The 57,671-nt window shown below is 48.1% G+C and carries 57 protein-coding genes and 3 pseudogenes (1 of these 60 running past the window's edge); 19 read left to right on the top strand and 41 right to left on the bottom strand.

The genetic code is table 11. The features are described from left to right. The 8 genes from J3348_RS08405 to J3348_RS08370 form a co-directional block, all read right to left on the bottom strand. Nucleotides 1–847 carry the 5' portion of an aldehyde dehydrogenase family protein gene (locus J3348_RS08405; RefSeq protein ID WP_207698750.1) on the bottom strand. It extends 599 nt beyond the left edge of the window, so 847 of the gene's 1,446 nt are visible here — the first part of the coding sequence; the start codon lies at nt 845–847; the stop codon falls past the left edge of the window. A gap of 55 nt (nt 848–902) precedes the next feature. Then, nucleotides 903–1,841: a class II aldolase/adducin family protein gene (locus tag J3348_RS08400; protein WP_207698749.1), complete on the bottom strand. Its 939-nt coding sequence runs from the start codon at nt 1,839–1,841 to the stop codon at nt 903–905. 18 nt (nt 1,842–1,859) lie between these two features. After that, nucleotides 1,860–2,684 carry a 3-keto-5-aminohexanoate cleavage protein gene (locus J3348_RS08395; RefSeq protein WP_097774529.1) on the bottom strand — a complete coding sequence of 275 codons (825 nt, stop codon included), beginning with the start codon at nt 2,682–2,684 and terminating at the stop codon, nt 1,860–1,862. A gap of 134 nt (nt 2,685–2,818) precedes the next feature. Beyond that, nucleotides 2,819–3,538, bottom strand: a complete 720-nt coding sequence (locus J3348_RS08390; RefSeq protein ID WP_120080464.1) for a GntR family transcriptional regulator — start codon at nt 3,536–3,538, stop codon at nt 2,819–2,821. A gap of 136 nt (nt 3,539–3,674) precedes the next feature. Continuing rightward, entirely contained in the window at nt 3,675–4,952 is a 1,278-nt protein-coding gene (locus J3348_RS08385) for a TRAP transporter large permease (protein WP_207698748.1), read from the bottom strand. Then, nucleotides 4,949–5,443, bottom strand: coding sequence for a TRAP transporter small permease subunit (locus J3348_RS08380; protein ID WP_097774526.1), 495 nt, complete (start codon nt 5,441–5,443; stop codon nt 4,949–4,951). The genes J3348_RS08385 and J3348_RS08380 overlap by 4 nt, the downstream gene beginning before the upstream one ends. A gap of 108 nt (nt 5,444–5,551) precedes the next feature. Beyond that, nucleotides 5,552–6,625: a TRAP transporter substrate-binding protein gene (locus J3348_RS08375; protein ID WP_118527537.1), complete on the bottom strand. Its 1,074-nt coding sequence runs from the start codon at nt 6,623–6,625 to the stop codon at nt 5,552–5,554. A 66-nt stretch (nt 6,626–6,691) separates the two neighbouring features. After that, nucleotides 6,692–7,363, bottom strand: a complete 672-nt coding sequence (locus tag J3348_RS08370) for an aspartate/glutamate racemase family protein (protein WP_097774524.1) — start codon at nt 7,361–7,363, stop codon at nt 6,692–6,694. A gap of 303 nt (nt 7,364–7,666) precedes the next feature. Here J3348_RS08370 and J3348_RS08365 point away from each other — a divergent pair, with 303 nt between their 5' ends. Then, nucleotides 7,667–7,987: a hypothetical protein gene (locus J3348_RS08365; protein ID WP_154260117.1), complete on the top strand. Its 321-nt coding sequence runs from the start codon at nt 7,667–7,669 to the stop codon at nt 7,985–7,987. Between the two features lie 542 nt (nt 7,988–8,529). Here the strand turns inward: J3348_RS08365 and J3348_RS08360 are convergent. After that, nucleotides 8,530–9,957 carry a four-carbon acid sugar kinase family protein gene (locus J3348_RS08360; RefSeq protein ID WP_207698747.1) on the bottom strand — a complete coding sequence of 476 codons (1,428 nt, stop codon included), beginning with the start codon at nt 9,955–9,957 and terminating at the stop codon, nt 8,530–8,532. Between the two features lie 14 nt (nt 9,958–9,971). Then, entirely contained in the window at nt 9,972–10,325 is a 354-nt protein-coding gene (locus tag J3348_RS08355) for a cupin domain-containing protein (protein ID WP_097774654.1), read from the bottom strand. A gap of 493 nt (nt 10,326–10,818) precedes the next feature. Here J3348_RS08355 and J3348_RS08350 point away from each other — a divergent pair, with 493 nt between their 5' ends. The 3 genes from J3348_RS08350 (at nt 10,819) to J3348_RS08340 (ending at nt 13,607) form a co-directional block, all read left to right on the top strand. Next, nucleotides 10,819–12,264 carry a deoxyguanosinetriphosphate triphosphohydrolase gene (locus J3348_RS08350; RefSeq protein WP_207698746.1) on the top strand — a complete coding sequence of 482 codons (1,446 nt, stop codon included), beginning with the start codon at nt 10,819–10,821 and terminating at the stop codon, nt 12,262–12,264. Between the two features lie 243 nt (nt 12,265–12,507). Next, complete coding sequence (locus J3348_RS08345) at nt 12,508–13,176, top strand: alpha/beta hydrolase-fold protein (protein ID WP_207698847.1); 669 nt, start codon at nt 12,508–12,510, stop codon at nt 13,174–13,176. Then, a complete protein-coding gene (locus J3348_RS08340) occupies nt 13,173–13,607 on the top strand; it encodes a DUF188 domain-containing protein (protein ID WP_207698745.1) in 435 nt (144 codons plus the stop codon). The genes J3348_RS08345 and J3348_RS08340 overlap by 4 nt, the downstream gene beginning before the upstream one ends. Nucleotides 13,608–13,698: 91 nt before the next feature. Here J3348_RS08340 and J3348_RS08335 read toward each other — a convergent pair whose 3' ends face one another. After that, complete coding sequence (locus J3348_RS08335; RefSeq protein WP_207698744.1) at nt 13,699–15,042, bottom strand: MATE family efflux transporter; 1,344 nt, start codon at nt 15,040–15,042, stop codon at nt 13,699–13,701. Between the two features lie 995 nt (nt 15,043–16,037). Here J3348_RS08335 and J3348_RS08330 point away from each other — a divergent pair. The 15 genes from J3348_RS08330 (at nt 16,038) to J3348_RS08260 (ending at nt 33,816) form a co-directional block, all read left to right on the top strand. After that, nucleotides 16,038–16,919 carry a DUF6017 domain-containing protein gene (locus J3348_RS08330; RefSeq protein ID WP_207698743.1) on the top strand — a complete coding sequence of 294 codons (882 nt, stop codon included), beginning with the start codon at nt 16,038–16,040 and terminating at the stop codon, nt 16,917–16,919. A gap of 55 nt (nt 16,920–16,974) precedes the next feature. Then, on the top strand, nt 16,975–17,349 hold the full coding sequence (locus J3348_RS08325; RefSeq protein ID WP_044953384.1) for a TnpV protein: 375 nt from the start codon (nt 16,975–16,977) through the stop codon (nt 17,347–17,349). 151 nt (nt 17,350–17,500) lie between these two features. Next, nucleotides 17,501–18,685: an ATP-binding protein gene (locus tag J3348_RS08320; RefSeq protein WP_207698742.1), complete on the top strand. Its 1,185-nt coding sequence runs from the start codon at nt 17,501–17,503 to the stop codon at nt 18,683–18,685. Nucleotides 18,686–18,687: 2 nt separating this feature from the next. Further along, nucleotides 18,688–19,077 (top strand): hypothetical protein, encoded by a 390-nt coding sequence (locus tag J3348_RS08315; RefSeq protein WP_055186487.1) that lies wholly within the window; start codon nt 18,688–18,690, stop codon nt 19,075–19,077. A gap of 177 nt (nt 19,078–19,254) precedes the next feature. Continuing rightward, a complete protein-coding gene (locus J3348_RS08310; RefSeq protein ID WP_154260137.1) occupies nt 19,255–20,301 on the top strand; it encodes a Fic family protein in 1,047 nt (348 codons plus the stop codon). A 513-nt stretch (nt 20,302–20,814) separates the two neighbouring features. Continuing rightward, nucleotides 20,815–23,973 (top strand): DEAD/DEAH box helicase, encoded by a 3,159-nt coding sequence (locus tag J3348_RS08305; RefSeq protein ID WP_207698741.1) that lies wholly within the window; start codon nt 20,815–20,817, stop codon nt 23,971–23,973. Between the two features lie 12 nt (nt 23,974–23,985). After that, nucleotides 23,986–24,387, top strand: coding sequence for a (deoxy)nucleoside triphosphate pyrophosphohydrolase (locus J3348_RS08300; protein WP_207698740.1), 402 nt, complete (start codon nt 23,986–23,988; stop codon nt 24,385–24,387). A gap of 143 nt (nt 24,388–24,530) precedes the next feature. Continuing rightward, the gene (locus J3348_RS08295; protein WP_207698739.1) at nt 24,531–25,946 is read left to right on the top strand and encodes an N-6 DNA methylase; all 1,416 of its coding nucleotides are present in this window, start codon (nt 24,531–24,533) and stop codon (nt 25,944–25,946) included. A 4-nt stretch (nt 25,947–25,950) separates the two neighbouring features. Then, complete coding sequence (locus J3348_RS08290) at nt 25,951–28,095, top strand: ATP-binding protein (RefSeq protein WP_207698738.1); 2,145 nt, start codon at nt 25,951–25,953, stop codon at nt 28,093–28,095. Continuing rightward, entirely contained in the window at nt 28,095–28,700 is a 606-nt protein-coding gene (locus tag J3348_RS08285; protein WP_055188913.1) for a hypothetical protein, read from the top strand. Before J3348_RS08290 ends, J3348_RS08285 begins: the two co-directional genes overlap by 1 nt. After that, nucleotides 28,693–29,322, top strand: coding sequence for an HNH endonuclease (locus J3348_RS08280; protein ID WP_207698737.1), 630 nt, complete (start codon nt 28,693–28,695; stop codon nt 29,320–29,322). The genes J3348_RS08285 and J3348_RS08280 overlap by 8 nt, the downstream gene beginning before the upstream one ends. A 449-nt stretch (nt 29,323–29,771) precedes the next feature. Then, the gene (locus J3348_RS08275; RefSeq protein ID WP_207698736.1) at nt 29,772–30,458 is read left to right on the top strand and encodes an alpha/beta hydrolase-fold protein; all 687 of its coding nucleotides are present in this window, start codon (nt 29,772–29,774) and stop codon (nt 30,456–30,458) included. Further along, nucleotides 30,455–30,892, top strand: a complete 438-nt coding sequence (locus tag J3348_RS08270; RefSeq protein WP_207698735.1) for a DUF188 domain-containing protein — start codon at nt 30,455–30,457, stop codon at nt 30,890–30,892. Before J3348_RS08275 ends, J3348_RS08270 begins: the two co-directional genes overlap by 4 nt. A 1,494-nt stretch (nt 30,893–32,386) precedes the next feature. After that, a complete protein-coding gene (locus tag J3348_RS08265; RefSeq protein ID WP_005939473.1) occupies nt 32,387–32,662 on the top strand; it encodes a helix-turn-helix domain-containing protein in 276 nt (91 codons plus the stop codon). A 14-nt stretch (nt 32,663–32,676) separates the two neighbouring features. Next, nucleotides 32,677–33,816, top strand: coding sequence for a site-specific integrase (locus J3348_RS08260; RefSeq protein ID WP_207698734.1), 1,140 nt, complete (start codon nt 32,677–32,679; stop codon nt 33,814–33,816). Between the two features lie 33 nt (nt 33,817–33,849). On the opposite strand, the gene J3348_RS08255 is transcribed toward J3348_RS08260, so the two are convergent. From J3348_RS08255 to J3348_RS08120, 30 genes and pseudogenes are all read right to left on the bottom strand, one after another. Further along, a complete protein-coding gene (locus J3348_RS08255; RefSeq protein WP_207698733.1) occupies nt 33,850–35,391 on the bottom strand; it encodes a recombinase family protein in 1,542 nt (513 codons plus the stop codon). Beyond that, complete coding sequence (locus J3348_RS08250) at nt 35,376–37,025, bottom strand: recombinase family protein (RefSeq protein ID WP_207698732.1); 1,650 nt, start codon at nt 37,023–37,025, stop codon at nt 35,376–35,378. Before J3348_RS08250 ends, J3348_RS08255 begins: the two co-directional genes overlap by 16 nt. Further along, on the bottom strand, nt 37,026–38,654 hold the full coding sequence (locus J3348_RS08245; RefSeq protein ID WP_207698731.1) for a recombinase family protein: 1,629 nt from the start codon (nt 38,652–38,654) through the stop codon (nt 37,026–37,028). A 135-nt stretch (nt 38,655–38,789) separates the two neighbouring features. Next, nucleotides 38,790–39,005, bottom strand: coding sequence for a DUF6870 family protein (locus J3348_RS08240; RefSeq protein ID WP_005361189.1), 216 nt, complete (start codon nt 39,003–39,005; stop codon nt 38,790–38,792). Between the two features lie 571 nt (nt 39,006–39,576). Then, on the bottom strand, nt 39,577–40,026 hold the full coding sequence (locus J3348_RS08235) for a sigma-70 family RNA polymerase sigma factor (protein ID WP_064786723.1): 450 nt from the start codon (nt 40,024–40,026) through the stop codon (nt 39,577–39,579). Nucleotides 40,027–40,531: 505 nt separating this feature from the next. Continuing rightward, entirely contained in the window at nt 40,532–40,924 is a 393-nt protein-coding gene (locus tag J3348_RS08230; RefSeq protein WP_077326085.1) for a winged helix-turn-helix domain-containing protein, read from the bottom strand. Between the two features lie 131 nt (nt 40,925–41,055). Next, nucleotides 41,056–41,313 carry a hypothetical protein gene (locus tag J3348_RS08225; RefSeq protein ID WP_015542931.1) on the bottom strand — a complete coding sequence of 86 codons (258 nt, stop codon included), beginning with the start codon at nt 41,311–41,313 and terminating at the stop codon, nt 41,056–41,058. A gap of 46 nt (nt 41,314–41,359) precedes the next feature. Then, complete coding sequence (locus J3348_RS08220) at nt 41,360–41,620, bottom strand: hypothetical protein (protein WP_077326087.1); 261 nt, start codon at nt 41,618–41,620, stop codon at nt 41,360–41,362. Between the two features lie 52 nt (nt 41,621–41,672). Next, nucleotides 41,673–43,901: an ABC transporter permease gene (locus J3348_RS08215; protein ID WP_181985398.1), complete on the bottom strand. Its 2,229-nt coding sequence runs from the start codon at nt 43,899–43,901 to the stop codon at nt 41,673–41,675. Then, nucleotides 43,888–44,655, bottom strand: a complete 768-nt coding sequence (locus J3348_RS08210; protein WP_077326089.1) for an ABC transporter ATP-binding protein — start codon at nt 44,653–44,655, stop codon at nt 43,888–43,890. Before J3348_RS08210 ends, J3348_RS08215 begins: the two co-directional genes overlap by 14 nt. Before the next feature lie 101 nt (nt 44,656–44,756). Then, nucleotides 44,757–45,770: a sensor histidine kinase gene (locus tag J3348_RS08205; RefSeq protein WP_077326091.1), complete on the bottom strand. Its 1,014-nt coding sequence runs from the start codon at nt 45,768–45,770 to the stop codon at nt 44,757–44,759. Continuing rightward, the gene (locus J3348_RS08200) at nt 45,767–46,435 is read right to left on the bottom strand and encodes a response regulator transcription factor (protein ID WP_077326093.1); all 669 of its coding nucleotides are present in this window, start codon (nt 46,433–46,435) and stop codon (nt 45,767–45,769) included. Before J3348_RS08200 ends, J3348_RS08205 begins: the two co-directional genes overlap by 4 nt. A gap of 76 nt (nt 46,436–46,511) precedes the next feature. After that, complete coding sequence (locus J3348_RS08195) at nt 46,512–46,688, bottom strand: hypothetical protein (RefSeq protein WP_002578900.1); 177 nt, start codon at nt 46,686–46,688, stop codon at nt 46,512–46,514. 24 nt (nt 46,689–46,712) lie between these two features. Next, nucleotides 46,713–47,132 carry a nuclear transport factor 2 family protein gene (locus J3348_RS08190; protein WP_077326095.1) on the bottom strand — a complete coding sequence of 140 codons (420 nt, stop codon included), beginning with the start codon at nt 47,130–47,132 and terminating at the stop codon, nt 46,713–46,715. A 12-nt stretch (nt 47,133–47,144) separates the two neighbouring features. Then, on the bottom strand, nt 47,145–47,732 hold the full coding sequence (locus J3348_RS08185) for a DUF2812 domain-containing protein (RefSeq protein WP_077326097.1): 588 nt from the start codon (nt 47,730–47,732) through the stop codon (nt 47,145–47,147). Beyond that, on the bottom strand, nt 47,729–48,052 hold the full coding sequence (locus J3348_RS08180; protein WP_055201540.1) for a PadR family transcriptional regulator: 324 nt from the start codon (nt 48,050–48,052) through the stop codon (nt 47,729–47,731). The genes J3348_RS08185 and J3348_RS08180 overlap by 4 nt, the downstream gene beginning before the upstream one ends. A gap of 225 nt (nt 48,053–48,277) precedes the next feature. Continuing rightward, nucleotides 48,278–48,364: pseudogene (locus J3348_RS14245) on the bottom strand (response regulator); the annotation flags it as partial. A 121-nt stretch (nt 48,365–48,485) separates the two neighbouring features. Then, a complete protein-coding gene (locus J3348_RS08175) occupies nt 48,486–49,109 on the bottom strand; it encodes a VanZ family protein (protein WP_077326099.1) in 624 nt (207 codons plus the stop codon). A 129-nt stretch (nt 49,110–49,238) separates the two neighbouring features. Then, a pseudogene (locus J3348_RS14240) lies at nt 49,239–49,532 on the bottom strand (hypothetical protein). A 174-nt stretch (nt 49,533–49,706) separates the two neighbouring features. Next, nucleotides 49,707–49,853: pseudogene (locus tag J3348_RS08170) on the bottom strand (response regulator); the annotation flags it as partial. A 322-nt stretch (nt 49,854–50,175) separates the two neighbouring features. Beyond that, on the bottom strand, nt 50,176–51,585 hold the full coding sequence (locus J3348_RS08165; RefSeq protein ID WP_207698846.1) for a relaxase/mobilization nuclease domain-containing protein: 1,410 nt from the start codon (nt 51,583–51,585) through the stop codon (nt 50,176–50,178). Between the two features lie 88 nt (nt 51,586–51,673). Next, nucleotides 51,674–51,964, bottom strand: coding sequence for a CD1845 family protein (locus tag J3348_RS08160; RefSeq protein ID WP_207698730.1), 291 nt, complete (start codon nt 51,962–51,964; stop codon nt 51,674–51,676). Nucleotides 51,965–52,049: 85 nt separating this feature from the next. Continuing rightward, nucleotides 52,050–52,394 (bottom strand): plasmid mobilization relaxosome protein MobC, encoded by a 345-nt coding sequence (gene mobC / locus J3348_RS08155; protein ID WP_005361131.1) that lies wholly within the window; start codon nt 52,392–52,394, stop codon nt 52,050–52,052. After that, on the bottom strand, nt 52,391–53,056 hold the full coding sequence (locus J3348_RS08150; RefSeq protein WP_347565377.1) for a hypothetical protein: 666 nt from the start codon (nt 53,054–53,056) through the stop codon (nt 52,391–52,393). Before J3348_RS08150 ends, mobC begins: the two co-directional genes overlap by 4 nt. Nucleotides 53,057–53,088: 32 nt before the next feature. Next, nucleotides 53,089–54,009, bottom strand: a complete 921-nt coding sequence (locus tag J3348_RS08145; RefSeq protein ID WP_064785837.1) for a DUF4316 domain-containing protein — start codon at nt 54,007–54,009, stop codon at nt 53,089–53,091. Nucleotides 54,010–54,022: 13 nt separating this feature from the next. Continuing rightward, the gene (locus tag J3348_RS08140; RefSeq protein ID WP_064785839.1) at nt 54,023–54,655 is read right to left on the bottom strand and encodes a hypothetical protein; all 633 of its coding nucleotides are present in this window, start codon (nt 54,653–54,655) and stop codon (nt 54,023–54,025) included. Between the two features lie 153 nt (nt 54,656–54,808). Next, nucleotides 54,809–55,177 carry a cysteine-rich VLP protein gene (locus J3348_RS08135; protein ID WP_015542943.1) on the bottom strand — a complete coding sequence of 123 codons (369 nt, stop codon included), beginning with the start codon at nt 55,175–55,177 and terminating at the stop codon, nt 54,809–54,811. A gap of 5 nt (nt 55,178–55,182) precedes the next feature. Then, nucleotides 55,183–55,566: a hypothetical protein gene (locus tag J3348_RS08130; protein ID WP_015542944.1), complete on the bottom strand. Its 384-nt coding sequence runs from the start codon at nt 55,564–55,566 to the stop codon at nt 55,183–55,185. Then, on the bottom strand, nt 55,563–57,470 hold the full coding sequence (locus J3348_RS08125; RefSeq protein ID WP_347565376.1) for a DNA topoisomerase: 1,908 nt from the start codon (nt 57,468–57,470) through the stop codon (nt 55,563–55,565). Before J3348_RS08125 ends, J3348_RS08130 begins: the two co-directional genes overlap by 4 nt. After that, a partial coding sequence (locus tag J3348_RS08120) for a DUF4368 domain-containing protein (RefSeq protein ID WP_207698729.1) occupies nt 57,403–57,671 on the bottom strand: 269 nt, incomplete at its 5' end. The genes J3348_RS08120 and J3348_RS08125, both read right to left, overlap by 68 nt.

The raw sequence follows: 57,671 nt of genomic DNA, 5'->3' as shown, positions 1-57,671 counted from the left end.
AGAGGATGTTGTTATCGAACGAAGCGCCTTCGTAGATCTTGCGGCCTGCCAGCTCGATGTCTGCGGTCTCGTCCACGATGACGGGCGGGTTGCCTGCACCGGCACCGATGCACTTTTTGCCGCTGCGCAGCAGGGCGTTCACCATGCCCATGCCACCGGTGCCTGCCATCAGGCGGATCTTGGGGTTTGCGGCCATCTTGTCCACATTCTCCATGGTCGGCTCACGGGTCATGGTAATGAGGTTTGCAGGGCCGCCCGCCTCGATGATGGCGGTATTCAGTGCCTGCAGGCAGTCGGCAGACACCCGCTTTGCGCGGGGGTGCACGTTGAACACCACGGTGTTGCCGCCTGCGATCATGCTGATGGTGTTGTTGATGATGGTCTCGGTGGGGTTGGTGGTGGGGGTGATGGAGCAGATCACACCAAAGGGTGCGTACTCTTCCAGCATCAGGCCCGCGTCACCGCTCTTGGCTTCGGTGGTCAGGCATTCGGGGCCGGGGGTCTTGTTGATGACGGCCAGATGTTTTTCCACCTTGTCCTCATAGCGGCCCATGCCGGTCTCTTCCACGATCTTGTGGCACCACTCCTCCACATGTGCGCGGGCACAGCGGCGGATGGCTTCAATGATGCGCTGGCGGTCCTCGATCTTGTAGTTGGCCGCCCAGTCGCGCTGGGCTTTCCATGCAGCCTCCACTGCGTCGTCTACGTTCTCGAACACGCCGCGGTCGCCTGCTGCACCGCCGGGTGCAGCGGTATAGGCTGCAGGGGCGGAGCTTGTCTGTGCACCGCCCATACCGGCAAGCACCTGCTTGACGATCGCTTCAATTTCCTGCGAACTGATATCCATGGTTTTCGTTCCTTTCCGTAAAGGTCATATCCGTTGGATCAAACAAAACTTTTTGTTATTGAAAGCTCTTCAGCGTCCGGCGGATGACCTCGGCCATTGCGGCATCGCGGGCATTTGCGGACTTCGGTGCGGCCGGGGCCGCTTCCATTGCAGGGACTGCCGCAGGCTGTGCGGCGGGCACCGGGGCAGGAGCCGCCTGCTGTTTGGGCAGGGTGGGCAGCGCCATGCCCGGCTGGATCAGCCCGGTAACGCCCGGCAGGCTCACCGGCTGGGCAGGCTGTGCGGAGGGTACTGCCATTGCCACAGGCTGTGCAGCGGGCTGAGCCATGGGCTGCACGGCAGGTGCGCCGCACTTGCTGCAGCCGGTGCAGTGACCGCCGCAGCTGCCGCATTTGGAGCAGCCTGCGCAGCCCAGCTTTGCGGTGACGGCTGCGTAGTAATCCAGTGCTTCCACCAGATGGGCCGCATCTGCCGGGGTCTTGCCCCAGGTCAGGCAGCCGTCATTTTCCAGCAGGACAGCCTTATCGGTGCGGCACAGCAGGCTGACAGCCTGTGCCTGTGCGTCCACGTTCTGGGCGGGCAGCAGCTGCACCCGGCCCAGCGCCCGCACTGCGGGGCTGAACGCTGCAGGCTGCACGGTCTGGCCCTGCATCCCCATCACAGCCGCGCAGGCCGGATAGGTGTGCATCACGCACTGGGCGTTCTCGTTTTCCTGATAGATTTTCAGATGGATGGGCAGGTCTTCGGGCAGGGGCTTTGGCTTTGCGCTGAGCATCGCCTTGCCATTCATATCCACGCGCACCAGCATATCCTGCGTGAGCGCGGCCTTGTCGGCACCGGCAACGGTCACCCACACGGCCTGCGGGCCGACGCGGACGCTCATGCTGCCGTCACCGGCCACCAGCCAGCCCTTGGCTTCCAGCCGACGGGCCATCTCGATGATGGCTTTTTTTGCCTCAAAGTCTGAGAGGTAAGTAACGCCTTGAATCACCATACGTTTCTTTCCTCCTTTTTAACGGCGCAGCGGCGGGATCTTGAGCATGGCGCGCACCTCGTCGGGAGTCATGGGCATCATGCCCTTGGACTTTACGATGTCCGACACCTTTGCGATCAGCGCTGCGTTGTTGTCCACATGGACACCCGGCGCGATCATGTCCGAATCCTCAAAGCCGATGCGCACGGTGGAAGCGCCCATATCCAGCGCAGTCTTGACCATTTCCCAGTCCTCGCGGTGGGCCTGCGTGTAGCCCCACAGGTAGTCGCCGTTGGGAAAGTTCTCTTCCAGCGCCTGGATCATGTGGCGCAGGGCCGGCACCGTGGCAGGCATCTCGCCGCCATGGCCGAACACCAGTGCAAACAGGATGGGTTTTACAAAGTGGAACTTGTCGTTCAGTTCCCGCACGGTGTTGATCATGCCCAGCTCAAAGACCTCGGTCTCCGGGATCTTCTTGTTGTCCATGATGGTCTTGACGCAGTACTCCACATCCTTGATGGGGTTCTGGTACACCGAGGTACCCAGATTCACCGAGCCGACATTCAGGCTGTTGGCTTCCACCCAGGAGGGGTAGCAGGGCTGCACACGTTCCTCAATGGTCAGGTTGGACACGCCGCCGGTGGAGATCTCCACCACGATGTCGCACATCTCGCGGATGTAGGCCACCGTTTCTTCCAGCAGGCTCAGATCCGGGGTGAGGTTGCCGTTCAGGTCGCGGCAGTGCAGGTGCACCATGGACGCGCCGTTTTTGTAGCACTCATACACATCCCGGGCAATGGCCCGCGGATTGATGAGAATGTCTGTGGCCGCAACGGGGGCCACGGAGATCATGATTTTTTTCATTGGATGAACACTCCTTGCATGTCGCATTGGAGAAGCTTAACAAAGGATGCTAACGTCATTTTAGCACAAACATCCCATCTTGTAAACTCACAGTCCCCAGCCCGCCTTTTACGGCAGGCAGGAGGCCTGTATGCTTACTTCTTCCAGAAGATGTAGTGATCCTGCACTGTAGCGGCGATCTCGTCCACCTGCCTGCGCTCGATCACACTGAGCAGCTGGCGGTGCAGCTCTACGAACCGCTCGATCTCCTCTTCGCCCTTGGCCAGCACCTTGCGGGTGGTCTCCAGACGGCTGGGCATCGTCAGCCGGGTGATATACTCGGTGATGGTGGCCAGCATGGGGTTCTGGGCCGCATTGGCGATCTGGGTGTGGAACCGGCTGTCCAGCTCCAGCACCTTGTCCACCGAAGGCTCCGGCGAGTGCATTTCGGCAGAAAGCTCGCCGAAGGTGCGGTACAGGTCCGGCAGAAAGGATGTGATATCATTGCGCTGAATGATAATATTCAGCGTACCGATATCGATGACGGAGCGCAGTTCCACAAATTCCTGCCAGCTGTTCTTCTGCAGGATGATGCTGTACAGCATCGGGTCCAGCATTTTCTGGTTGTAGTTTTCGCTCACAAAGGTGCCGTCGGCACGCTTGATGTACAGGATGCCGTAGGCCTGCAGCTTTTTCACAGCTTCCCGCACCGAGTTGCGGCCCGCGCCGAACTGCTTGCACAGTTCCATTTCGGTAGGCAGCTTGTCGCCCGGATGCAGGGTGCCGTCGATGATCTGGGAGATGATTCCATCCATGACCTGATCGACTACAGACTTTACCGCATTCTTCTGTTTTTCCGGATGTTCCATTGACATAAGTTCCGCCTCCAAATCCGGTTTGGTGGATATTCGGGGTCGTTCAACGTGGAACGTTCTGGGGCAGAAAGCCTCCAAACATCACATGTTGAACTTCCGCCACTATTTTACCATATCTGAAAAGCGGACGCAACGGTTACGCCATCAAATAGGTGGGCAGCAGGATCAGCTGAGGGAAGGCGACCATCAGGGCAATGCAGACGAAGGTGGCCGCAATAAACGGCACCAATGTGGGGAACACCTCGCCGACTGTAACATCCATCAGATCGCAGGCAACGTAAATGCACATGCCCACCGGAGGAGTGACCAGACCAACACCGATGACCACGGTGATCAGGACACTGAGCACGATGGGGTTGATGCCCACGCCCAGAGCAATGGGATACAGGATGGGCATAAACAGGGTCAGCGTTGCGATGGACTCCATGAACATGGTGACGATGAAGAAGATCAGCAGGATCATGATGAGGATGACGGTGGGGTTGGTGGAGAAGCCCAGCATGGTCTTGGCCACCCACTTGTCAAAGCCTGCGGTAGTCAGCATAACAGTGTACAGCTTTGCTGCGCCGATGACGATGAAGATACGGCCGCTGGTGCGGACGGTCTCTGCAAAGGCAAACTTGATGTCTTCCCACTTGAGTTCGCGGTAGATGATGCCGCCGGCAAACAGACCGTAAACAACAGCGATCACACCTGCCTCGGTGGGGCTGACGATACCCATGGTAATGGTGCCCACGATGATGATAGGCATGAGCAGGGCGGGCCAGCTCTCCCACAGGCCGTGCAGCACAGGGCCGATGGTGAAGTGACCGGGCTCCTTGGGCACGCCTTCTTTCTTAGCGAGGAAGTAGCTGACGATCATCTGTGCCAGACCGCACAGGATGCCGGGGATGATGCCGCCGAGGAACAGCTTACCGGTGGAGATGCCGCAGATACCGGCAATGACCACCATGGGGATGGACGGAGGAATGATGATGCCGATGGTGGAGGAAATGGCGGTAACGGCAACGGTAAAGTTCTTGGAGTAGCCCTTGCGGATCATTTCCGGCATGAACATGCCGGAAACACCAGCGGTATCGGCAACAGCGGAACCGGAGATGCCCGCAAAGATCATGCTGGAAAGCACGTTCACGTGAGCCAGACCGCCGTAGATGTGGCCGACGATGGAGTAGCAGAAGTCCATCAGGCGCTTGGAAATACCGCCCTTGGACATGGTGAAGCCGGCAAAGGTATACAGAGGGATGGCCAGCAGTGCAAAGCTGTTCATGCCCTCAAACATGCGCTGGGCAATGGTGACGGTGCTGCCGCCGCCCAGGAACAGGATGCCGCCCATGGCGGACAGGCCCAGACTCATGGCGATGGGCACACCCAGAAACAGCAGAACGAAGAATGAGATCAGCAGCCATGCGATCATTTGGATTTGCCCCCTTCCGGTTTTGCGGTCAGTTCAACGATCAGGTTGAGAACGGCGGACAGGATGCACAGCACACCGGCAATGGGGAAGATGGTGTACACCTGACCCATGGTGAACTGCGGCATGGTGGAAACGGCCTGCTTTGCGCGGGTGCACAGCTGGTAGCCGCCGTAGGTGACCATGACGTAGAACAGGATGATGAACACATCACGGATGATGACAACGATCTTTTTGCCCAGCGGAGTCTTACCGAGGATGGAATCCACCACCTCCACGCGGAGGTTGGTGCCCATGGCGTTGATGCCAATGCAGGCAATGAGCATGGACCAGACGTTCAGATACTGGCTGCTCTCCATGTACCACTTGAAGCCGCCGATGCCGGGGATCAGGCGCAGCACAACGTTTGCGAACAGAATTACCATCATAGCCGCGCACAGAATGGCGGAAATGAGGGTGGTGATCTTGTCCAGAGTGGTTTGCAGTTTTTTCACAGTACAAACTCCTTTCCAAGTGCGATTCAGATAAAATGCAAAGGGACGAAGGGCACGCCCCTCGTCCCTTTGCTTCGGTTTTATTTCAAGGTTTTCTGGTCAGTGATCTCAGCGGGCTTCTTTCCATGCCTTCAGCTGATCCAGCAGGTCGCCGTAGGTATCAGCGTTGTCGGTCAGGACCTTTTCGGTCGCAGCTGCAAACGGAGCCAGTTCCGGGCTGTTGATCTTCATGCCCTTCTCTTCCAGAGCGGAGACCAGGTCGTTGGTCTGCTGCTCGTTCAGCTCACGGTCGTAATCGGCAGATGCCTTTGCAGCGTCGGAAACGATCTGCTGCTGGTCAGCGCTCAGCTTGTTCCAGCTGCTCTCGGCAATGGTAAAGCACATGCCGGAGTAGATGTGGTTGGTGATGCTCAGGTACTCCTGAACTTCGTAGAGGTTATTGTTGTAGATAACGGGGATGGGGTTCTCCTGTGCATCGTAGGTCTTCTGCTGCAGAGCCTGATACAGCTCAGAGAAGCTCAGCGGCTGGGGGTTGGCACCCAGAGCGGTCATGGTAGCCATGATGACGGGGTTCTCGGGGGTGCGGATCAGCAGACCGTTCATGTCGGCAGGGCTGTTGATGGGGCCCTTGGAGTTGGTCACGCAGCGGAAGCCGTTGCAGTAGTGGGCCAGCACACGCATATTCTGGCTCAGCAGGCCTTCCTCAGCGGCAGCCTCGATGTCGCTGTCCATGAATGCCCATGCATCGTCGAAGGTCTCGAACTGGAACGGCAGTGCGGAAATGCCCATCTTTGCATCGTAGGTGGCAAAGTTGGAAGCGTCGGTGATGATGATATCCACCGTGCCGGAATCCAGAGCGATAGAGTTGATCAGGTCAGCATCGCCGCCCAGCTGGCCGGAGGGGTACAGCTGAACTTCCACAGCGCCGCCGGTCTTTTCGGCAACTTCTTCTGCAAACTGCTTTGCGCCCTTTGCACGGGGGTCTTCTTCGTTGGTGGAGAAGCCCAGCTTCAGGGTGACAGCCGAGCCGGAAGCGGCAGCGGAAGAACCGGTGGAAGCTGCAGTAGAGGCAGTGGAAGCAGCAGTGCTGGTGCCGGAGCCGCCGCAGGCAGCCAGACCCAGAGCAGCAGCGGAAATGCCAGCCACCTTCAGGAAGTCACGACGGGAAATCATCTTTTTCATAAGAATTCTCCTTCAAAAAAATATCTTCTCCTGAGCCGGTCTCGTGCTCCGGCTCTTGTTCCTTTTTTAAATGGTGCCTTTCTTTTCCAGCGCCTTTTTCAGCTCGGCTGCACCAAAGCGGGGGCTGCTGAGGACCACCTTGCCAAACTTATCGGCGATATACTGTTCGCAGTAGGCCATGCTGCCCTGTGCAAACACGATCACATCTACCTTGTCGGCAATGGTACCGGCCATCTCGGTCATGCGGGCCTTGAACTGGTCCTGATCCAGACCGAATGCACCGTCCACCAGACAGTCCACCAGCTCCACGTGTCTGTTGCACTCGCGGGCCATGCGCAGGATGGTGCCCTTGGTGGGTTCCAGCGTGGTGGGCAGGGTAGCCATCACGCCGATGCGCTGGCCCTTGCGGACAGCCTCGCGGCACATCTCCTCGTCCACGCGGACGATAGGCACACCAATGTACTTTGCCACGTCCTGTGCACTGTCGGCAACCTCGCCCACGCTGCTGCACAGGTTCAGCATGGCATCCACGCCTTCCTCAGCGGCTTTCATGTACATGCCGATCAGGCGTGCTGCCGGTGCAGTGGTCACATAGCCTGCCGCGCGGACATCTGCCAGAATGCTGGGGTCCTGCAGGCTGTACAGCTCCACATCATCGCCCAGCTGCTTTTTGACCTCCTGCTCCACCAGTTCGATCAGTTCCGGGGTGGTGCTGGTATAGATCAGACCTACCTTCATAACGGAAAAGCCTCCTTTTGTTTTTCGTGTTCTCGTGCCGGACAAGCCCGCAGCAAAGGCTCTTTGCTACATCCTACCTTTAGTTCAATCTCAACAGCTTGTCCGTCTTTACATCCTACCATTAGATTACTCTTCGGTCCGCAAAAAGTAAATTGGCGAATAGCCGATATTTCGGTCCGGTTTTGGTCGTTCTGCACAAATGTGGGATGCAAGTGGTGAAAAATCCACTTCTTTCTGGACATCATCCCATCTTGCGGCGTATAATACCCTTAAAGAAAAAGACAGGGAAGGAGCCACCGGAACATGAATCCGTTTCAAAGTGATAACATCTGGAAAAAGAAGGCCCGGCAGGGCAAGGCGCAGCAGCATCCGCTCACGCCGCAGCAGGAGTGGCAAAAGCAGGTGAACAGCAGCAGCCTGTGGCTGGGCGGCGGCGTGGTGCTGCTGGCACTGTATCTGGCCGCTGTCCGCGCCGGCACCGTGGCGCTGGACGCAAGCGCCGTCGTGCTGATCGTGGTGGTGGGCTGCTTCTGCGTATACACTGCCGCATCCCTCGGCAGGCTGATGAAGAACAAGCCGGAGGAAAAGGCAGCAAAGAAGAAAAAGAAAGCAAAAAAAGATTGATAACGCGTACAGAAAGCCAGAAAATCTGCGGATTTTCCGGCTTTTGTTTTTCGGCTTCCCGCGCAGAGCGCAATCGTGTAGGGCAGGTTTTATGGCTTTTATAAAATTCTTCTCCGCCGGATACGTTCTCTTTTGCGTGCCAAAAGAGAACCAGAAAAGCACCCGCTACTTTCGAGGCGCGGGAGGCACGAACTAGGGGCTGCTCGCCCCTAGTAACCCCAAAGCAGTTGGGCTCCATACAAAAAATCCAAGTCGCTGCGCTAAAGGATTTTTTGTGTTGCGCCGATTTCAAGGCCCCTCAGCCGCTACGGCGGCAGCTCCCCGCAGGGGAGCGGGGCCTGAACATAACGTTTGCGTTATCTGCCGCGCGAATGCTCCCGCAGGGAGCCAGCGCAGGCAATACGCCGTTAACCGCCACGACTCCTTCCCGTGAAAAAGCAAACAAGCCAGCCCCGCAGGGCTGGCTTGTTTGCAATATTTAAAATAATTTTTCCTCTGATATTGTCAGAGCAGAGCGGAGACAATTCTAAATCGTCAGGCTGTCAGCCCAGCAAAATTTCCACCGCTTCCCGCAGGGTGGGCACTTCGCCCACATTGCCCGGGAAGATGATGTACGGCGTGCCAGGGAACAGGCTTTCGGCACCGGTCTGCCATACCGGGATGCCCGGCCGGATCTGGCCCAGCACCTTGGCGCATTTCACGCGCAGGGCCTTCACGCCCACGTCGCTGCTGGTGATGCCGCCCTTTGCCACCACAAAAGCCGGGGAAGCGGTCAGCCTGCCCACGCAGCTTTGCAGTGCATCGCTGATGGCAACGCTGCGCACGAGGGCTGCTTCCGGGGTGTCGTCCGGCAGGGTGAGCACCACGCGCTTTGTGGACACGCAGCAGGTGATGCCCTTTGCGATCTGCTGTGAGCAGTGGGCCACGATGGCGGCTGCTTCCTTTTCCAGCTCGCCCGGCACCAGCACCTTGTCGCTGTCCATCTCAATAAACTCGATGCCCTGTACTTTTTTCAGTTCTTCCAGCTGGGCCGTGGTCTTTTTGGTGTGGCTGCCCACCACGATGATGCCGCCTGCCTTGCTTTCCTGCGTGACCATCTTTTCCCGGGTGAGCAGCGGCTGGTCGGAAATATTGCCGATGGCCTTGACCAGTGCGGCCGCACTGCGGATGGTGAAGTGACGGCCCTTTGCCATGGCGCGGTACAGTGCCACTGCAAACACCTTCACATCGCAGTCCGCCACTGCGTTCACGATCACATGGCCGTAATCGTGCACCGCCAGCAGCTGGGCCTCGATGCCGTCAAAATCCATGGCGCGCAGGCTTTCCAGCGAGATGCAGGTCACGTCTCCTGCACGGACTTTGCCGCCGGTTTTTTCCTCAATGTATTCGCACAGGTTGCTGGCGTGGTAGCCAAAGGTCTCGTCCTTGGCAAATTCGGTCTGGCCGCAGGGCACAAGCTCTGCGCCGTAGCGCACATAATGCACGTTGTCCAGTGTAAAGCGTCCCCCCTCGCGGAAGTAGGGGCACAGAATGTCGCCATCCATTTTGTAACCGTTCTCAGCCTCCGTCACCTCGCACAGCAGGTCGGTCTCCAGCGGGTAGTGGCCGCGCAGGGTGGAGTCGCCGCGGCTGATGATCAGGTAGTCCATGCCGAACTCGCGGGCCACCTTGGCGGTGTTCTCCGCGATCTCGCGGTGGGCCTTGGTGGTCTCGGCCACGGTAAAGCCGCGGCTGTTGGTCAGAATAAAGAAGAGCTTTTCCGGCGCAGCAAAGCCCTTGCGCAGGCTTTCTACCGTCCAATCTGTATAAACATAAATATCATGTACCGTCTGTACGCCGGTAGGGTCGTCGTCCAGCACAATGATCTTGCGGTTGCTGGCGGCAGCTTCGGCGGCAAGGGCGGCGTTCAGTTTTTCCTCATCCACCTGTGGAAAGCTGGCCAGAACATCGGCACTGCGGATCTGTTCCATCTGAAGCTCCTCCTTTATTCGTACAGCACCTGTGCGATCAGCACCAGCGGCTCGTCGCCCAGGCAGGCGATCTGGTGGGTGTCGCCGGGCATGGCGGCAATGATGTCGCCCTTCTCCAAGATCTGCTCCTCGCCGTTGATGATGTGGACAGCGCGGCCGGAGACGATGACCATGCTTTCCATCTCGTGCTCATGCGTGTGCCTGCCAATGGTCACGCCCGGTGCCAGCGTGTGGCGCACGTAGGCGCGGCCCTTGCCCAGCATTTCGGCAGGCGCATCCAGCAGGCGTTCCATCATCACGGTGCCCTCGCCGCCCATGCAATGGGGGATCGGAGTGGGTTTCATCTCAGAAGCTTTCTTATACAACATCCCATGTTCCACCTTTCAAGTCATCTGCAGCAGCATACGGCAGAGTGTTTTTAAACATCCTACCTTTCAAGTTAAGTCCATTATACATGAGCGCAAGCGGAATAGCAAGATTTTTTCCTGAAAAGCTGTTCAATTTTGTGCAATGCGTTTTGTGCAATCTGGCTGATATCCCGCCGTTCCTGCCCCGCAGGCATACAAAAAGCTTCCCCGCCGCAGGCACACAGCCCACGGAAAGGGAAGCTTTTGTCTGATTCCATTTCGGGTGCATCTGACGGAAGTAGTACACCGCAGCATAACACTCCGCTTTCCTTTTTTCGGATCCCGAAATAAATTGGAACTCTGCACATGTTCAAGCTGCAGTTTTTGTGTTTTTTTCAGAGAATCCGTTTTTTGTTGCCGGAGCAGCGTTTCTTTTGTATAATGGCAGTGATGGAAGGCCGATGCCTTTTGCAGATTTTTGATCACGACGTTACAAAAGCGAGGTGTACTGATTATGGAATGGGCAAAATTGCTGTCAACTGAAAAACTTTCTTCTGAACCTCCTGAGCCCGATTCGTTCAAGGAGTATCCCATCAATGCATTTGAAAAGGACTACAGCCGGATCGTTTCCAGCGCTGCATTCCGCAGGCTGCAGGATAAAACGCAGGTGTTTCCTCTGGATAAGAGTGATTTCATCCGAACCCGCCTGACGCACTCGATCGAAGTCTCCACGATCGCCCGGCAGCTTGGCATCATGATCTCCAAAAACACAACACAGTACAAGCCAACTGATATTGCTGTGCCGGAGGATGCCGAAGCCATCGCATCGGTCCTGCTCTGCGCCGGCCTTTTGCACGACCTCGGCAATCCGCCCTTCGGGCATTTCGGCGAGACCGTGATCGGTGACTGGTTCAAAGAGAACCTCGACCATGTAAAATACAAAGGACGGCCCCTTCGCAGCTGGTTATCCAAGCAGATGATCGCTGATCTGGAAAATTTTGAGGGCAATGCACAGGCGCTGCGGATCCTGCTGAAAGCAAAGCACGGTTCCAGCCTCAATCTGTCCAAAGCGATCATCAGCACGCTGGTAAAATACCCCACCGACTCCTGCTCCGTTGATAAAGGCAGTGCGGATATCCGAAAGCACAAACTCGGCTTCTTCGCTGCAGAACAGGAGACTTTTGAGCAGATCTCGGAAGCGGTTGGGACCACCACTCCCGACAAAGGCATCGTGCGCCATCCGCTGACCTACCTGCTGGAAGCAGCCGACGACATTGCATACTCTACTGCCGATCTGGAAGATGCCTTTAAAAAGGGCCTGTTCACCCTTGACCAGTTCATTGAATATTACACAAATTCTTATGACCATTCAAAGATCTTTCCCCACAGAAGCCCTGAGTACTTCTCCGATGAGCGGATCCAAGAGCTTTCCGCGCAGCGCGGTGCAGACCACACCCCAGAAAACGACAGCGCTGCATTTAAAAAATGGCTCACCCAAACGCGTCAGTGGCTGATGTATGTAGCCATCTACCGTTTTTCCTGCAAATATAAAGAGATCATGGCCGGAACCTACTGCGGTGATCTGTTTGAAGGAACCAATCACGCCATCACCATTGACATCCTGAAAGGGGCCATGCGGAAATTCGCCTTCGATACGCCCGGTATCCTGAAACTGGAGCTGTCCGGACAGGTCATTCTCGATTTTCTGCTGGATCATTTTGTTCCCGCCGTGCTGTACTATGACTCTGCATACTGCACCGACGGGCAGGCACCTTCCAAGGCCGACAAAAAGCTTCTCGCCATTTTCTCCGGCAATTACAAGCAGGATTACCAAAACACCCGAACCGGCACGGAATCTTTTGACTTATACCTCCGGCTGCTGATGGTCACCGACTATATCAGCGGCATGACAGATTCCTATGCCCGCACGCTGTACCGCGAGCTTAGCGGTATTGAATAACGCTGCCCTGTTCAGATCCCACGTGCCCGGTTCGTCTGCCGCTTATGGGCTACGGCATGATCGTTCAAAAACTGCTGATACATCACTCTGGAAGCCTCGCACAACTTCAAATCAGGTGCCAGCTTTTTTACGAAGACACTGCTTGCGAATGCGAACGCCTTTTGAATTGCAAAATGATTTTTCGGTTGCTATACTGGGCTTATCAAATTTTTTCGGGAGGATGCCGCAATGACCGCACATACAATGCAAATCGGGAACAGACCTTGCCGCATTTACGGCGAGCCCCATGCAGAATACCTGCTGCTCCAAATGACAGGCGAACACGAGCTGCAAAGCATGGAAAGCGAGGTTACCGCTATTGCACAGAGTGCGCACCACTTTCTGTTTGCGGCCGTGCCCGTGGAAAGCTGGAACGATGCACTTTCTCCGTGGGAAGCCCCTGCTGTGTGGGGAAAGCAAGGATTTGGTGGCAAGGCTACGGAAACCCTGTGCTTTCTGACAGAGCAGGTCATTCCCACGCTGAAGCAGCAGTATCCTCTCCCGGAAAATGTCAAAATCATTCTGGGCGGCTACTCGCTGGCCGGGCTGTTTGCATTGTGGGCATCCACCCAGACTGATCTGTTCTATGGTATCGCTGCCGCCTCGCCCTCTGTTTGGTTTCCGGGCTGGATGGAGTTTGAACAGCGGCACCCGATGCAGGCACAGCGCGTTTATCTGAGCCTTGGCGACAAGGAAGAGCATACGAAAAACGCTGTCATGGCTGCGGTAGGTGATAACATCCGCACCCTGCACAGTCGGCTTGCAGAGCGTGGCGCAGACTGCACCCTTGAATGGAACAGCGGCGGGCATTTCAAAGACGCCGATTTGCGTACCGCGAAAGCCTTTCGGTGGGCGATGGAGGAAAGCCGATGAATATTTTGATCGATGCAGACGGCTGCCCGGTGGTGGACCTGACATTGCAGATTGCAAAACAGTTCGGCGTTCCTATCATCATCCTGTGCGACACCTCTCACCAAATCGAGCGGGAAGGTGCGCAGACGCTGGTGTTCGATAAAGGGGCAGACAGCGTAGATTTTGCTCTTGTCAACCGGGTAAAGCCGGGGGATATTGTCGTAACACAGGACTACGGCCTTGCGAGTATGTGCCTTGCCAAGTGCGCCCGGGTGCTGAACCAGAACGGTCTGGAATACACCGCCGACAACATGGAAGCTCTCATGCTGCGGCGGTATGAAAACAAAAAGCTCCTCCGTGCCGGAAAGCACCCCAAGGGGAGCGCAAAGCGGACGAAGGAGCAGGATGAAGCATTTGTCGCCACACTTACAGATATTTTAGCGAGCATCTGATTTTCTGAACGGAACACCGGCGAATTTTTTTCGCGTCACATTCTCTGTAAGTGAAACCCGTCAGAACAAAGCACCTCTCCACTGCATGAAATCATTGAGATACCGCCGCTTTATCCTCTGGCCACGATCTTCTGAGCGCCGCATAGGAAATAAGGAAGTTTGCAAGCCAACCTGCCGGGACTGCAAGCCAAACAAAAGCAATGCCAAAACGCGGTGCACAAATCAAAGCAACAGACAAGCGGATTGCAAGGTTTACCATATTTGCAATAAGAAACGGCCGCATGATTCCAAGTCCGCGAAGAACGCCATCAGTCGCCATCTTGATGCCCATGAAGATGAAAAAGTAACCAAGCCATCTCATATAATCACCGGACACCTGATAGGCCAACGCGGTTCCGTCCTTTCCCAAGAACAACGAGGAAATCTGTGTGTGCAGTGTTTCAATGACCACGAAAGCAAGAACTGCAAAGCATAGATCCAACACCAGTGCAGCATGATACCCTTTTTTGATACGCTCAATTTTCTTTGCGCCAAGATTCTGGGATACAAACGGCGAAACTGCATTGCCGATGGATACGAAGATCAGCGAAAAAACATTTTCTACCCGCATCGTTGCCGCATACCCGGCAAGTGCCTGTGTGCCGAAGGGATTTACCACTGCCTGCACGATCATCATACCGATAGACACTGTGGACTGCTGCAAAACCGATGGTACCGCAATGCGAAGCGTGGAATACAGCTCCTGCCGGTCGAACCTGCTAAAGGAGCTCTTGTATTGCCGCATCCGAGACAGAAAGATCAAAAACGAAAACACGGCAGAAATTCCTTGTGCGATCAAGGTCGCAAGGGCTGCACCAAACACCCCCAGACCAAGACCGGCCACCATCCAGAGATCCATAAAAATATTCAGGATAGATGAGAATATCAGCAGTCCCAACGGAATTTTGGATTCACCGATGGAAGTGAACATGGTGGAAAGAATGTTGTACATGAATAGAAACGGGAAACCCACAAAGTAGACCCGCAGATACAATACTGCTTCTTCCAATATATCGGCAGGGGTCTGTAATCCGCTCATCATGAAATGGGAAAAGCAAAAGCCAAAGACACCAAGGACAACGCTTAAGATCAAAAAGCTGATCAGGGACGTTGACACAATGGTTTTCATTTTACCATAATTTTTTGCACCAAAATAGCGGCTTACAAGCACACCTGCGCCCACACCAGCACCAAGCGCCACACAAATAAAAACATTGGTCAGTGCAGCACAAGCACCAACAGCCGCAAGTGCCGAGGAGCCAACAAATTGACCAACTATTATGGAATCGGCCATATTGTATACTTGTTGAAAAAAGCTGCCAAGGATCATCGGCATTGCAAAAACAGTCAGCGCTTTAAGGGGTGGATCTGTGATCAAATATTCATCTTTCGACATGATTATATTCCTTCCAAAAATCGTTTATTGCAAATTTTATCGCAAGTCAAGAAATTAGTGCAACATTCAAACGGCATCTTTGCGATATGCAATTCACCGCTGTTGCATTAAAAAGTTGAATAGTATTGGAATCTATCCAATATAAGTATATTCCCCCCTGTCTCAAAATGCAATCTGCGACTTCTGGCGGAGATGGTGGATATTCTCCCGCGGGCTAAGCAACAGCCCGCAGGGCTGGTTGCTTGCGGTCTGCGGGCCGCCGCCCTGTTCTCATCCTCACCATCTAGCCGCAAAAAAGGCACCAGCCTGAGCTGATGCCTTTTGTTGGCGGAGATGGTGGATATTCTCCCGCGGGCTAAGCAACAGCCCGCAGGGCTGGTTGCTTGCGGTCTGCGGGCCGCCGCCCTGTTCTCATCCTCACCATCTAGCCGCAAAAAAGGCACCAGCCTGAGCTGATGCCTTTTGTTGGCGGAGATGGTGGATATTCTCCCGCGGGCTAAGCAACAGCCCGCAGGGCTGGTTGCTTGCGGTCTGCGGACCGCCGCCCTGTTCTCATCCGCACCATCTAGCCGCAAAAAGGGCACCAGCCTGAGCTGATGCCTTTTGTTGGCGGAGATGGTGGGATTCGAACCCACGTGCCCGATTAAGGACAAAACGATTTCGAGTCTTTGAAATTGTTGGATGAAGCTGGTTCCTCGCGGCTGTCATTGGCAGCTGAGGGCATTCTTGTAACCTCCCAAAAGGCACGTCACACCGCAATTTGCAGGCAAAAATCAGCCGCTTTTTGCGAAATGACGTTAGAAAAAGCCTTTTTCACACAGGCCGTCAGCGGCTGCATTTCAGGTGTAGTTGTGTTAGATGTCCGTTAGAAATATGCAGTGCTGCCGTTGCTGTGCCAGCTCACAGCAGGCTTCCCTGTCTGAACGCAGCGTTTCCCGAAAGCCGGGAAATGCTGCGTTTTCTCTTGCTCGCATTGGGCTGAAAGGGAAGCCGCCATGTCAACATTCCGCGTCAATAAAAATGTCAACTACACCGTCATGAGCAACCACCACCTGCAGGATAAGAGGCTGTCCCTGAAAGCCAAGGGACTGCTGTCCTATATGCTCTCCCTGCCGGACGATTGGGATTACAGCCTGAAAGGGCTGACCGTTGGTTGCAAGGATGGTCTGGACAGTGTACGCACCGCTGTTCTGGAACTGGAAGAACACGGCTACGTCCGCCGTCAGAAAGTCCGCAATGCCAAAGGGCAGATCATCGACTACGATTATCAGGTTTATGAATCGCCTGTTGAGGACGATCCTGCCGTTCCCAGCAAGGAAGGCGGGCCATCGAACCCGTCCGCAACCAAAAGCCCGAAAAGCCGCATGAAACCTTGTTCTTCACCATTTTTGGATTTTCCAAATTTGGCTGAGCCCAATTTGGAAAAGGCAACGCAACAAAATACTAATAAACAAAATACTAAAAGACAAAGTACTAATCTATCAGGGCAGACAGACGAATCCGCAGATTTTGACCAGATGGAAGCACAGGTACGGGAGGAGTTTCGGGAACGTTTGGAGATCGACACCCTTGCCCAGCGGTACGACCCCGACAAGTTGGAGGAGTTGTTGGACAACATTGTGGAGATGTACTGCTGTCCTCGGCAGACCCAGTACGTCGGCAAGCAGCCGCAGACCACCAAAGCCATCCGGCTGCGGCTGGACAAGCTGACCAGCCAGCACGTTGAGTACATCTTCGATGTGATGTCCAACACCACCCAGCCCATCAAGAACATCATGGCCTATCTGCGCACCACCATCCTGAACGCCCCCACCACGATGGAGCACTACTATCAGGCGCAGGGCAACTGGCTGACCGCACAGAATCGGAAGAAGTAAGCGCTGTTTTCCACAAAGGCCATAACACACGTTGAAAATGCAAAGGAGAATTTCCATGAAGAACACGAACGCCGTCCGCACCGAGATCCATTACGCACAGGTTGGGGAGTATCAGCTGCCCCTGCTCACCCTGCCGCAGACCGATGATACCGAACCGCTGGGCAAGTATGGCCGGATGCGGCTGGCCTATCTCAAGAATCAGCGTCCTGTGCTGTACAACCGGATGTTGCTGAACGGTACGCTCTGGCCGCATTTGCAGGATGTCCAGAAAACGGCCTACGCGTGGCTGGAACGCACGATGACCACTCTGTTAGACAAGTACCCCGCGCCGGACAAAGAGCGCGCACAGCTTCTCTGGGTGGCGCACATGAACGGGCTGAAAGCGCAGGCTGAAGAGGTAGTGGTGAGGGAAGTCGTGTATGCAGAATGATCCCTGATAGCATCCGAATGGTATCAAAAGCCGATATTTTAGATTTTATTCTTGATTTTTGCGGAATATTTGCAAATTTCAAAATCAAAATTTGACTTTTCGCCCAGAATAGAGTACACTGGATTCAGAAAATCATCTGGGAGGAATCGCGATGCTGCTTCAATTTTCAGTCGCCAACCACCGCTCCATCAAGGACACGGCTATTATCAGCTTGAAAGCATCTACGGATAAAAGTCTGTCTGATTGCCTGATTTCGCCGGACGAGAAGAAACAGCTTGTGCCTGTGCTGGCACTGTACGGCGCAAATGCAGCCGGGAAGAGCAATGTTCTCCATGCTCTCCTGCTCATGCGGGAAATGGTCTGTGGCCGATATGCCAAGCTGCTGAAAGGTGAGTCCCTTCCGCAAGAGCCGTTTGCTTTCACCGACCAGCCTACACAGCCGACCAGCTTTGAAACCATCTATTTTTATGGCGGCATCAAGTATGCCTATGGGTTCTCGTTTGACAAGTCCAAAGTCCTGACCGAATATCTCTATCACTGGCCCAACGGCCGGGAGGCTCTGGTTTTTTCCAGAGAAGGCAATGGTTATCAGTTCCGCGAGAATGTTCAGGAACAGCTTACCCTTGCCGGACGGACCGCAGAAAACCGGCTTTACCTGTCCAGCTCCAACGAGTGGAACTGTCCCCAGACTGAGAAGGCCTATCTGTGGTTCTTTGAGAAACTGACCGGCTTTATGGGAACCGAAATGCAGCTGGATGCCACCTTGTCTGCCATCCGGCAGGGCGGCTCTGAAAAGAGACGTATCCTGCATGAAATGCTGTATGCAGACCTCGGTATCAAGGACATCCGCATTACAGGCTCCAAGGAAGAGCCTATCATCTCCGCACTGCACATTCTCGATGCCGAAGATGGCGCTTCTGAGGGTTTCTGGCTCCCGTTGGGTCAGGAATCCGTTGGGACACAGCGTTTCTTCTCTCACATCGGTATGTGGCTTGCCGCTTTGGAATCCGGGTCTGTTTTGGTAGTAGACGAGATCGAATCCAGTATGCACCCGCTGCTGACAAGGCATCTGATCGAGATGGTGCAGGATGCCGCTATCAATACAAACCATGCACAACTCATCTTCACCACGCACGATACCGGACTTCTCGACCTGACGTTGCTGCGACGCGATCAGATTTGGTTTGCAGAAAAGGATGAAAAGACCATGCAGACCGATATTTACGCCCTGACCGAGTTTTCTCCCCGGAAAGGTGAGAACATCTCCAAGGGCTATCTGCAAGGACGGTATGGGGCGATTCCACACATGAGGAAAGAATTATTAAAGAGCGTATAAATATGGCTTACCTGAAACTGATGTTAGATGAACGGGAAATCGCTCATCTGAGCGAAGATGGGCAGTATCTCTGCGCCAATGAGGGCGTGCTACAGTACGACCTGCCCTTGAACCTCTTTATCGGCAGCAGCCGCAAAGTCCCACTGGTCGATGTGGTCGTCTGGGCAAAGAAGCGCATCTTTCCCCGGAATCGGATGGACTGCAAGGAGATTCTGGAGATGATGGGCCTGCCTGACTACAACGCGTGGGAGATCGTCAAGCGCACCAATGCCTGCCTGATGGAAGATCCTTTCTGGCTGCGCTTCAGCGAAGATGAGACCTTTGAGGATACCACGCGCGGTAGGGCAAGAAGGATCATGGCCGAATATCAGAAGCCTGCTAACACCAATTAGTATCATTTATATCATTGTTAGGGCAGAGCTCACCTCCCCTTCACTTTAAGTCAGCGTTTGTCGCCGTATATACTTGTTCTTCTCGATGTCCAGCTTTTTTAGAGCAGAATCCCTTAATCGCCTTGCTTTTCCCTTAAAATGTAGTATATTTTAAGGGAAAGAAAGGGCGGTAAGGGCATGAGAGCATTCAATTACTCCAAAATCAAAGAGCAAAAATGGGATTCCGAGATTCTCGGCTATATTGCTGCAATCTATAAAGAAGCGGGTAAGCAGGAACTTTATCTGAAGCAGCGTCCTGAAGAACTGGAACATCTGGTCGAGATTGCAAAGGTGCAAAGCACCGAGGCCTCCAATGCCATCGAGGGAATCGTGACCACCAGCACTCGAATCAAGCAGCTCGTGGAAGAAAAAACCACACCGCGCAACCGGGATGAACAGGAGATTGCAGGATACCGTGATGTCCTGAACCTCATTCACGAAAATTTTGATGTGATTCCGATTACGCAGAATTATATTTTGCAGCTGCATAAGGTCTTGTACAGTCATATGAACAACCCCATCGCAGGACGAACAAAGAATGTGCAGAATTATATCAGCGCAACTTATCCCGATGGCCATAGCGAAGTTCTTTTTACCCCGTTGGCTCCCTATGAAACGCCAGCGGCTCTTGACCGAATCTGCGAAGAATATAACCGTGTGATCGGGAACTTTGAAGTAGAACCATTGATCGCAATTCCTGTGTTCATCCATGATTTTCTCTGTATTCATCCGTTCAACGATGGCAATGGCCGGATGAGCCGCCTTCTCACGACCCTGGTGCTGTATCAGAACGGTTTCTATGTCGGGAAATACATCTCGCTTGAAGCCAAGATTGCCAAGAACAAAGACCTCTACTATTCCGCTCTTGCGCAGGCGCAAAGCGGATGGTACGAGGGCACAGAGGATGTTGTTCCATTCATCAAATATATTTTGGGAACCATTCTCTCTGCATACCGCGATTTTGAAGAACGCTTTGCCCTCGTGGAAACAAAACTTCCAGCCATTGAAGTTGTTCGGAATGCTACGAAGAACAAGATCGGGCGCTTTACCAAGCAGGATATCCGGGAACTCTGTCCTTCGCTGAGCCTTAGTTCCATTGAGGGTTCCCTGCGGAAACTCGTTGAAAACGGCGAGTTGAAACGCGTGGGAGCAGGCAAATCAACTGTGTACCTGCGGTTGAAGTAATCCCTTAATCGCTCCATCTTTCCCTTAAAATACGGCCAATTTTAAGGGAATCCGCATTAAGTAAGGGCTAAAGCAGTCCTATTTACTTGACTTTTTGTTGGTTTTCAGTATATTGATATCAATTGGTATCAACAAGTATCGGCTAATGGATACAACAAGACTCACAGATTGGATGCTCATCCCAATCTGTGGGTCTTGTTCATTTGAGTTCAGTCATCATCGTCCGGGTCAGGAACTTCCACCCACTCTGAAAGCTCTTCGCAGTAGTCCTCATATTTTCCGCCTTCGGTGGTCCTGATGACACGCCGCAAGTAGTCCTTACCGCCATCTACACAGCAGAGACCACAGCTGCACCTCTCTGACTTCTTTCCAGAGATTAGTACAGAAATATGTCAGCAGCCTGCCTGTTTATTGTGTTTTTGAGTGGTTAAGCAATGTCTCGTCCTTATCGTGAGCATTGAATAGGGCTTTTGTCCGCGCTATAATAGAAGAAAACTGCAAGGAAGTGTCATCATGCTGCACCCCGGACTGTACGAACAGGTCATCAACAATGCGCTGAACCGCGAACTTTCGGAAGTTCCGGAAGCCTGCAAGTCCACTGCGCCCATCGACACGGCCGAAGCCTCCAAGGTATTGGCACAGTACCTGACCGAAGTTGTGCAGAAGGGCCTTGACAACGTACAGGACAACGGCGGCGGCATCGAAGCACAGATCGAGCTGGCAAACCAGATCGTGAGCATCATCCAGACGACCACCAAAGAAGCTGACTTTGCCGCACTGGGCGTTGACCGGCAGGCAGAGCAGCTTCTTGCGCTTTTATGGAAAAATGACCCACGCCTTGCCGCCGGAAAAGCTGCCAAGGACATCGAGCGGCCGGAAACGTCCCTTGCGCAAAGCTCATTGTTTACCGGGGCCATCCACGAGCCGCAGATGTACACCGAGTTGAAGAAGGAGATCGTATCCGCTGACCGCATCGACATGCTGGTGTCCTTCATCAAATGGAGCGGCCTGCGCCTGCTCATGGACGAACTGCGGCAGTTCACCCAGAACGACGGCGAGCTGCGCATCATCACCACTTCCTATATGGGTGCCACCGATGTAAAGGCTATCGAAGAACTGCGCCAGCTGCCCAACACCAAAATCAAGGTCAGCTACGACACCAAGCGCACCCGGCTCCACGCCAAGACGTATGTATTCTACCGGGACACCGGCTTTACAACAGCCTATGTCGGCTCGTCCAACCTGTCCAACGCGGCCATTTCCAGCGGGCTGGAATGGAACGTGAAAGTGACCCGGAAAGACCTGCCGGAGACCATCGATAAGATCGCCGCCACGTTTGAAAGCTACTGGAACGCCGGCGAGTTTGAGTACTACGACGAAGGCCAGCGGGAGCGCCTTGCGCGTGCCCTGAAAGCCGAAAAGTACAGCGAGACCGACCACAGCGGCATTTACACACTGGATATTCAGCCTTATTCCTACCAGCAGGAAATTTTGGACAAGCTGGAAGCTGAGCGCGCCGTGCGCGGGCACACCCGCAATCTGGTGGTGGCCGCCACCGGCACTGGCAAAACCGTCATCTCGGCGCTGGACTACAAGCGGTTCTGCAAACAGCATCCCGGCAAGCCCTGCCGCCTGCTGTTCGTGGCGCATCGGGAAGAGATCCTGAAACAGAGTCTGTACACCTTCCGTGCCGTGCTGAAGGATGCCAATTTCGGTGAGCTGTTGGTCGGCAACTACAAGGCGGACAGCATCGACCACCTGTTCATCTCCATCCAGACCTTCAACTCGCAGGATTTCACGGCCAAAACCGGGGCTGATTTTTATGATTACATCGTGGTGGATGAGTTTCACCATGCCGCCGCGCCTACCTATCAGAAGCTGTTGGAGTATTACCAGCCGCAAATTTTGCTAGGACTGACCGCTACCCCGGAACGTATGGACGGCAAGAGCATTCTGGATTATTTCGGTGGGCGCGTTGCCGCCGAGATTCGCCTACCGGAAGCCATCGACCGAAAGCTGCTGTGTCCGTTCCAATATTTTGGTGTGACCGACACGGCCGACTTGAGCAGCCTGAAATGGCGCACCGGCGGTTATGACAAGGCCGAACTGTCCAACCTGTACGCCTTCAGCGGCATGGTGGCACAGCGCCGTGCCGACCTTGTGGTGAGCTCCATCCTGAAATATGTTACGGACATCGATGAAGTGAAGGGGCTTGGGTTCTGCGTTTCCATCGAGCACGCCCGGTTCATGGCGGACTATTTCAATACCCATGGCATCCCGTCCATGGCGCTGACCGGGGATTCCTCCGACGAGGAACGCAACACCGTCAAACAGCGGCTCGTTTCCGGGGAGATTCGCTTCATTTTTGTAGTGGACATCTATAACGAGGGCGTGGACATCCCGGAAGTCAACACCGTGCTGTTCCTGCGCCCCACCGAGTCGCTGACCGTGTTTTTGCAGCAGCTGGGCCGCGGCCTGCGTCTGGCTGAAAACAAGGAATGCCTGACCGTGCTGGACTTCATCGGGCAGGCAAACAAGAAGTACAATTTCGAGGAAAAGTTTACGGCCCTGCTCTCCAACACCACCCACAGCGTCAGCCGAGAGATTAAAGAGGGGTTTGTCTCTGCGCCCAAGGGCTGTTATATCCAGCTGGAAAAGATCGCCGCAAAATATGTGCTGGACAATATCAGCGCCTCCTATGACCGCACCTCCGGGCTTGTGGCGCGGGCAACTGCCTTTACCGAGGATACCGGTCTACCCCTGACACTCAGGAACTTCCTCGACTACTATCATCTTGACCCGCGTGCAATTTACAGCAAAAAGGTCTGCTTCAGCCGGCTGTGCGTCCGCGCAGGGGCGGCATCCGATTTTGCAGAACCTTTGGAAGAGACCATGACCAAAGCCCTTGCACGCTTTGCAGTCGTGGATTCCCGCAGGTGGATCCGTTTTTTGCTGGAGCTTCTGCCAAAGTTGGACAACACCGACTTTGCGGCTCTATCGCCAGTAGAGAAGCGGATGCTGCAGATGTTCTATGTGACCCTCTGGGGCAAAACTGCAGAAAGCTGGGAGGATGAAGAAGTTCTCGATAACCTGTATGCTCTCTCGGACAGTCCCGTTTTGCTGGGGGAGCTGCAGGCACTTTTGCAGTATCAATATGACCGCATCGATTTTATTGACGAGCCGGTGGATGTGGGCTTTGATTGTCCGCTGGATTTGCACTGTACTTATACCCGTGACCAGCTGCTGGTGGCGCTGGACTTTTTGAAGCCTGCCACTGTCCGCGAGGGCGTGAAGTGGCTGCCGGAAAAGCAGCTGGACGTATTCTTTGTGACCCTGAACAAAGCGGACAAGGATTACTCCCCCACCACCATGTACAAGGATTATTCCATCAACGAAAGCCTTTTCCACTGGCAGAGCCAGAGCACCACCGCCGAAAACTCTGCCACCGGGCAGCGCTACATCCATCACCGGGAAAAAGGAAGCCGGGTGCTGCTGTTCGTGCGCGAGTTCAAGGCAGAGGCCCGTTTTGGCGGTGCAGGAGCGTATACCTATCTGGGCACGGTGAACTATGTGAAACACGAGGGCTCCCGCCCCATGAATATCACATGGCGGCTGAACCGCCCAATCCCTGCAAAGTTTCTCAAAAAGACCAACAAGCTGGTGGTCGGTTAAAAGGAGAATATCATGAAGGTTGTTCGCGTTGTTGCAGCTGTGATCTGCGACGATATTCAGACGAAACATAAAATTTATGCCACCGCCCGCGGCTACGGCGAGTACAAGGGCGGATGGGAATTCCCGGGCGGCAAAATCGAGCCGGGTGAAACCCCGCAGCAGGCACTGAAACGAGAGATCCGGGAAGAACTGGATACCGAGATCGCGGTAGACGATTTGATTGGCACCATTGAATACGATTATCCGACCTTTCGTCTTTCCATGGACTGTTTCTGGTGCGAAGTAGTTTCCGGCGAGCTGGTGTTGAAAGAAGCCGAGGCTGCACGCTGGCTGACTAAAGAGGAACTTGATTCTGTTCCGTGGCTCCCGGCTGATCAGACGATTCTGGAAAAGATTCAAAAGGCAATACTATAATAGTGCACCTTTCTATGCCGGTTGACATATGTAATTCAAAAGTCAACAAAAAACTATTAATAGAAAATTTTGCATCAATGATTTCTTGTTTGTCAATTCATACATGTAAAAAGCGAAATACATTTGAGAGTTCGAGGTAAGTCATGAATCCAATTATAGCTAATGAACGCAATAAAAAGAAGTGCCAAAAGTTTACCCCCTTAAACAAAGTAGACGACATGCTCGATTTGGCAGGTTATTCTCGTGACTTATTTGGGAAAAAAGTTTTAGAGTATTCATTTGGATCTGGTAATATTATTAAACAAATTGTCAAGCGATACGTTGAGGATGCTCTCACGCAGAATATCGATGTTAATAATATTTCCTCTGGACTGTCTGCTGACATTTATGGTATTGAACTTGATCCACAATTGTACGATCAATGCATCAGCGATCTCAATGAAATCGTAAGGAGTTATGGAATTTCAACCGTCAATTGGTCGTTTGTGTGCACAGATGCACTTCAGTGGACTACAGATATTAAATTTGATTTTATTATTGGAAATCCTCCGTATATTTCATATCACGATATTGATGAAACAAATCGAAAATTCATCCGTCAAAATTTTAGAACTTGTAAAAAGGGGAAATTCGACTACTGCTATGCTTTCCTAGAAAAAGGTGTCGACTTACTTGCTTCTGGTGGAAAGATGGTTCAATTGATTCCAAGCAATATTTACAAGAATGTTTTTGCAGACGATATACGAAAAAAACTTCTTCCTGGCATCAGCACCGTATGGGAATATCCCAATAGTCAATTATTTGAAGATACGCTTACATCAAGCAGCATTCTGGTTTATGAAAGCAGAGATAATATAGCAACTATTAATTATCGTGCCACATCGAAAGCAAATAGCGTTCAAGTGAAAAAAAAACTTTTAGGCGATAAATGGGTTTTTTTGAATACTGATATTAACAGAAAAAAAACAATCCGGTTTGGTAGCAGGTATCACGCATCTATAGCCGTTGCAACTCAATTAAATAAGGCATTTATTGTAAAAGAAGAAGCCTCTATTGAACCGGGATGTTTAAGAAAAGGTGCCGCTCCACGCTCTCTCCGGCGCAATGTAAAAGAACAAATAATTTTCCCGTACTATTATGATGAAAAAGATACCCTGATGCGCTATGAAGAAGATGATTTTAAATCTCGATTTCCAAACACATACGAACACCTACTCGCTTTCAAAGACAAACTCATTGTGCGTGATGCTGACAAATCAGCAAAGTGGTACGAATATGGTCGCTCACAGGCTTTAAGCCATCTCCATCAGGAAAAACTTCTTCTCTCAACAGTAGTAACAAATACTGTTGAGGTATATTATTTGGCAGCTGATGACATCCCATATTCCGGTATCTATATAACCGTTTCCGATGGTAAATCCAGTCTACAAGACGCGCTAACAATCCTTCAAAGCAAAGATTTTTTGGAGTATATTTCAAACCAAGGCTTAAGTGTTAGCGGAAAATCCAAGCGAATAACTTGCAAAGATATCAACGACTATCAGTTTGAGGAGATTTGATTTCATGGAACATTTACAATATGTAATTGAAGACAGCACAATTGCGTATCTGCTGGGTGTGAACAACTTCACAAACGACGAATCCGCTATTCTTGAACTAGTCAAAAATTCCTATGACGCCGGAGCTCTGCATGTGAACATTTCTTTTTCAGGAGATCAGCTTGTTATTGCTGACGACGGACAAGGAATGGACGAAAATAATATCAGAACGGCATGGATGCATGTTGGAAAAAGCGATAAATCTTATGAAATTTTTGATGCAAATAATCGGAAGCGAGTTTTGGCCGGATCAAAAGGCGTTGGTCGTTTTGCCTTGGCACGACTCGGCAATCATGTAATGATTCAAACAAAGAAGGATTCCAATGCAGGAATAATTTGGGAAACAGATTGGAATTCATCTTCCATGCGGCAGGATTCAACAAAATTATCCGTGGGAACTACTATCAAAATCTCTGGATTGCGCGAAAAGTGGGGCAAAAAGAAAATTGAAAATCTCGTCAATTTCTTGTCGAAAACCTATAATGACAGGGCTATGAACATCTCTGTGACACATCCAGACTTTTCTGGCGATATTCCCTTCTATCTTCCTCAACCAGTTCTTGGCGTGAATTGTCTTTCTTGCATTTCTATAAATTATAACAGCCATGAAAAAACACTGAACACAGTAATTGATTCGGATGAATTTTTGGATTCTGCTCAGGATTATTGTCCAAATATAAATCTCCAAAGAAAAGAAAGTGAAGTTGATATCGTTACCGAGCTAACCGGATTATCCAATTATGATTTAACGGAAGAACAATTGGAAGACATTGCATCTCAATTAGGTGATTTCTCAGGCACTTTTTTCTTTTGTATGAAGCCATCATCCATTGAATGTGAAAAATTTTTGTATAAACATCACGGTTTACCTGCGCCAATGCCAGGCGGAGTGATTCTGTATAGAAATGCCTTCAGTATATCCGCCTATGACGGAAAAAAAGATTGGTTAGGTTTTGGAAAACGTTCCCGTAAATCACCCGCTGCAGCTTCACATCCCACAGGAGCTTGGAGAGTTCGTGAAAACCAGATATCGGGAAAGATAGAAATCGACAAAAGGCGCAACGCGATGCTTCAAGACTTATCTAATAGACAAGGTCTGGATGAAAATATTTATTATCAGCTCTTTGTTGATATTATTTTGCTGGGATTTAAGGAGTTTGAGCGGTACCGTCAAGATATCGTAAGACATATTAATGTCAAGAATGAATCTGTTTCCATTCCTGCTAAAACTCCCGTTTCAGATAAAGTCGTTCAAAATCCAAAATTGGTTCCTACGCTTACCGTGCAAGAATCTATGCAACTCGCTGACGAAATCAAGAGCTACCGCCAAGAAAGTCAAGATGCTCGCCAAGAGCGGACGAATGTAGAGGAACGTTATAAGTATGACATCCGTATTCTAAATGTGCTTGCAACAACCGGCCTGAAAGCTTCTTCTATTGCCCATGAAATGAGAAACGATCGTAATTCGATTTCAGCGAATACAGATTATATTATTGCCGCACTGCAAGAATATGGAATGTGGGATGAGCTTTTATCGCCAGAAAAGACAAAGAAGGCGTATAAAAATGTTCCCGTACTTCTTGAAAAGGGACGTGAAAAATGTGCTAAGATTGTTTCTTTTATGGATACAATGCTTTCAGAAATCGAAAAGCGTCAATTTCAGCCTGGAATGCAATCTATAATAGTACTTTTAAACCGTATAAAAGAGAGTTGGGAACGAGATTATGCGTGGATATCGATATGTATTAGAGTAGCTTCTGATATTGAGTACTATCTATCTGAGGACGTGCTTCATGTTATTTTTGACAATCTTATACTAAATAGTATTCAGCAAAATGAAAAGAGCAACCATCTGAATATTATAATTCAGGGTTCATTAGAAGATGGTTTGCTGAAATTTTCATATTCCGATAATGGTGTAGGCTTAGCCCGAAAGTATCAGAACAATCCTATGAAAATTTTAGAGGTTCACGAAACAACCCGAAAAAACGGTCATGGTCTCGGAATGTGGATCGTCAATAACACCGTAAATATGTCTGGTGGTCAAATTTTGGATATTCGCGGTACAAAAGGATTTTTTGCCGAGTTTTCAATTGGAGGTTCATTGTAATGGAGGAATATAATTTACTTTATATCGATGATGACATCGATTCACAACTAAGCGAATATTTAGACAAAGACTTAAAAAACGCTCTGCAAAGTGATATAGTCCTTAATATATCTGAACACGAATTCAAACCAGCTGAAGGATACAAAAGTCTACTAGAAAATCCTCAAGTGGCTACGGCAAATATCATTCTGATTGACTCGCGGCTTTTTGAAAACAATTCTGCAACCGATGGGAAATTTTCCGGAGAAGAGTTCAAGATTATTTTAAAAAAGCAATTTCCATTTATCGAAGTTGTAGTTATTACTCAAAATGGTGAGGATGATTCTGTCAAAACCATTGCAAAATTCAATCCCAAATGTGGATTAGCTGCAAAGGAATACTATGATCATATTCTTCCTGATATTATCAAACATGCAATTGAACAAGTGAAAATTTATCGCAATTTGGCAATTCGATTTAAGAGCAACGACAGTTGGGAGCCGATTATAAAAGAACGGGTACTTGGTTCCTTGAATGGCACCGCAGCATATGATAGTCTTACCGCAGCAGATATCGATAAACTTGTACTCGCTTTTCAGGAGATGTCAAAAATAATCAATGAGTAAAGATTACAGAGATACAGAATATTGCCCCGGATATGGCAACATATTAGAAGACAAGAAAATTTTCATGGATTCATTCCGTACACAGCACCCACGTGCAAAGGATATTCATGCGTATGTTTCAAAGAATGAGGGCACCTACAAGAAAGACTTTATAAAAATCTACAATGGAAAGTGTGCCTATTGTGGTACTTCGATAAAAATCATTCCAAAGACAATGTTTGAAATCGATCACTTTATCCCCCAATCAGCAGACTGCTTTGTTAATAAAGCGGCTGCAGGGGATATTAGCAACATCGTATTATCTTGTCAGACATGCAACCATAATAAGAGCGACTTCTTAATAGAACCTGAGATTCGATCATTATTACATCCAGATCACGATGGTATACGGAATGCTTTTTTTAGAGATGAACTATATTACATAAGGGTTGTGGATGGACAACCAAGTGAAGTAACTGATTTCTATAAGCAATTAGAGCTCAATCGTCAAATCTGTCGGCTAGACTATCTTCTGCTAAATATGAAGGGTCTATATGCTAAAATAGCAGACCGACCTGAGATTCACAATCTTCTCGGAGAAGCTATCTCATTACTGTCTGAAAAGCGTAATAATGGTTGCTAGTTTCAAAATTTCTTCTTTCCACAAAAAACAAGTTTTGGATTGTGGATTGCTCCAGCAAGCAGTGCCTCTGTATATACAAAGGCTCAAACACGCATGGCATTGCAAATTTGCCGTGCGTATTCTGCTTGTTGGGATGCAGTCCCAATCCCTGTGAACATCACGGAACCGTGATGGCTGTGCACTCTTACAGCGTGCTGAAAGAGCGTTTTGCAGAAACGCGAAGCCTGCATCGGCACGATGCAGAACAACAGGTTTGGGCTGTGCCCAACAAGCTCTTGCAAGGCAAGGGGCTTTGTATATACAAAGACATTGCTTGCAAGAGAGCTTCGGCGTACCAGAATGGTACCACGAAGCACTGCTTGCAGAAGCTATTGCATCCATCTGAATTGTCAATTCCGCTCGCAGCTGTTATACTGAACTCATCAAAAATTTTTCAGGAGGCAGTTGCCGTGACCGCAAAGCAAGTTCAAATCGGAGATAGACCCTGCCGTATTTACGGCGTAGACTGCGCCGAATATCTTCTGCTTCAGATGACGGATGAACACGAATTGCAGCGCATGGACAACGAAGTTGCAGCCATTGCACAGGGCGCAGCGCATCCGTTTCTGTTTGCGGCCATCCCGGTGGAAAGCTGGAACGATGCACTTTCCCCGTGGGAAGCCCCTGCTGTCTGGGGAAAGCAAGGTTTCGGTGGAAATGCTGGGGGCACCCTGCGCTTTCTGACAGAACAGGTCGTGCCAACGCTGAAACAACAGTTCAATCTCCCGGAAAACGTCAAAATCATTCTGGGCGGCTACTCGCTGGCAGGGCTGTTTGCTTTGTGGACCTCCACCCAGACAAATCTGTTCTACGGTGTCGCCGCCGCCTCGCCCTCGGTGTGGTTTCCGGACTGGATGGAGTTTGAACAGCAGCGCCCGATACAGACGCAGCACATTTATCTGAGCCTTGGCGACAAGGAAGAACACACGAAAAACGCTGTCATGGCTGTGGTGGGGGATAATATCCGCACTCTGCACAGTCAGCTTATAGCGCGCGGTGCAGACTGCACCTTTGAATGGAACAGCGGCGGGCATTTCAAAGACGCCGATTTGTGTACCGCAAGAGCATTTCGGTGGGTGATGGAGGAAAGCCGATGAATATTTTGATCGATGCAGACGGCTGCCCGGTCGTCGATCTGACGTTGCAGATTGCAAAGCGGTTCGGCATCTCGGTCATCATCCTGTGCGACACCTCTCACCAAATCGAGCGAGAAGGTGCGCAGACGTTGGTATTCGATAAAGGTTCTGACAGCGTGGACTTTGCGCTGGTGAACCGGGTAAAACCGGGGGATGTGGTCGTAACACAGGACTACGGGCTGGCCAGTATGTGCCTTGCCAAGCGCGTCCGGGTGCTGAATCAGAACGGTTTAGAATACACCGCCGACAACATAGACGCTCTCATGCTGCGACGGTATGAAAGCAAAAAGCTCCTCCGTGCCGGAAAGCACCCCAAGGGGAGCCCAAAGCGGACGAAGGAGCAGGATGCCAAGTTTGCGGATACACTTGAGAAGATTCTGAGCAAAAATTATTGATACATACTTTTTGAAGGCTGGAGAAATCCAGCCTTCTTTTTTGGCGAATATCGATTTGAATGATTACATCTTGGTTACAGGTTATAAGTTGTGGGTGCAGAATGGCCTTTCCCGTCGGCTACCTATTGAGGGCATCTTTTTTCAAGACCACTTTCAACTTCAGGCACTGCCATTGTTGCCAAGTTTCGCCCTCCATCGATCGCCCCGTAGACCGACGTTATTTTAACCAAGAGGCTACTTCGGCTATATTTTCCAAGAACTTTTCAACAAATTTCTTTTTCGGGTAACAAAAAGCACTTTTTCGTCGGCTACCAATTAGAGGGATAATTTTTCAGAAGCCCTAAATTCCGAAGATTTTCTATAAAAAGCGGCTCCTTGAATACAGAATAGTTCAATCGTCCGGTACTTCACAAAAGGTACTTCTGTAACTCGCAGCCCGGTCATAACGAAGACGGGGTGGCTGAAATGCCAATGAAGCGGTGCAAGCCCGCTGCTGGACGATTCCCCACCCCTAGGGTGCCGAGGGCGAATATGGGAGACCTATATCATATTGACGCAGATGGACTGTAAGCCTATCTGCGACGCGAGAGTTGAAACTACTGTCAGCTCTCTTTACATTGCCACCTATCCGCAGGTGACACACTTTTTGACGCTATGAAGGATTCTTCTGGCTAGTATCAATTTGAACGATTACATCTTGGTTACAGATTGTAAGTGGTGGGTGCAGAATAGCCCTTTTCGTGGGCTCGCATATAGAGGGGTATTTCTTCGGAGTATCTTCTTTCACGAAGGTTTGCTTGTACTCGTATGATTATTATGACAATTCCGTTTAATAGCAGACGCACGATTTGCAAATGCAAATTGTGACTTTTTTGTTAATTTTCAAAAACATTGCTACGTTTTGGCCTTTTTCGTCGGCTACCTATTGAGGGCATCTTTTTTCAAGACCACTTTCAACTTCAGGCACCGCCATTATTGCAAAGTTTCGCCCTCCATCGGTTACCCCATGGACCGACGTTATTTTAACCAAGAAGCTACTTCGGCTATATTTTCCAAGAACTTTTTAACAAATTTCTTTTTCGGGTTACTTTTTGGCCTTTCTCGATGCCTACCAATTAGAGGGACAATTTTTCGGAAGCCTTAAATTTCGAAGATTTTCTATAAAACTCTGTTCTTTGAAAACAGAATAGTTCAATCGTCCGGTACTTCACAAAAGGTACTTCTGTAACTCGCAGCCCGGTCATAACGAAGACGGGGTGGCTGAAATGCCAATGGTGCGGTGCAAGCCCGCTGCCGGACGATTCCCCACTCCTAGGGTGCCGAGGGCGAATATGGGAGACCTATATCATATTGACGCAGATGGGCTGCAAGCCCATCTGCGATGCGAGAGCTGGAATTGCTGCCAGTTCTCTTTACATTGTCACCTGACCGCAGCCTTGCTGCAAAGGATGACACACTTTTTGACCTTAAACTACTTATGCAGAAGGAGTGCCTATGAAATTTAACGATGCCTATTCCCAGATGTTTCCCGGTTACCCCGATGCCATCAGCCTTCAGCAGGCTGCGGAGATGCTTGGTCTGAACCGCCATACAGTTGGGGAATTGATCCGTTCCCGCCGCCTGTTTGCGCTTAAAATCGGCCGCACCTATCGTATCCCGAAGCTGAGTGTGATCGAGTTCCTGCTCACCGGGCAGAGCACCTTCCCGGCTGGAAATCCGTCGCCGGATGTGGTATGCTGTGGGTGCAGCAACGGACAGCACGCCTGTTGACCCAAAGGAGGTTTATGATGAAAACTACAGGGTCTGTCCAAGAGAAAAATGGACGTTTCTATTTCGTGGTCAATCTTTATGATGCCAACGGCAAGCGGAAGATCAAGTGGATCTCCACAGGTTTGACCGTCCGGGGCAACAAGCGCAAGGCAGAATCCATGCTCCGGGAAGTGCTGCTCCACTATGATGAGACCGGGGAGCTGCCCACGGGGCGGGGAGGCACCTACGAAAAAGTAGACGCTAAAACCGCCAAGCCCCTGCCGCTGCCCCTCCAGCCCGTCAACAAGTCGGAGATGCTGTTTCTGGATTATCTCAACGAGTGGGTGCAAGTCCACAAGGCATCCATCCAGCCTGCAACCTTTATCAGCTACAATCGGATGATCACCGGGCGCATCACGCAGTATTTTGAGCCGCTGGGCTTGAAGCTGTGCGAGGTCACGCCGCAGGTGCTGGATGAGTTTCAGGAGAAGATCTTGCTGGAGGGCTACACCACTAACACGGTCATTCACTACCACGCCATCTTCGGTAAAGCGTTCAAGGATGCCGTCCGCAAGGACTATCTGGAAACCAACCCGATGCTGAAAGTTGACCGCCCGAAGAAGAACAGCTTCCGGCCCAACTTCTACTCCAAGGATGAAGTCCAGCAGCTGCTGGAAGTATCGCAGGATGACCCCCTGCACCTGTGCATCCTCATTACGGCCTACTACGGTCTGCGCCGCAGCGAGGTACTGGGGTTGAAGTGGTCGTCTATCGACTTTGAGCGCAAGTCCATCACCATCAACCACAAGGTGACGGAACAGTTGGTGAACGGCAAGTACGTTCCTGTGGTCAGCGATGTGATGAAGAACAAGACCAGCTGCCGTACTCTGCCGCTGATCCCGGCTGTGGAAGAAGAACTTCTGAAGCAGAAGGAAAAGCAGCAGCTCTACCGCAAGCTGTTCAAGAAGAGCTACAGCACTGAGTATCTGGATTTCGTCTGCACCGATCAGGAAGGCAAGCTGATCCGCCCGAACTTCGTGACGGAGCACTTTGATTGGCTGCTGACCAAGTACGGGCTGAAGCACATCCGTTTTCACGACCTGCGCCACCCGTATGTCAAGCCCACGACAAAAAAATTTATAACTTTTTTTGAAGTTTTTCGGGCAGCTTCATAGCTGCCCATAGCTGTTTCAAATGGGTGTTCACGGTTATACCTCCTTTTCGGATTCCTTAGTTTCTAAGAAATCCTGTGTTGCATATTCAATCTCAATCCTATCTCCTGGAAAGACGTAAACTTTGTTGATAAGCCGGTCAATCAGAGCTTTTGTCAGCATGTTGGCGTTTCCGACTTCCTGAACAATTTCCTGTTGTTTCAGCTTAATCTCATAATCACTTTTTATCTGCTTTGTCTGTGCAGTAATGACAGCATGAACATTTTTGGCTTGTACCAGCTCCGTGTCATAAACCGCTTTTCGTGTTCGATAGGTTTCCAAATCAATCTCTCCGAGTGCATACTGCTCATAAAGATGCCGCTTGCTGTCTTGAATAGAACGGAGTTTTTCTTCATGTTCGGCCTGCTGGACTGTCTGCAAATCCAATTTATCCTTATTGCTATCAATTCCCAATGCCGGACACATTTGAGCCCGAATTGTTTCAAATACAACCTGCTCCAGATCTGCCATCTTTATGCGCACACCATGACAAGGAAGCGTTTCAGCCACCTCGGAATGACGGCAATAAAACCACGCACCATTTCGTAGAGACATTGCATGATCGCAGCATCCACAGAACACCTTACCACGGAGCAGATAATCACGCGGTTTTTTATTTGACAGAGAGAAACGCTTAATTGAAGCATTGGCTTTCTCAAATAGATCCACACTTACAATAGCCGGATGATGGTTCGGTATTTTGAACCACTCACTTTCATCCTTTAACTGTGTATGTCGGCTGCCAATCTCTTTTACCTTTCTCTTGCCAATTACATAGGTACCGATATATCTTTGATCTTCTAAAATACGCAGGACCGTTGATGTACTCCAAACGCCGTTTGTTCGGGAAACATTGTAATAGTCCTTGCCTTTAAGTTTGCGATATTCCCCAGGGGTGGGGATATTCATGGCATACAGTTTTCTTGTGATCTCGGCTGCGGTGTTGCCTTCAGACGCCCATTGAAATATCATCTGCACATTCGGGGCAACATCCTCGTCCGGTTCCATACGTCCGTCTGCACTCTTGCGATAGCCGTAAGGACAGATGACACTCTGATATTCTCCACGACGCATCTTTGCGTATTTTGCACTTTTGGTTTTCAAGGACATATCCCGGCTATAACACTCGCTAATAAGATACTTGAAAGCAATATCAATCCCTCCAGTATCACCTTTGAAATTAGCTGTGTCAAAATCATCACTGACGGAAATAAAACGGGTGTGGTAAAGAGGAAAGACCCGCTCAATAAAATAGCCGGTTTCAATGCTGTTACGTCCAAATCGGGAAAGGTCTTTTACAATAATACAGTTGATCTTTCCGGCCTGAACCATTGTTAAAAGTTCCTGCACCGCCGGACGCTCAAAGTTTGTCCCTGTATGACCGTTGTCAATAAATTCCAAAATCTCACTGTTATCCCATTCCGGCAGAGACATAGCTTTTTCACGGAGAATCAGTTTTTGATTTGGTATGCTCAAACTTTCGGTTTTGAAATCTTCCACAGAAAGACGGATATAAAGGGCAATCACATAGTTGCGCACGGTTCCACCGCCTTTCCCTGAAATTCATTTTTGAAACGGAAGGTTACATGAATATTCCGCTCGTGGTCGATCTCAATTCGTTCAATGAGCCGTTCAATCAGTTCTGCAGTCAGCACATGATCCTGTGCCAGTGTTTTTGCATCCTTTTCCATTGCACGGTATCGGGCAAGCTGGTTGTCTAGGGAGTCCATAGATTTTTCAAATACTTCAATCTCACCAGACAGAGCATTGATAGCATATTCATAATCCGCCTTCAATTCAAAGTATTCATCATTTGTCAAAATACCCTGCACAAAATTTTCATATAGACCACGGATCAGCCGGCGTGTTTTTTCAATTTCCTGCCGTTTGGCCGACATCTGAATTTTCAGCTTATCTTTTTCCTGTTTTTGTCTTGCCTCCAACTGAAAGAGTGGCAGCGACATTCCCAGCGCAACTGTCAGCTCTTTTTCAAGAATAGCCGTAACAGTAGAAATCAGTTCCTTTTCCTGCATCGTTGCGCCTTTGCAGCTATCTTTTTCTACCCGGCTGTTTGTAAGGCAGTGGAACCAATAAGTATCGGGGCCTTTCCGGCGCTCGGCACGTTGCCGGTGAAGGCTTCTGCCACAATCAGCACAGAACACTTTGCCTTTGAAAATGTTTGGCGTGTAGGGGCGTTTTGGAGTTGCTTTGCTTTCTTCACAGATCTGTTTTCTGTATTCCTGAACTGCATTAAACAATTCATAGCTAATGATCGGTTCATGGGTGCATTTGGCAATAATCAAATTATCTTCTCCAGCCTTGACCTGCTGATGATCTACAATCTTTGTTTTTCCTTGCACCAGATCACCTGTATAGACTTCGCTTTCTAAAATTTTCATCACTGTACGGGTCTGCCATTTGCCGCTTCCAATCAGGCCCGGACTGGTAATCTCGCCAGTGGCCTTTTTATAATGGCTCGGTGCCGGAATCCCCATCTCATTTAGATTGCGGACAATCCGGTTCAGAGACACATGCTCATGTGCCCATTCAAAAATCTGTTTTACCACAGGGGCAGTATTTTCATCAATCAGAAGTTTATGACAATTATCAGGGTCTTTCCTGTAACCGTAAGGTGCCCGTGCACCAATATAGTCGCCATCTTTCATAGCCTGCCGCGCTTGTGCTTTGATTTTTCGTCCAATGTCCAGAGCATAGGCTTCATTGATCATATTTTTCAAAGGCAGCATGATACCGCCATGAAGATTTCCGGAATCCGCTGTATCAAACTGATCCGTAACAGCAATAAAGCGAACATTATGTGCATGGAAATACTGTTCGATATAATAACCTGTGTCAATAGAATTTCGCCCTAATCGGGAAAGATCCTTAACAATCACACAGTTAATGTGGCCTGCTTCAATATCAGATAGCATTTGCTGAAATCCAGGGCGGTGAAAATTTGTCCCTGTAGCCCCGTTGTCGATATAGGTATCATACACAACGAAGTCCGGTTTATCTGAAAGAAAGTCATTCAGTACCAGCTTTTGGTTTTCTACTGAGCAGCCCCGCTTTTTGTTATCCTCCACAGAAAGACGGATATACAGAGCCACATGTACATACAAAGATGGTGCCGGCATAGGTGCCGCCGTCTGTTTTCTGCTTTTTCTTGCCATTTAGCCCACCATCCTTTCTTCATTTTTTGTAGCAATCTGTTCCGCCAAAGAGATTGCTTTCTGATATTCATCCTGGTAATTAAATTCAATATGCAGTTCATCTTTACCCATTACCCGTATGCTTCGGATAAGCTGCATGACTGCCCGGCGGTCAATATCCTCCATAGTAGAAAATTTCATAAAATGGTTGATCCAACGGTTTCGTTCGCTTCGGTTTTCCAATACATCTGTAAGTTTATCGTTCCATTCAGCGATTGCCTTTTGGAACAGTTCAATATCTGCATTGTATTTTCGCTTATAAGAGAGAAATTCTTCCTTTGTCAGAATTCCACTCACCAGATTTTCATAGAGTTTTGCCTTAAAGCCCTCGGTCTGTGCCACACGCCTTTCATTTACTCTGATCTGTGCGGCATATTCCTGCGCCAATTCCCGGTTGATCCGTTCCTGACTGATACTGGACAGCAGGGCATCCAGAGAAGCAACATTTTCAATATGTCCTTTCAAACTGTCCTGCACACATTCAATCAGATCCGACTCTTTCAGCATGACCGACGATGTGCAGCCATTCTTTTTGCCGGTCGGGCAGTAATAATAGTGATACTCTTTATCTTTATAGCGGTTCGTCTTGCGGGTCATACGGCAGCCACAGCAGCCGCAGATCAAAATACCGGAAAACAGGTAAACTTTATCCGATTTGGGAGAAGTCCTTGTGTCAATCCTGCGGAGGCGTTGCACCAAATCAAAATCATGCTTCTGTATGATCGCTTCATGGGTTCCCTCCACACGAATCCATTCCGAAGAAGGTTTGTCCTCGCGCTCTTTTAATTTGAAATGGGGCGTTGTCTGTTTGCCCTGGACCAGTGTTCCGGTGTAAGTTTCATCCTGCAAAATGCGGATGATTGTAGTTGCAGACCATTTGCAATCCTTTCGGTCTGTATAGCCACCTTTTGCATGAGGCATTCCGTGATTGCGCTTATACGCCAAAGGCGAAAGAATTCCTAATCGGTTCAGTTCATCCGCTATATGGGAAGCGCTGAATCCCTCCAGCCGTTTTCTGAAAATATCCCTCACAACATTAGCAGCATATTCGTCTACTTCCAGGCTCTTGTGTTTATCACCGACTTTCACATAACCATAAATGGTAAAAGCACCTACAAAATCCCCGCTGCGTCGTTTTACTTCCAGGGCGCTCCGTGTCTTAACGGAAATATCCCGACAGTAAGCCTCATTCATAATGTTTTTGACAGAAACCGTGAGATCATCGGCAGCGTCATTTTCCGTGTCCACATTATCGTTAATTGCGATAAAACGCACTCCATAGGCTGGAAATACTCTGCGCATATAACGGCCTGTTTCTATGTACTCACGACCTAAGCGGGAGAGGTCTTTGACAATCACGCAGTTAGCTTCGCCTTGTTCGATCATCCGCATCATTTCCTGAAATGCTGGGCGATCAAACAAAACACCACTATAACCATCGTCAATTTTTTCTGCCACAACCTCAATTTCCGGGTGTCGGGCTATGTAGTCATCGATCAGGCGCCGTTGGTTAGCAACGCTGTCACTTTCTACTGTTTTATCATCCGTATAAGAAAGACGGATGTACTTAATCGCTTTGTAAACCTGCATAAAAAAACACTCCTTTCGTTGCACAGAAAAATCCCCGCAATTCAAGAAGTGTGGTTATTCCATATTCAATTCCTTTTCCGATTCTTATTCTACCATGCTTTTACGGAAAAGTCAGCCCCTTTCTTAAAATTGCAGCTATCGCAAAATACCCTTGATACATTCTTCCAGGGTAGCACCTTCAGCAGAAAAACTGGCTTGTACAGTAAAACGTCCACACTTAAAATGGTATGGATTTTTGATTTGCTGAACAAATTCTGCAATCCGTTCATCACGAGAAAGTTCTTTGTTGACAGAGACATCCCGAATGTCTACCAGCGTACCCACTTCACTGACAATGGTGTTCAATTCCATAGTATCAACTCCCTTCTGAAAACTGTGTTATCAAAACCACATGAATAGGTCGGATCTATGGTTATTACACACATAAATCCGGCCCATTATATCTGATTTCGATTTTGCTGCCGTATTTGCCACGCACCCCGGCAAGTCCTTCTGTTATAAGGACGGGGCTGTTACAGGCTGCGGATAGCGTCACCGCATCATAGTCCCACATACGCCGCCGCTTTGCCAGAGCAAGCAAACGCCGCAGGAACTCTCCCCAAGTCTATAGGAAGCTGTGAAGAAGTACCATTATGATCTGCGTCGTTATTGCGTCCGGCCTGCCACAGCCGGTTTCGTAGGTTGCGTTTATCGCTCGGACAGCCTGGATTCATCACCTCCTTAGGCCGCCTGTCACCGCGCCGCCCCATCTGCCGCTCAGAACACAGAATGAAGTACCTGTAACAGCGTATATTCAGTTGTCAAGGAACAAGCAAGGGGCATGGCAGACAAATTGACATTACAGTTAGGGTGGAGGATGTATATGCTTCCTTACCACACCCGTCCAGCTTGTCCCGCCGAATATGTCCCTCTATTATACATTTCATTTTTGATGGTAATTTTCGGGGTCTGTATTCATTTTTTCTAAAATTTTTTTCAAACGCCGAAGTCCACGTTGGATTCCTTCATGTACAGAGCTGACGCCGGTTCCTTCGCTTTTTGCAATATCCGATAAACTCATTCCCAACAGAAAATGTGAAGTGATACGGTTACGCTGTTTTTCCGGCAACGAGGCAAGCGCTTCATATAGTCTAGCGTTTTCTTCCTTCTGTTCAAAAATATCTGCCGGTGTCAAAACAAGCACCATAGCCTCATGTTCCACATTGATGTCATAATCCAAAGAAAAATAGGCTTTATGCCGGTATGTACGCAAAAAATAAGCTGCTTCAGCAAGTTTATATTCCCGGAGAATGTCCGCAACTTCATCCGGCACCTCAACGATCATGTCCTGTGTATAATACGGGTAATAATCCCGAAGATTGATTTTCTTCATAGTAATTTCCTCCAATTTCGATGTTTGAGTTGATGGCAAAAATCGAAATCAGAGGGTGGGCTGCGGCAGCGATAAGGTCTAAGTCTCTTTCTGATTAAAAAAAGGGTACAAAAAAGCGCGCCCGTACAAAGAACAGGCGCGCCAAAGCAACAGTATGAAATTTTTCCGGGAGGTTGACAGCAAAAATGCTCAAACTTTGTCGAAACCAAAAACGCCGCAATCCATACGAGCTGGACTACGACGTATAGGTGACTGAATGTAAAGCAGCTTATCTGCAGGTCTGTGTTGCATAGACGCATAGGCATTTCCTCCCATCAAGGAGGAATCTGAATCGGCTGCTTGATACCTCCTTGGGAGAAAATTATATCGGTTATGTTTCCTGTATCAGTCCGCAGACATTCGCTTTTTACTCTTTATATTCGCAATTTTCTACATATTCTGCTTTTAGAATATATGCTGCAAAAAGCAAGCCCACAAGGGGAAAACGACACCTTGTGGGCTCATGTTATAGATGTTCAAATTTATAGCCGATCCCGGCGACACTCTCAATATAGTTTGGAAGATCCGGTTCAAAGCGCAACTTCTTACGCAGCTTACTTATATGATTATGAATGGCTTTTCTCGAATAGAAATCACAATCCTCTTTCCAAACCAAATCGGTAATCAGTTCATAAGTAAAAACACGTTTGGGATTAGCAATGAGTAATGCCAGTATATCAAACTCCTTACTTGTCAGGTTGATAATCCGTTGCCTAACCTTGACAGTACGATGTTCCAGACATAGATAAAGCTCGCCTTCTTGTATTTCTGTAAGAGGATTCTTCTCTGCTGCGGAGAAAGTGTGACAGGAATTGAATACCGTTCCATGACTGACTCCTTGTTCCAAAATATATTGCATTAGAGCATTCTTTTGTTCCTCGTTAAGAAGCAGAAATAACTTTTCACCAATCTTCTTGCCGGATTCTTCAATATCAAAAACAGCTAATGTCCCATCACATCATCACCTCCATATTTTGATAAATTTATTGATTAGAGCTCAATTCTTGCTTTCGATGGCTTATCTTCCCAATAGGTAACTTTAATCGTTGTTCCCTTGTCAGGAACGTTGTTTCCTGCACCAATCCATTTTCGGCAGATGTAATCTTTACCGTCTATCGTATATTTGACCTTGATAGTATGCGGAAAGGCTGCGCCATCCATAGCATGAGCGCGGACAGGTTTACGATTCACTTTTAACCACCATTGTTTTGTAACTGAAATTACAGTTCCCATTGTTTCTTTTTCCATAAGTTACCTCCAATGATATTTTTGATTGATGATACCTATTTTCTATTCAACCTTTTCTTTGTTTGTTGTAAATGCGGAACGCTGCCGCGCCGGTGGCCGCCAACTGTACCAGAATCAGTACAGCGAATAGGCCGAAGCTCTCATAGTAGAACAGTTCATCCCAAAACAAAAGAACATCACAGAGGGCAGTCAAGGCAACCGTCCAGCGGATGTGCCGGGCCAGCCATTGCCGGAACACCAGCACAAGGGCAACGGGCGGGACGATCAGCAGCGCCAGATTCAAAATCAATGTCGGGGTCAGTTCCATTGCGTCGCCTCCTCGCTTTTTGTTGATAAGGTCATTGTAAAATGCAAAAAGGTCAGGCAGATGCAGACTTATTAAACAAGACCCATGTACTAATAAAGTAACTTATTAAAAGGACACCTAAAATAGCCAACACAATCAAAAGCTGCTGTACCAATCGCTGTACTCCGATATACACTGCAATCTGCATATGGAATCCTACAAACAAAAATACAAGGAATGCGCCAGACAAGATAAGGGCCAGTATAACCGGAACACCAAACCATACAGCTAATTGTTTCAAAATCAACTTTCGTATATGGGGTTCTTCTACGCCCATATTTCTTAGAACCCGAAAACGATATTTATATTTCCCGGAATCTGATAATTGCTGCAAAGCCAAGATAGTAAAACAGGTTACAAACAAGATGATTGCGCTATATGTCAATCCAGTTTGCATAATGAAAATAATAGCAGAATTATCATTAACCTCGATTGTCCGCATGGTAATGTTATAAGTTACAAGCGAATCAGTAAGACTTGAATTTTCAAAGTATGATTTTAATTCTTGAGCAATATCATAAGAAATTGTTTTATCTGCCATCATATACCGGAATGTATTAGCTGATGTCAGTTTATTGCAAATGTGATCTGGTACAATATATATCACACTTTGAAAATTATAAAAATCTTCGCCTAAGTCTACTGTATGTGCAGAAATATCAGCAAGCTGTAAATCGCCTCCATCAGTTTTAATAGATTTGTGAGCTTCAAGATACGCCGAAATTGAATCTTGGGGCGTTATGGAAAGCCACTGGGTTGTAAATTCATGATCCCGTAAAGAAATTTCATCATAACCTGCCATCTTTAATAGATGGTTATAGTCGGACAAAGAAATCGCTGTGATGGGTGAGGCATTTTTCCTGCTATTCTCCAGTTGGTTATAAAAGTCAGTTTTGTTTACAAAGTATGTCTTAAAAGAGCAATCATCACGAACAGAAATATTCTTTTCAATGAAAGAATCAAGAAAACTATAATCCGTTACAGGCAGCTCTTTTTCGGACTGTATGCCGATATAACCAGACTGCATACCAATGTAGTCCGAAGAAATCTGTATATCAAAAGGAACTCTTTTTTCCAAAAAACCTTGTGCCCATCCAACAAGGAGTGGTGTTACAAAAAATAATGCCATGGATAATGTAAGTGTGAGGCAAATCAAAGTCATTGAAAGTGTTTTCGATTTTAATTTAGATAACAGTTGTCCAAAAAAGAACAGATTTTCTTCTTTATACTTCTGGCGTTCTTTGATAACCAACAAGTAATTACTAAACAAAACGAAAAATACACTCACTCCAAATACAACACACCAAAACAGAAATCCCATATAAACATTAAAAGCACCTTTATCCATCGGCATTGCAAGGTACACTTTGAAAACTGGCAATATGGAAAGAATAATCAGTTCCAACAGGCCAATACATTCAATCAAAAAGAGCTGCTTTACTGTGTTTTGTTCTTTTCTTCTGAACTTTTCCCTTATATGCGTAATCAACATCAGAATTGGTAAAATAATGCTGATTGCAGACCATATTTTGATTACCATTTCAAATTCTCCGTTAAAGTAGTAAGACAGGGTTCTAATATTATAAAAGGTAATCAGCAGATAAAGGACAAAATTTACTGGAAAGAGTTTGTATATCCATTTGTGGGGGGTTCCCAATATATCATTTTTTCGTTCTGCATTTAGCATATCAATTATCTTTATTTTTCGTATCGTGCGAACTTGAGATAAACCAACTGTCGCAAAACATATGCAGAAAAATAGAATCGTCAAAATGATTGTATCTGGAAAAAGCATAAATGAAAATTCAAATGGTTTATGATACATTTGAAGCAGCATAGCAGTAATGAATTGAGAAAACACACCACCTAATCCTATCCCCACAATAAGCGAAAAAATTCCCATTATTAGTGATTCTACAAAGAAAAGTCGAGCTATCGTTGATTGCTCCATTCCAATAATACTCTGAATTGCAAATTCTCTTTTCCGCCGTTGTATCATAAAGTGGTTTACATACTGCATAAGGAACATCAGCAATACAGTAATCAATAGAATCGCATATTTAATTCCGTCACCTAATATATCTAAATTAAATTCTGCTCCTATATTCGGATCATAATAATTGCTGGAAATGGAAAGGAAAGCATAAAACATAGATATACACGCCGTCAGAGTGACAATATATATCAAATAGTCTTTTGTAGATTTCTTTACATTTTCAAGTGCTAATTTAGCGTACATCATTCACACCCCCTCCCATCATGGTGAGGACATCCAAGATTTTTTCAAAGAAAACCCTACGAGAATCACTGCCTTTGAGAATTTCCGCGAAGATCGCACCATCTCTTAAAAAGAGAATACGATTGGCATAGCTTGCCGAAAAAGCGTCGTGTGTTACCATCAGGATTGTTGCGTCAAGGCTTTCGTTAATACTCTGGATTGTGGAGAGCAAGGCTTGTGACGAGTGACTATCTAACGCGCCGGTAGGTTCGTCCGCCAGGATCAACTTTGGCTGGTTGATAATAGCTCTGGCACAGGCACACCGCTGTTTTTGACCGCCGGACACCTGATAGGGATATTTATCCAGAATATCCGTGATATTCAGCTTTCCGGCCATTTCCCGCACCCGCCCATCAATCTCACCTGCAGGAACCTTGTTGATAGTCAGTGCCAAGGCAATGTTTTCCGAGATTGTCAGAGTGTCCAGCAGGTTAAAATCCTGAAATACAAATCCAAGATTCTCCCGACGAAACCGGGCAATCTGTTTTTCGTTGATTTCCGTCACATCGGTTCCGTCCAGATAGATATGTCCCGCACTGACGGTATCAATGGTGGAAATACAGTTGAGCAGGGTAGTCTTGCCGGAACCGGATGCTCCCATGATTCCTACAAATTCCCCCTCCTGAACGGAAAAGCTGATGTCCTGAATTGCTTTTGTAACATTCCCGCCATTTCCGTAATATTTTTGGATATGATCCAGTTTCAAAATTTCTTTCATTGTTATCACCTCTGATCTCTATTGTAGAATAAGAGTGGCTTCGTTTGTATCAAGTTTTCTTACAAAGTTCTAACAAAAATGTAAGAAGTGCAGGACCGCAATCAGCCCTGCACTTCATGGATCAGACAGTTGATGTGAAACGCCAGGGAAATGGCGGTTCCTTGTTCCGATGATTCTGCCGCAATGCCAATGCCCAGCTTTTCACAGAGCCGTTTGCATAGGTACAGGCCAATGCCTGTGGACTGCTGGACCATACGACCATTCTGACCGGTAAATCCCTTTTCAAAGATACGGGGCAGATCGGACGCAGCAATCCCGATTCCATTGTCCTCCACGACAAGAACAACCTGATCTTGCCGTTTATGAGTAGAAATGCGGAGAACCGGTTGTTCCGTACGATACTTGACCGCATTGGCAATCAGTTGGTTCAGAATAAAGCGCACCCACTTTTCATCTGAATAAACCGTGTCCTGCATTTCCTCCACTTCCAGACGCATACCACCTTGGAGCAGCAGATATTTATTATCTGCAATCGCCTGATGCACCACTTGGGACAGTGCCATTTCCCGGACAGAATAATCTTTCTCTGTATGTTCACTGCGGGCGTAATAAAGAGCTTGTTCGGTAAAGCGGTTGGTCTTTTCCAGTTCCAGCAGAAGTTCCTTTGTCCAGTCCGTCCGGTGGTTTTCACATAGGAGTTTCATGGCAGTAATGGGCGTTTTGATTTCGTGAATCCATTGCTCAATGTATTCTTTGTACTCCAGGCGTTCCCGCTCGACTTCTCCAATCTGTTCCAACATGGATTTTCCAGCCATTTTCAACAGCTGATAGTAAACCTGATCCTCGGCCTGTTCCGGCAGCTCCATCACTTCGGAAATGAGGTATCTTTCGGAAAGCTGCTCCGCCATATCCAGAAGTTTTCTCATCTGCCGCTTCCGTTTCCAGTAAGTGAGGATAAGTCCCGTCAGCAAAATCAATGCCCATACAATCAGGATCAATACTACTGCGGAAACCGAATTGCCGCACACCAGTAAAAATACAGTAAGTGCAGCCATACAAACAAGGTTCGTCAGCAGAAATGGAAGCCTGTTTTTCCAATATCGTCTGCTGTTCATATCGTGTACCCCTGTCGGTGCTTTGTCTTGATAAAATCCGTCAGGCCGATGCCCGCCAGTTTCTCCCGGATGCGGTTGATATTGACGCTCAAAGCATTGTCATCCACATATAGCTGATTATCCCATAAATATTCAATCATATCTCCACGAGAACAGATTTTTCCTCCGTTCTTGAACAGGTAATAGAGAATTTTCAATTCGTTCTTGGTAAGCTCTACGCTCTGTCCATGATAGTCCAGACTGCTGGATTCCAGACGCAGCACCGCATCTCCATAGACGATCTGTTCCCGTTGCTGTGTGGGATAGGCTTTTTTCAGCAGAGAAGCGATTTTCGCAAGCAGGATCGCTGTGTTATAGGGCTTCGTGATAAAAGCGTCTCCGCCCAGCATAATGCTATTCAGCTCGTCCATATCTGTGTTGCAGCTTGTCACAAAGATGATTGGCACTTCGGAAAATGTGCGAATCTCGGTGCAGAGAGAAAAGCCACTGGTCCCCGGTAGCTTGATGTCCAGTATAATCAAGTGTGGCTGCTCAGCTTTGATCTGATCGATCACATCGGAAAAATCCTCCGGAGCCACCGTTTTATAGCTGTTGCTTTGCAGCAGCGTTTTCAATTCATTCCGTATTAACGGATCATCTTCTATTATCAATATTTTTTCTTTCATATCAGCCTCCGTGAAAAAAATACGATATGCAGTTGCTCATTCTCCCATTGACATTCAAATAAGTCAAGTATATATGTTAAAGCAAACTACCCTTTAACCCTTTTTTGAAAACCAGTACAGCTCTTTCGGTTCCCCAAAAAGACATCGTAACAAGTCGATAGCTTTCCTTTTCCATTTCTTCTATTTTTGCATTGATTTTCTCTGTTACATTTTCCACGGTAATTCCTTCTACTAATTCTGTCCGATACATCATATTTTACCTCCATAAGCACTCAATTCAAAACCAATTCACTTTTTCTGCTTTGAATTGAGGGGTATCGCCTTCCTGGTATGGATTATAGGTATTGCGATTACACCCAAATTCTTTTAATGCCTTTATTTTATTATCCTCTGTCCATTCAACCAGCGAGATTCCATCAAATTCCTCTATACTTCCATTGTTCATTTCATTTTTGAAATACCACTCCACAATCGTTTGATCTCCCTTATGAAAAAATTGCTTGATTTCCCAAATAACCACCTTGCCACGGGTATTCCATTCCTGAAACCAATGCTTTACTGTTTTTCGGTTGTTATACTGGGGGCTCCAGCTTTCTGTATAGATCACATCTTCTGTAAAAATATCATCAATGCCCATATCCTGCTGATTGAGCCACATATCAAACCATAGTCGGATCGTTTTTTCTCGTTCATTCATGATATAAACACCTCACCATTCTTTTGTCTTGCCTTCGCGTTTGTTTTGCACAACCTGGGTTTGATATACGAGAACAGGAATCAGAGAAACCAGGGCAAGTACACCAAAAACTTCCGAGCGATTTACAACCGCAAATATTACGAACATAAGCAATATCAGCAACCAGGGATTACGCAGATTTCTGTAATAGTTTTCCTTGTCCTCATAAGAAGTATGAAGTTCAAATGGCTTACCGTCATTATCTTTTTCTACAATCAACAATTCCCGATTAAAGGTGGCGGCATTTGTTGCTATGCGTCCGCCTTTTTCAGCCCATGGCCGTAGGCGTACTTTACCAACAGAGTAGTTCAGGTTGATGTTTTTATAAAATACTTTGTAACCCATCCCCTCTAAAAACTCATGATAATCGGACGCGTCGGCCTTCGATTTTTGCCCGATAAACTCTACACAGTATTTTACCTGATCCGGTTTACACGCCTCAAATTCATACAACATTTTTTCCGCCCGAATCAAACGATAGCCCTTTTCAGACATTTTATTCAGCCAATGTTCCTGGGCAGTCAACAAACCGCCAAAGAAACGATAATACTTTTTGCTCATACTGCACCTCCAATAATTTCATTAGCTACGCCTACAAGTTCATTGAGCCTTATCAGTTCCTTTTCTGCAATTTCTTTTCCTTGCGTTGTAATGAGATATTCTTTTTTCCGTCCCGCACTATCTCCAAAAGGTGCAATCCAGCCTTTTTCCTGCAACGAGTTCAACGCACCATATAAAGTACCTGCCCCCAGCGTAAGCCGCCCTTTTGTATTATCTTCAATAAATTGCATGACAGCATATCCATGTTTCGGGGTATAAAGGGAAAGCAAAATAAAGAATGTCACCTCTGTGAGCGCACCGCCTTTCGCATTGTCTCGCATAACATCTGCCTCCTTATTACGGTTACTGTAATAAATATATCACTAACCGTAATAGAAGTCAATAACGATCCAAAATATAACAGAACGCTAAGCTTTATGATATAGCAACTTGTTCATAATAGCAAAAATTGGTCGGGACAATAAATTTACTGTCCTGACCAATTTCTCATAAAAAAGCGTCTATCCTGTCCACTACAAAGACATATTTTTATATGTATAATGATTTCATTCCACAAAGAATAAAACCCGCCGGATCAGATCCGGGATATTGACCGGGGCGGTAATATAGTCGTTCACGCCCTCATGTCGGTAGTTGGTCGCTCCTTTTTGCTCATAGACATAGAAAAAGGACAGTCGATTTTCTCGGATGCCCTTGTGGGTAGGGTACTAATTTTTGCTGTGTACTGCTAGATAAAATGTTTTTCTGAATACTTTATCCGATGTTCAGTACATCATGGATTACCCAAGGTTGAACTGTAACCATAACCATAAATATATAAATTACAAACAAAAGTACTTCGACCGTACCATTAACATTCTCAGATTGAAGTTTTTTTCTAAAATTATTCGGCAAAGCTTTTGATAGCAGATAATAAATCCAATATCCCAAACAGGCTCCAGCCGTATTTATAATAAGGTCATTTATATCCGATGAACCCCAGCCAAACATCTGAACAATTTCAACAGATAAAGAGAATAGAAAGCCAGTTAATGCAACGGTCTTTATGTGATGATACCTTTTATACAGAAATGGCAGGAAAACTCCTAACGGTACAAATAAAATTAAATTAAGTATGGTATCTATTGGTCCGGTTATCATACCAAGAAACGGAATCAGGGAAATCTTTGGACTAAATGACATTGTGCTTGTATAGCCAATACCTGCTACGGTTAAAATTCCAAATAGATAATAGCAAAACACAAATACAGCGGTAATATGAAGAAAACTTTGTTTTCTTCCCGATTTTTTAAGATATAAAAAATACAATAAGAGAACTGGAACTATAAACACATACCCACTAATTGAACGGATAAGAATGTCAGAAATTGATAACATATTTTTCACTCCTTTACTTGCTATCAAAATTGTTTTTGAGTATATTATACATGCTCGTGAACCAAAAATAAAGTCACATATTATTAAGTTTTTCTTCAATTTATCTGAATACTTGTGCTTGCACCTACATCATTTCAGTCTGTCGGTGGCGTTGTTCTCTTTGGCATATCGTCGCGCTGCTTCCCGGCGTTCCTCGCTGTATGGGGCGGTCAGACGGAAAGAGAAACGCCCCTTTGCAATATCAAACTCCATGCAGCCCGTTTCGTGGTCTGTGTCGGTCTGGTAGCACTCGTCGGGGTACTGCTCGGCATAAGCGGAAAGTCACCTTTTGAGGTTGGTGTTGTGGGTGCGGATATGGATAAGGGGATCTTTCTCGTCAAATCATATATCAGCGGTCTTTTCCTGTTTGGTAAGGTGTGACAAGAATTGAATACCGTTCCATGACAGACTCCTTGTTCCAAAATATATTGCATTAGAGCATTCTTTTGTTCCTCGTTAAGATGCAGAAATAACTTTTCGCCAATCTGTTTGCCGGATTCTTCTATATCAAAAACAGCTAATGTCCCATTACATCATCACCTCCGTAAAATTTTTCAATTACTCCACAAAGAACAAAACCCGCCGGATCAGCTCCGGGATATTGACCGGGGCGGTAATATAGTCGTTCATGCCCTCATACCGGTATTCATATTCCGTGGCAAGGTCGTTGTTCTCGGTGAGGATAAAGAACGGCAGAACAGGCAAATGTCCGCGAAATGTTACAACGGACAAAAAATTTTATTTTTTCGCATTTCTCTGCTATAGCAGTTCAAAATAATAACTCTATTATAGGCAGTTATCAAAGGTTTATCAATGCGGCAACTGTAAACAGATCCTCTGCCAAAGACTCTTAAAACTACTGGCAAGCAATGCAATCTTACGTAAGATTGCGTATTTAGCAGAAATCCCGTTCCCGGAATTCCTGCTAAATGCTTGTTGGTGACATATCCCCAAACCCCTGAAATCATTGCCGGTGGCAATGGCTGCGCATTCCGTTGGAACGCTGAAAGCGAAAAGCAGACAAACCTTATTGACGGGATTTTTCTGTGCTGCGCTGCGGTTGTGGCGGGGAAGAAATCTCCAATAGATATTCCACATTGGCCCGAACATTATGAAGTTCTTTCATATCATTTTTGGCCTGCTTATAGGCAGAATAGGCTTTCCGTTTTTGTTCCAGAAGGTCGGTGTATTCCTCCCGGAGAGATTTGACAGAGGGGAGCTTTTTGATTCCCAACTCGTCAAAATGATTCTTTGCCGCCTGATGCAACAAAATTTCAGCCTCATGTGCTGTTCGGAATTTTTTGCTGTACCCGGCTTTGCGATATTCTACATAGACAGCCCTCGTTTTCGCATAGTTTACGATCTGCTTTTGCAGCTCGGCATTGGCATTCATTCTTGACTCCAGATCTTTGATCTGAACGGATAAGGTATTGAAATTAGTGGTAGTGGCGTTGGCTTTTTCCAGAAGATCCTCATAACCCATATCGCCATGTTCTTTTAAATAGAGCACTGCCTGAGAAAGCTGCTTTAGATTGAACACTTTTGCCCAGCGCTCATAACCAGGGCCCTTGCCGGAACGGATTGCAGCTTCAATATCAACCAGCAATCCAACTTTGGAAACCGTTTTTTTAGAAAAGGCATGGCGGGGTTTTACTGTCCGTGTACCGGCAATCCGTTCTTTGATGGCCTGTTCTGTATAATCGCCTTTGAGCGTATCGCATCGGGTATAATTTTCTTGTCCCGGAACTCGGAACCGAAGATGTTTTCTTTCACGGTTGACTTCCAGCCCAGCAGTTTCCAGCTTCTGTAGAAGTTCCTCAAAATCTTTTGGCTTTTCCTCTAATGCAGCATCAATAGCAATGCGTATCTGCTCCTGAAAGGAAGGCTGCTTTTTATTTCCCAGCCATGTGCCATAATGCTCCCGGCTGGGTTTCGGATTTTCTACAATCGAAAGTCCATGCTCCAAACACAGCTTGTCATTCATTCGCCGGATTGCCCAGGTAGAGCCCCAGAAGTTGCGAAATTTTTTCTGACAGTCCAGTGTAGTAGAGTTGATAATGATGTGATTATGGACATGGTGCTTATCCACATGGGTGCAGACAACAAAGGCATGGTTTCCTTTTGTGAGCTTCAGTGCCAGCTCCCTGCCGATCTGATTAGCTTCTTCTGGCGTAACTTCGCCGGGCTTAAATGCCTGACGGAGATGGTAGGCGATCACATCATCTGCACCCTGATTTCTGCCGGTCAGATTTGCATACTGTCGTTTGGACAGAAGAAACTCTGCATCAGCAAGCCGGGTATCACACTCATAGCCATAAATGAATTTTCCAAAATCGGTTTTCTGCGGATTTTCTACATAATCAATAATATCTGAGATCGCAGTAGAGATATTCCGACCTTTTCCTACATGCAGAGGCATCAGTCTTGTGGTCGCTATTTTCGTCACCTCCTTAACTTAATTCCAATCAGAGAAGTTATAATTGCAGAAAAAGAGCGGGGCTGCCTATGCGCCCCGCCAAATCTGCTTAACCAAATATAAAATCCTTTAAGGCACTGTTTGCCCCGCCAATGATCCCTGCCAGCCATGCAGCCGCCAGAGGCAGACCGTATGGACTGATAAGAAAGGCGATCATAAGCCATGCAAGACCCGGCAAAAATCCTGCGACAAAGAACAGCACCAATGCCGCCAGAAAGATGATCCCAGAAAGAATCCCAAGTACCGCACCGGAAAGAACCACTAAAAATTTACATACCAGATAAAGAATCCCCGTAACCAGCATAAAGGGAAGTGCCAGTAATTTACCTATCAAACGCATACGCTTTGCCTCCTTTCAGAAGGGCATCTGCCCTTATAAAAATTTTACCGTGACGGCAAAAAGAAAGCAACGGCTTTCCGGCTGTTTATGAAATGTTTGCAAATCCCCGGATCAGTTTGTCCATGCCATCCCAAAGGCTGTCCAGACGGGTGCGGATGTCATCTATATCTGCGGCATAAATATTGCCGGTCTCATTGGCCCGTCTGGTATATTGGTTTAAGTTATTGGAACAAATGCGGAGAAGCCGGATCATTTCCTGAATATCTCCCATATCAAGGTGAATGATGTAACCGTCTACGGCCATCTTTCGCAGATATGCCGACAGGTTGGTAATGCCAAGTTCCGCCATGCGTTCTTTTACCAGTTCGGCCTCCGGTTCGGACATGACAAATTCGACGCGGACGGATTTTTTGTTATGCCCGCCCTTCATCGTTCCAACCCTCTTTTATGAGATGAGACCTCCTGTGTTGAAACCACCGTCTTTGCTCTTTTGAGTTTTTCCCGCAGGGTGGTCTTTTCCAGCTTATCAAGATATTCCTCCAGATTTCCGGCTGTCGCATGATAGCTGCGTTTGAAGCGTTCCCGTTTTAGAATCATCATCAGCTCCGGCTCATTTTCCGGCAGATAAGTCATTGTTTTAGGGGCTCCATGCTCTGGCATAAACCGGTTCATAAGCTGTCTCCGTTCCTGATAGGGAATCGTGATAACATTTCCATCCGCAAATGCAACGGCTACATTTCCGATTGGACAGGTCAGCTTTTTCATCCGTTCCACATGTTCTCTATAATTTAGCGGATAGAGATTGCCAAATATTTTTCCGTCCCTGACTTCTTTCAAAGAGATGGCATAAGCCAAAACGGGATCATTTGTCTGTTCCTGGTAAAACCGCCACACTTTATTTTCATGGCTTCCATCCAGATAAACTTCCCGTTCGCGCAGGGTATAGGTTCCGCAAGGGCGTGACATCCAAAGAAGCTGTTTATCCTCTGAACGGTCTGACACAGCCAGTTTTGAAATTAGTTCCTTATCCAGGTCAAAGTCCTCTTTATAATGTTGGGTATGAAGATCTACGATACGGGAAAGAGCACCCAAAAGATCTACATCCTCAAATCTTACCCCGGCCATCAGCGTTCCCTTTCCGGCACAGGAGGGATCATCTGCCTTGCTTCATGCTCCGGTTTGTCTGCTTTCAAACGGTCCATCAAAGACGGCTTTGCTTCCGGCACCAGCTCCCGGATTTCTTCATCCGTCTGTCCGTCTGTCAGATCCGGGCGCACAGGAGGTTCGTTGTTCAGCCTGCCATCCAGCATATTGTAGTTCCCGGTTTGTCCTTCCTCATAAAGTTCCGCATTGCGAAGATAACTTTCCGGCGCCTGAAACGGCTGTCCGGCAAACAGAATTTCTCTTTGGGTGGTAAACTGTGCAAGGACCCCATTTTGCAGTCTCGCAAATTCTTCATACTGGCGCAAGGTAAGCCCTCGTTCCAACATTTCCGTCTGGGTATGCGCCCAGCCTTCTCCATAAAGAAAATAATACATATCGGGCTGATCACAGACAAAACACAGGGAACCGTCCTGATTGTCATAGTAAGATGGCTGCATATCCTGGTAATGGCAACGTTCCTCACGCCCCAAATACACACGGTTGTCCGCACCCAGCATAGCGACCATACCCGCGTAATTACTATGGACCGCAGAGCGGATTTCTACCAGCGGATCTGTTTGAGAAGGAATCTGTCGGCCCGGAATCTCGTTTTGTTTTTCCGCTGCATCATTTCTTGGTATTACTTCTTCATGGCTGCGCGCATCCAGTTCCGGTTGAGATGTTCCTTTCCGAACAGCGCCGGGTTCCGGTTCTTTTTCTTTCACATAGTATCGGACATTTGCTGTCGTATGCTCGTTGGCTTCCTTTGCATAGTTTTCAGCGTCGGCTTTGCTATCAAACTCCAACGGTTTTCCATTTTCCTTGCACCAGCTTTGTGCCGGTCCGAAAATAGAAGTGCTGCTTCGTACTGCCCATACACCATAGGTCCGTTTCCTTTCCATTTCGCATCCCTCCTTATCGTTCCTGCTGTTTGGAAGTTTGTTGCTTTTTTACTGGGTCTGCCGGTTTTGTTGCCTTTAGCTGCTGACGGAGAGAATTCTTATGCTCCGGTTCGGAATCTGTGATGTTGACATATTCGCCAATGATACAGAGCGCTTCTCCATAACTGCCGGAAGCAAATACCCGGTCAGACATTTCTTTTGCCTGTTCTTTTAGACCATGCTCCCGCAAAGTACGGGAAGCAATACCAAGCAGATTAAAAATGTTCCCATCTGCTCCGATCAGAGGGCAGTCCGGTTTATCTGCCAATGGTTCCGGTGTTTCTATAAATCCGCCTAAATAATTCGGCACAAAGTCCGACAGCCATGTGCCGCCATAGACTTCATGGGTCTGTAAACGCCACAGGGCAAGTTTCCCTATATCCAGTTTCACATCATCAAAAGGGTAAAGCAGACAGGTCAGTTCTCCGTGCTGAAAAGCAAACACATTTTCAAACTGGCTGCCATCTTTCAATATGCCTGCATTTGTCAGCATTTCGTTGATCCCGTCCACCCATTCTGTCAGATCTCCGCCGCAGCCCTGTAAAATCAGTCCTTCCTTATCCGGCATACGGCGAAGATCCTCTGCAGTAATCGTGTTGATATTCAAAAAATCGCCTCCTATCGTTTTTGTTAAAATATAAGTTTTGTCCGCAACTTAACCTCATTTCAAAGCACCGGAGTATTCTTATACAGCTCCCTTAAAAACAGATGCGAATAGCCATTGAAAATCAAGGACTTTTGGGGCTAAGTTGCGGACATATCATGGTTGGTTTTGCCGCTGCCGGCGTTTGCGTTTCCGCTCGGATTTCCGTCTTGCATAGACCCGGCAGGCATCGGAGCAATATGCCTGGCTGGTTATAGGAAGATATGATTTTCCACACACAGAGCATATTTTCTGTCTCATGGAGGTGTCCTCGCCGGTAATGGCTGATTCCAGTGCTGCATCCACCGGCAACACCGCTTTTTCAAAGTACCGGCAATAAGCACCGGTCCACCATTTATTCAGCATGTAGCAAGGGCTGTCCAGGGGAAGGCAGATCTTATCCTGAGAGTCATAGTTGGCGCAAAGCTCTGTAACCAGCTTTCGGATTGCAGACTGCTCCGAGCGTTTTAATTCCCTCTCTGCCATAATGCCTACCTTTCCGGGTCACTGCTTTGTCTGCCGCCGGAAATTCCGGTTGCATCAGTAACATTCCTGGACTGTGAAAGGGCATCGGCGATAGAGTTCCGCTTTTTCTGTTTTGGTTCATGGTAAATAAAAAGTTCGTTTTTTCCCGGTACATACAACAAGCCATTTTCTTCGCAGCGGAAAATATCACATTCTTTGTCAGTTGAAACAGCATAAAACCCTCTATAATCAAAGGGTACCTTTTGCCGCTCCTGATAGGTACACAGCCCTAAGTTGGGGTCACTTGCCAGCCGTTTCGATATGGCGAAAAAGTCGCCTTCTTTTTTGTAAAATTTTCGTATGGGCGTGAAGTGATAACCTCCATATTCAAAGGTTTTTCGATCAATCATTTGCGCCTGCCTTTCTTTACGGGAAATTCCAGCTTGAAATTCACATATTTACCGCCGGTATCATCCAGGATCACTTCCGCATCATAGGTCCTTCCTGTTTTTTCACTGTAAAGCCCGGACATAGAAATGCGGCCCTCTTTCAAAAGAGCCGCTGCCACAGACTTTGTGATAGATTTTTTCTTGCTGGAAAAGAAACGGTTATCTTTCCAAAGAGCAAAAGAACATTCCCTGTTGCCGCAGAAAAAACCTTTCTTTCCTTCAAATACCGGGGCACCGCAGCGGGGACATACCCCCACGGCTTCGTGTGCAGTTCCTTTGGAAGAAGGAAACAGATCCGCAAAACGTTCTTCCGGGGTAGTATGTTCTTTTACCAGCGTCCGGCTCATATCTGCAATCTGATCCATAAAAGATGTTGCCGACAGTTCGCCATGTTCCACTTGTTTCAGCATGGATTCCCATTCTGCAGTTAAGATGGGAGATTTGATATTGTCCGGCAGGACTGCGATCAGGTTCTTTCCTTTTTCCGTAGGAATGAGCTGCTTTTTCTTTCGCTGTACAAATCCGGCAGAAACCAGCTTTTCCAGTGTTGCCGCACGGGTAGCCGGAGTACCCAATCCTTTACGCTCGGCATCTTCCGGCATATCTTCCGCACCGGCAGTCTCCATAGCGGACAGCAGTGTGTCCTCCGTATAGTGTTTCGGCGGTGAAGTTTTCCCTTCACGGAGACTTGCTGATACAGCTTCAAAAGTCTGTCCTTCCTGCAGCACAGGGAGAGCGACAGCTTCATTTTCTTTGTGTTCCGTTTCACTCTGCCTGATACTCATACGGTGAATCCGTTCCACCTCTTTCCAGCCGGACTGTAAAATAGTCTTTCCTTTTGCCGTAAAAGTATATCCCTGGCAGTCCAATATAGCGGTGACCGCTTCAAATCGGTGTACCTGCGTTGTGGCACAAAGCAGTCTGACGGCAAGCAGGGTAAGCACATCCCGCTCCCCGGAAGGAAGCTCTGACAGGTCTGTCCGTGCGATTTCCACAGTTGGGATAATGGCATGGTGGTCAGTCACTTTGCTGTCATCTGTTACCCGGTCAATGTCCGGCTCTCCGGCGTAGCCTTTTCCAAAGGTCATATTGTCACGCAGCCACAGGATCAGGGAAGCGGCGGTTGCCTGCATGTCCTTCGTCAAATACTGGCTGTCCGTTCTCGGATAGGTTGCCAGCTTCTTTTCATAGAGAGATTGCACATAATCAAGGGTCTGTTGAGCCGTATAGCCATAAATACGGTTACATTCCCTTTGCAGAGTTGTAAGGTCATAAAGGCGGGGAGGCTGTATAGTTTTTACCTGCTTTTCCACAGAACGCACAAAAGCGGAGTTGTGGTCACAGTCCATACGGATTTTTTCAGCCTCGGATCGTTCCGTCATTTTTTCGCCGGAAGCAGTAAAACCTCCGCAGATGATTTCCGGCACATAAAAAGGCTTACTGATGAAGGATTCAATATCCGACTCACGCTGTACCAAAAGTGCCAGTGTCGGTGACATAACACGGCCGACATTTAGGGTGACACCATACAGGACAGAAAAAAGCCGGGTGGCATTGATCCCGATCAGCCAGTCGGCTCCTGCCCGGCAGACCGCCGCATCATAGAGCTTATCGTAATCACTGCCGGGGTGGAGATGGTCAAAGCCCTCACGGATCGCCGCATCCTCCATACTGGAAATCCAAAGGCGCTCCATAGGCTTTTTACATCCGGCATATTCATAGACCAGACGGAAGATCAGTTCTCCTTCTCGTCCGGCATCTGTAGGATAGTTCTCGGAGGTGACTTTTCTGACATTGTTACTCGATGGCATCCAATGGGCCGATAAAGCGGTAGAAAATCTGGATTTTCTGGACGTATTCGCCATCGACCTTTTCCGCTTTGGATACCAGAATCTTGTCAATCAGCTGATGCAGAATCTTATAGTTCAGTTCGGTGATACCAGCGTACTTGCTGACTTCATCAATAAAATCCTGAATCTTGTCCAGCTGATCGTGTTCAGCACGGCCTTCCCGCTCGTACTGCTCAATCTTCTCGGTCAGTTCAGCCTGTTCTTTGTCGTAGCGAT

This window comes from Faecalibacterium sp. Marseille-Q4896, from assembly GCF_017377615.1.
Lineage (GTDB): Bacteria > Bacillota > Clostridia > Oscillospirales > Ruminococcaceae > Faecalibacterium > Faecalibacterium taiwanense.
Note: the sequence above shows the minus strand (reverse complement) of the source record. Positions and strands in the feature narration are given on the sequence as shown.

Bases quoted from the DNA above. Each gene is read 5' to 3' on its own strand.
- J3348_RS08400 (WP_207698749.1), bottom strand. From the start codon at position 1,841: ATGGTGATTCAAGGCGTTACTTACCTCTCAGACTTTGAGGCAAAAAAA.
- J3348_RS08395 (WP_097774529.1), bottom strand. From the start codon at position 2,684: ATGAAAAAAATCATGATCTCCGTGGCCCCCGTTGCGGCCACAGACATT.
- J3348_RS08390 (WP_120080464.1), bottom strand. From the start codon at position 3,538: ATGTCAATGGAACATCCGGAAAAACAGAAGAATGCGGTAAAGTCTGTA.
- J3348_RS08385 (WP_207698748.1), bottom strand. From the start codon at position 4,952: ATGATCGCATGGCTGCTGATCTCATTCTTCGTTCTGCTGTTTCTGGGT.
- J3348_RS08375 (WP_118527537.1), bottom strand. From the start codon at position 6,625: ATGAAAAAGATGATTTCCCGTCGTGACTTCCTGAAGGTGGCTGGCATT.
- J3348_RS08370 (WP_097774524.1), bottom strand. From the start codon at position 7,363: ATGAAGGTAGGTCTGATCTATACCAGCACCACCCCGGAACTGATCGAA.
- J3348_RS08365 (WP_154260117.1), top strand. From the start codon at position 7,667: ATGAATCCGTTTCAAAGTGATAACATCTGGAAAAAGAAGGCCCGGCAG.
- J3348_RS08360 (WP_207698747.1), bottom strand. From the start codon at position 9,957: ATGGAACAGATCCGCAGTGCCGATGTTCTGGCCAGCTTTCCACAGGTG.
- J3348_RS08355 (WP_097774654.1), bottom strand. From the start codon at position 10,325: ATGTTGTATAAGAAAGCTTCTGAGATGAAACCCACTCCGATCCCCCAT.
- J3348_RS08350 (WP_207698746.1), top strand. From the start codon at position 10,819: ATGGAATGGGCAAAATTGCTGTCAACTGAAAAACTTTCTTCTGAACCT.
- J3348_RS08345 (WP_207698847.1), top strand. From the start codon at position 12,508: ATGCAAATCGGGAACAGACCTTGCCGCATTTACGGCGAGCCCCATGCA.
- J3348_RS08340 (WP_207698745.1), top strand. From the start codon at position 13,173: ATGAATATTTTGATCGATGCAGACGGCTGCCCGGTGGTGGACCTGACA.
- J3348_RS08335 (WP_207698744.1), bottom strand. From the start codon at position 15,042: ATGTCGAAAGATGAATATTTGATCACAGATCCACCCCTTAAAGCGCTG.
- J3348_RS08330 (WP_207698743.1), top strand. From the start codon at position 16,038: ATGTCAACATTCCGCGTCAATAAAAATGTCAACTACACCGTCATGAGC.
- J3348_RS08325 (WP_044953384.1), top strand. From the start codon at position 16,975: ATGAAGAACACGAACGCCGTCCGCACCGAGATCCATTACGCACAGGTT.
- J3348_RS08320 (WP_207698742.1), top strand. From the start codon at position 17,501: ATGCTGCTTCAATTTTCAGTCGCCAACCACCGCTCCATCAAGGACACG.
- J3348_RS08315 (WP_055186487.1), top strand. From the start codon at position 18,688: ATGGCTTACCTGAAACTGATGTTAGATGAACGGGAAATCGCTCATCTG.
- J3348_RS08310 (WP_154260137.1), top strand. From the start codon at position 19,255: ATGAGAGCATTCAATTACTCCAAAATCAAAGAGCAAAAATGGGATTCC.
- J3348_RS08305 (WP_207698741.1), top strand. From the start codon at position 20,815: ATGCTGCACCCCGGACTGTACGAACAGGTCATCAACAATGCGCTGAAC.
- J3348_RS08300 (WP_207698740.1), top strand. From the start codon at position 23,986: ATGAAGGTTGTTCGCGTTGTTGCAGCTGTGATCTGCGACGATATTCAG.
- J3348_RS08295 (WP_207698739.1), top strand. From the start codon at position 24,531: ATGAATCCAATTATAGCTAATGAACGCAATAAAAAGAAGTGCCAAAAG.
- J3348_RS08290 (WP_207698738.1), top strand. From the start codon at position 25,951: ATGGAACATTTACAATATGTAATTGAAGACAGCACAATTGCGTATCTG.
- J3348_RS08285 (WP_055188913.1), top strand. From the start codon at position 28,095: ATGGAGGAATATAATTTACTTTATATCGATGATGACATCGATTCACAA.
- J3348_RS08280 (WP_207698737.1), top strand. From the start codon at position 28,693: ATGAGTAAAGATTACAGAGATACAGAATATTGCCCCGGATATGGCAAC.
- J3348_RS08270 (WP_207698735.1), top strand. From the start codon at position 30,455: ATGAATATTTTGATCGATGCAGACGGCTGCCCGGTCGTCGATCTGACG.
- J3348_RS08265 (WP_005939473.1), top strand. From the start codon at position 32,387: ATGAAATTTAACGATGCCTATTCCCAGATGTTTCCCGGTTACCCCGAT.
- J3348_RS08260 (WP_207698734.1), top strand. From the start codon at position 32,677: ATGATGAAAACTACAGGGTCTGTCCAAGAGAAAAATGGACGTTTCTAT.
- J3348_RS08250 (WP_207698732.1), bottom strand. From the start codon at position 37,025: ATGGCAAGAAAAAGCAGAAAACAGACGGCGGCACCTATGCCGGCACCA.
- J3348_RS08245 (WP_207698731.1), bottom strand. From the start codon at position 38,654: ATGCAGGTTTACAAAGCGATTAAGTACATCCGTCTTTCTTATACGGAT.
- J3348_RS08240 (WP_005361189.1), bottom strand. From the start codon at position 39,005: ATGGAATTGAACACCATTGTCAGTGAAGTGGGTACGCTGGTAGACATT.
- J3348_RS08235 (WP_064786723.1), bottom strand. From the start codon at position 40,026: ATGAAGAAAATCAATCTTCGGGATTATTACCCGTATTATACACAGGAC.
- J3348_RS08230 (WP_077326085.1), bottom strand. From the start codon at position 40,924: ATGCAATATATTTTGGAACAAGGAGTCAGTCATGGAACGGTATTCAAT.
- J3348_RS08225 (WP_015542931.1), bottom strand. From the start codon at position 41,313: ATGGAAAAAGAAACAATGGGAACTGTAATTTCAGTTACAAAACAATGG.
- J3348_RS08220 (WP_077326087.1), bottom strand. From the start codon at position 41,620: ATGGAACTGACCCCGACATTGATTTTGAATCTGGCGCTGCTGATCGTC.
- J3348_RS08215 (WP_181985398.1), bottom strand. From the start codon at position 43,901: ATGATGTACGCTAAATTAGCACTTGAAAATGTAAAGAAATCTACAAAA.
- J3348_RS08210 (WP_077326089.1), bottom strand. From the start codon at position 44,655: ATGAAAGAAATTTTGAAACTGGATCATATCCAAAAATATTACGGAAAT.
- J3348_RS08205 (WP_077326091.1), bottom strand. From the start codon at position 45,770: ATGAACAGCAGACGATATTGGAAAAACAGGCTTCCATTTCTGCTGACG.
- J3348_RS08200 (WP_077326093.1), bottom strand. From the start codon at position 46,435: ATGAAAGAAAAAATATTGATAATAGAAGATGATCCGTTAATACGGAAT.
- J3348_RS08195 (WP_002578900.1), bottom strand. From the start codon at position 46,688: ATGATGTATCGGACAGAATTAGTAGAAGGAATTACCGTGGAAAATGTA.
- J3348_RS08190 (WP_077326095.1), bottom strand. From the start codon at position 47,132: ATGAATGAACGAGAAAAAACGATCCGACTATGGTTTGATATGTGGCTC.
- J3348_RS08185 (WP_077326097.1), bottom strand. From the start codon at position 47,732: ATGAGCAAAAAGTATTATCGTTTCTTTGGCGGTTTGTTGACTGCCCAG.
- J3348_RS08180 (WP_055201540.1), bottom strand. From the start codon at position 48,052: ATGCGAGACAATGCGAAAGGCGGTGCGCTCACAGAGGTGACATTCTTT.
- J3348_RS08175 (WP_077326099.1), bottom strand. From the start codon at position 49,109: ATGTTATCAATTTCTGACATTCTTATCCGTTCAATTAGTGGGTATGTG.
- J3348_RS08160 (WP_207698730.1), bottom strand. From the start codon at position 51,964: ATGCGTTTGATAGGTAAATTACTGGCACTTCCCTTTATGCTGGTTACG.
- mobC (WP_005361131.1), bottom strand. From the start codon at position 52,394: ATGAAGGGCGGGCATAACAAAAAATCCGTCCGCGTCGAATTTGTCATG.
- J3348_RS08145 (WP_064785837.1), bottom strand. From the start codon at position 54,009: ATGGAAAGGAAACGGACCTATGGTGTATGGGCAGTACGAAGCAGCACT.
- J3348_RS08135 (WP_015542943.1), bottom strand. From the start codon at position 55,177: ATGGCAGAGAGGGAATTAAAACGCTCGGAGCAGTCTGCAATCCGAAAG.
- J3348_RS08130 (WP_015542944.1), bottom strand. From the start codon at position 55,566: ATGATTGATCGAAAAACCTTTGAATATGGAGGTTATCACTTCACGCCC.
- J3348_RS08125 (WP_347565376.1), bottom strand. From the start codon at position 57,470: ATGGCGAATACGTCCAGAAAATCCAGATTTTCTACCGCTTTATCGGCC.